Genomic DNA, 54,774 nt, shown 5'->3' with positions numbered 1-54,774 from the left:
GCCGACCTGGCGCACACCGATGTCTTCCGGCTGATCGAGGAGGCCGCCGGGCAGCCGCTCGGCAGCGCCGAGATCACCCTGGAGGCGGTCAGCGCCGACGCGCACTCCGCGAGCGTCCTGGAAGTCCCGCGCGGTGCCGCCCTGCTAATGCTGGAGCGGCTCACCACGCTCGCCGACGGACGACCCGTCGACCTCGAATACATCCGCTTCCGCGGCGACCGGATCACCATGCAGGGCCGGCTGCTGCGCGACATCCCGTAGGGAGCCCGCCGATGGCGCTCGCCGACCACCGCGCCGACGTGCCCGTGACGATCGACGCCTCGCTCTGCATCGACGGGTGCACGCTCTGCGTCGACATGTGCCCGCTGGACTCACTGGCCGTCGACCCGGACACCCACAAGGCCTACATGCACGTCGACGAGTGCTGGTACTGCGGCCCGTGCGCCGCCCGCTGCCCCACCGGGGCCGTCACCGTCAACATGCCCTACCTGCTGCGCTGAGGAGAGAGCCCGCCATGCCCCGCCCAGGACGCGTCACCCGGCCGCTGCTGGCCGCCGCCCTGTTCGCCGCCGCGACCGCCTGTTCCTCCGCCTCCGCCACCGGCGACGGTACCGTGCAGGTCGTCGTCGGCTACCAGTCGAAGACCATCAACACCGTCACCGCGGGCACCCTGCTGCGCGCCCGCGGCTGGTTCGAGCAGCGGCTCGCCGAGCAGGGGAAGAAGGACGGGAGGACCTACCGGGTCGTCTGGCAGGACTACGACTCCGGCGCGCCGATCACCGCCCAGATGCTCGCCGAGAAGATCGACATCGGCTCGATGGGCGACTACCCGCTGCTGATCAACGGCTCCCGTGCGCAGGAGGCCGGCGGCCCCGGCACCCGGCTGGTCTCGGTGACCGGCTACAACCTGCTCGGCGCACTCAACGGCGTCGTCGTGCCGAACGGCTCCCCCGCGCACACGCTGGCCGACCTCAAGGGCAAAAAGGTCTCCACCTCGGTCGGCTCGGCCGCCGACGGCACCCTCGTCCAGGCCCTGCGCAAGGTCGGCGTCCCCGACGGTGCGATCCAGAAGCAGAACCAGCAGCCCGCCGTCGGCGCGTCCGCGCTCAAGGCCGGAAGCGTGGACGCGCTCGCCCAGTTCGTCGCCTGGCCCGGCGCGGTGGTCTTCGCCGGCGACGGCCGGCTGCTGTACGACGGGGCCGCACTCGGCCGGCCCACCCTGCACGGCGTGGTGATCCGGCAGAAGTACGGCACCGCGCACCCGGAAGTCGTCCGGGCCTTCCTGAACGCCCAGGCCGACGCCACCGAGTACCTCAACGCGCACCCGCTGGAGGCCAGCCGCACGGTCGCCGAGGCGACCGGCCTGCCCGCCGAGGTCGTCCACCTCTACAACGGCCCGAACGGGATCGCGACCTTCGCCACCCCGCTGCGGCCCGAGCTGGTCGACGCGCTCCGCCAGGACGTGCCCTTCCTCAAGTCGGTGGGGGTGCTCAAGGCCCTCGACGTCGAGAAGTTCGTCGACCCGTCCTACCTGGCGGCCGCCGCCCTGCCGGAGACCGCCCCGGCCAGGATCACCGGCACCGACGAGACGTGCGGGCGGCCGGTCACCGACCTGAAGCAGGCCGGCGAGCTCTGGTTCCGGGGCGAGGAGACCACCCGGCCCGCCGCCGACCCGGTCTGCCTGCTCCGCGCGGTGAAGGCCGCAACGACCGCCGGGAAGAAGCTCCGCGCCGCCTACGTGCCGGATGCCGCCACCGGCACCCGCTGGTTCGCCGACAAGGACCACTGGGTGCAGGACGGCGCCGCCCTGCTGCCGTTCACCACCGGGGACGGCTCCGCCGCGTACCTCGCCGCCCACCCCGGTGCCCGCGCCGTGGGCTGGGACGAAGCCCTGGCGGCGGCATGAGCACCGCGGTGCGGCCCGCGCCGCCCGCGACCGACCACGGGGGCACCGCGCGGCCGCTCCCCCGGCAGGCCGGCAGGCGCGCCGTACGCGCCGCGGCCCTGCTCGGCTTCGTCGGGCTGTGGCAGCTGCTGACCTCCCACCAGGTGCAGCTGTGGGTGCGCTTCGACCACCTGCCGACGGCCCTGCAGGTCGGGCAGGCCTTCGGCCGGCAGCTCGGCACCGGCCAGTACTGGCAGGACCTGACGGACAGTCTGCGGCGGATCGGCCTCGGCTTCCTGCTCGCCGCCGTGCTCGGTACCGCGATCGGCGTGCTCACCGCCCGCTCGCGGTGGGCCGCCGATCTGCTCGGGCCGGTGCTGGAACTGGTCCGGCCGATCCCGGCGATCGCCCTGGTGCCGGTCGCGATCATGCTCTTCCCGGAGAACGAGCAGGGCATCGTCTTCATCACCTGCACCGCCGCGTTCTTCCCGATCACCGTGTCCACCCGGCACGCCGTGCGGGCGGTTCCGCCGCGCTGGGAGGAGGCCGTCCGCACCATGGGCGGCGGCCGCGCCCGGGTGCTGGCCTCGGTGGTGCTGCCGGGCGCCCTGCCGGGCGTGGTCGGCGGCCTGTCGGTCGGCATCGGGGTGTCCTGGATCTGCGTGATCTCCGCCGAGATGGTCTCCGGGCAGTACGGCGTCGGCTACCGCACCTGGCAGGCCTACACCGTGCTCGACTACCCCGGCGTCTTCGTCGGGATGGCCACCATCGGCCTGCTCGGATGGCTCACCTCCGGCGCCGTCGAACTGACCGGCCGCCGGCTGACCGCCTGGCTGCCGCCGCGCGCCGGCGGCGACGACCCGAGAGGAGGCCGGGGATGACCCTCCGGCTGACCGCCCGGAACCTGGCTCTCGGCCACCCGGGCCACCCGGTGCTGCACGGCGTCGACCTCGACGTCGAACCCGGCGAGGTGCTCACCGTCGTCGGCCCGTCCGGCGGCGGCAAGTCCACCCTGCTGAGGGCGCTCGCCGGGCTGCTGCGGCCCGTGGCCGGCGAGCTGCTCGCCGACGGCGAGCCCGTCCGAGGCCCGGGCGCCGACCGCGCCCTGGTCTTCCAGGACGACGGCCTGCTGCCCTGGCGGACGGTCCGCCGCAACGTCGAACTGCCGCTCACCGTCCGCAGGGTGCCGCGGGCCCTGCGCGGCGCCCCCACCGCCGAATGGATCGGCCGGGTGGGGCTGGACGGCCTCACCGACCGCCTGCCGCGGGAACTCTCCGGCGGGCAACGGCAGCGCGTCCAGCTGGCCCGGGCCCTGGTCGGTGAACCGCGGGCCGTCCTGATGGACGAACCGTTCGGGGCGCTCGACGCGCAGACCCGTGCCGCCATGCAGCGGCTCCTGCTTTCCGTCCAGGAGCGGCAGCGCTGCACCGTCGTCTTCGTCACCCACGACGTCGACGAGGCCCTGTTCCTCGGCGACCGCGTCGCCGTCCTCGGCGGCGGCACCGTGGCCGCCGTCCACGAGGTGCCGCACCCGCGGGACGGTGCCCGCCGCACCGACCCCGCGGTGCTCGCCCTGCGCGAGCGGATCCTCGGCTCGCTCTGAGCCCGTGCCGCCGGCCCCGGACGGGGCCGGCGCCGCCCCCTGATCGACTGCGCCGACCGTTGCGTGCGCCGGCTGCGAAAGGCAGAACCCGATGGAGACACCCGACCTCGCCGACGCGCGGCTGCTGGAGTGCGACGTGCTGGTCGTCGGCGGCGGGACCGCCGGCACGATGGCCGCGATCAGTGCCGCCGAGGCCGGCACGAACGTGCTGCTGCTGGAGAAGGCGCACGTCCGGCACTCCGGCGCCCTCGCCATGGGCATGGACGGCGTCAACAACGCCGTCGTCCCCGGCCGCGCCGACCCCGACGACTACGTCGCCGAGATCACCCTGGCCAACGACGGCATCGTCGACCAGCGCACCGTCCGGCAGACCGCCGTCCGCGGCTTCGCCATGGTCCAGCGCCTGGAGCGGTACGGCGTGAAGTTCGAGAAGGACGAGTACGGCGAGTACCAAGTCCGCCAGGTGCACCGCTCCGGCAGCTACGTGCTGCCGATGCCGGAGGGCAAGGACGTCAAGAAGGTGCTCTACCGGGTGCTGCGGCAGAAGCACATGCGGGAGCGGATCACCATCGAGAACCGGGTGATGCCCGTCCGGGTGCTCACCTCCGGCGGCCGGGCGGTCGGCGCCGCCGCGTTCGACACCCGCAGCGGCGAGTTCGTCGCCGTCCGGGCCGGCGCGGTCGTCCTGGCCACCGGGCCCTGCGGGCGGCTCGGCCTGCCCGCGAGCGGGTACCTGTACGGGACCTACGAGAACCCCACCAACGCCGGCGACGGCTACGCCATGGCGTACCACGCGGGCGCCGAGCTCAGCGGCATCGAGTGCTTCCAGATCAACCCGCTGATCAAGGACTACAACGGCCCGGCCTGCGCGTACGTGGCGAACCCCTTCGGCGGGTACCAGGTCAACCGGCACGGCGAGCGCTTCGTCGACTCCGACTACTGGTCCGGGCAGATGATGGCCGAGTTCGCCGCCGAACTGGCCTCCGACCGCGGCCCGGTCTACCTCCGCACCACGCACCTGCCGGAGGAGACCGTCCGCGCCCTGGAAGGCATCCTGCACACCACCGAGCGGCCCAGCCGCGGCACCTTCCACGCCGGACGCGGCCACGACTACCGCACCCACGACGTCGAGATGCACATCTCCGAGATCGGCCTGTGCGGCGGGCACTCGGCCGCCGGGGTCTGGGTGGACGAGAACGCCGCCACCACCGTGCCCGGCCTGTACGCGGCGGGAGACCTCGCCTGCGTCCCGCACAACTACATGATCGGCGCGTTCGTCTTCGGCGACCTCGCCGGCACCCACGCCGCCGCCCACCTGCCTGCCGAACGCGCCGAACTGCCCGAGGACCAGCTGAAGGCCGCCCACGAACTCGTCTACCGGCCGCTGCGGAACCCGGACGGCCCGCCGCAGCCCCAGGTCGAGTACAAGCTGCGCCGCTTCGTCAACGACTACGTCGCCCCGCCGAAGACCGGCGCCCGGCTCTCCGTCGCCCTGGAGCACTTCGAGCGGATGCGCGGCGAGATCGCCGGCATGGGCGCCCGCACCCCGCACGAGCTGATGCGGGCGGTCGAGGTCGACTTCATCCGGGACTGCGCCGAGATGGCCGCCCGCTCCTCGCTCGCCCGCGAGGAGAGCCGTTGGGGGCTCTACCACGAGCGCACCGACCACCCCGGCCGGGACGACCGGCGCTGGTTCCGCCACCTCAACCTGCGGAAGGCCGCCGACGGCGCGATGGAGTTCCTCACCCGGCCGGTCGCGCCCTATCTCGTCCCGGTGGACGGGCTGGAGCCGCCGGACGGGGAGACCGAACTGATCGGCGAGGTCCACCCCCTCGCGGTCGGGCGCACCGGCACCTCCGCCGGCGCCCCGGCCGCACCGGCCGCACCCGGCCCGGCCGCCGCCCCGCCCCGGCTGCTCGACCTGCTGCGGCTGGCCGAGCACGGACCCGACCCCGACGCCCTCGCGCCGTACCTCCGGGACGACTCCGCCGACGTGCGGCGCACCGCCGTCGCCGTCCTCACCGAGCACGCCGCCGAGGGAACGGGCCCCGCGCTGGCCGCCGCACTCCACGATCCCGACGAACGCGTCCGGAGCGCCGCCGTGGCCGGCCTGCGGGAGCTCGCCGACGTGCTCGACCGCGCGCTCGGCCCGGCCCTCGCCGGCGCCGCCGCCTCGACGGACCCGGTCGTCCGGGCCGGCGTGCTGGAGCTGTCCCGGGTGCTGCGGACGGGGACCCGCGCGCTGTTCGCCGCCGGGGCAGCGGACGAGGCCGTTCCCGTCCGGCTGCAGGCCGTTCGGGGACTCGTCTCGCTGAACGCCGCGTCGGCCCTGGTCGGCGTCGCCGCGGACCCGGCCCGGGAGGTCCGGGTGGCCGTCGGCGAGGGGCTGGGGACGATCGGCGACCCGACGGCCGAGGGGGCACTGCGGCGGCTCGCCCGGGACGGCGATCCGCTGGTGCGGGCCGCCGCCCTCGAAGGAGCCGCAGGGATCGGCTGCCCGCCCGCCCTCGCCGACCTGGCGGCCGCCCCCGACCCGGCCTGGCAGGTCCGCAAGGCCGCCGCGGGCGCACTCGCCGCCGCCGGGCGGACGGCACCCCTGCTGGCCCTGCTGGCCGACGGGAACGCGGACGTCCGCAAGGCGGCCGTCCGTGCCCTGGCCCCGACCGCCGCCGAACCCGCCGTCCGGTCGGCCCTCCGCACCCGGCTGGCCGACCCCGACGCCGACGTCCGCGCCTACACCCGCCTGGCGCTCCGGAAGGTCGCCGGCACGTAGGGGCACCGCCGGGGGCGCCGTCTCAGACGGTCAGGCCCCGGAGGACCAGGTCGAGCAGGGCGAAGCCGAAGAGGGAGATGCCGACGAAGCCGTTCGTGGTGAAGAAGGCCCGGTTGAGGCGGGAGAGGTCGCCGGGCTTGACGATGCCGTGCTCGTAGAGGAAGGCGCCGACGACCACCGCGAGGCCGACCCAGAAGGCGGGGCCTGCGTCGGTGAGGACGGCGTACCAGGCGAGCAGCGCGACGGTGACGGCGTGGCAGGCGCGGGCGCCGTACAGCGCCGCCGCGATCCCGTACCGGGCCGGCACCGAGCGGACGCCCTCGGCGCGGTCCGCGGCGACGTCCTGGCATCCGAAGATCAGGTCGAAGCCGCCGATCCAGACGCCGACGGCGAGGCCGAGCACCACGGCGTCCCAGGACCAGGTGCCGGTGACGGCCAGCCAGGCGCCGATCGGGCCGGCGGCCTGGGCGAGGCCGAGGATGGCGTGCGGGAAGTCGGTGAACCGCTTGCCGTACGGGTAGACGATCATCGGCACGACGGCGACGGGGGCGAGCGCCAGGCAGAGCGGGTTGAGCAGGGCGGCCGCGCCGAGGAAGACGACGAGGGCGACGGCGGAGCCGACGTAGGCGGTGCGCAGCGACACCGCGCCGGTGACGAGTTCGCGGCCGGCGGTGCGCGGGTTCCGGGCATCGATCTCGCGGTCGATGATCCGGTTGGCGGCCATCGCGAAGGTCCGCAGGCCGACCATGCAGACGGTGACGACGAAGAGTTCGCCCCAGTGCACCCGGCCGTCGGCGAGGAACATCGCGGTGAGCGCGGCGATGTACGCGAAGGGCAGCGCGAACACCGAGTGCTCGATCATGACCAGCCGCAGGAAGGACTTGACCTTGCCGGGCGGGACCTCGAAGGCGGCCGTGGTCACAGTCCGTACTCCTTCCAGCGCTTGGTGACGAGGGCGGCGGTCTCCGGGTCGGAGGCGACCATCTCGGGCCAGCCGCCGTCGCGGGTGTAGCCCTCCTCGGGCAGCTTGCGGGTGGCGTCGATGCCGGCCTTGCCGCCCCAGAACTGCTGGTAGGAGGCGTGGTCGAGGTGGTCGACCGGGCCCTCGACGACGGTCAGGTCGCGGCTGTAGTCGACGTTGCCGAGCGCCCGCCAGGCGACCTCCTGGTAGTCGTGCACGTCGCAGTCGGCGTCCACCACGACGATCAGCTTGGTGAGCGACATCATGTGGGCGCCCCAGATGGCGTGCATGACCTTCTGGGCGTGCTTCGGGTACTTCTTGTCGATCGAGACGATCACGCAGTTGTGGAAGCCGCCGGCCTCGGGCAGGTCGTAGTCGACGATGTCCGGGATGATGATCTTCAGCAGCGGCAGGAAGAAGCGCTCGGTGAACTTGCCGAGCGGCCCGTCCTCGGTCGGCGGCCGGCCGACCACGATGGACTGCAGCAGCGGGCGGCGGCGCATCGTGACGCAGTCGATGGTGAGCGCCGGGAAGGGCTCCTGCGGCGTGTAGAAGCCGGTGTGGTCGCCGAACGGGCCCTCGGGGAGCATCTCGCCGGGCTCCAGCCAGCCCTCCAGCACCACCTCGGCGTCGGCGGGCACCTGCAGCGGGACGGTCTTGCAGTCGACCATCTTCACCCGCTCGCCCTGCACGAAGCCGGCGAACAGGTACTCGTCGATGTCGCCGGGCAGCGGCGCGGTCGCGGCGTAGGTGACGGCGGGCGGGCAGCCGAAGGCGATCGCGACCGGCAGCCGCTCGCCGCGCTTCGCGGCGACGGCGGCGTGGTTGCGGCTGTCCTTGTGGATCTGCCAGTGCATGCCGATGGTGCGCCGGTCGTGCCGCTGCAGGCGGTACAGGCCGAGGTTGCGGACGCCGGTGTCCGGGTCCTTGGTGTGGGTGAGGCCCAGGTTGAAGAAGGAGCCGCCGTCCAGCGGCCAGGTGAAGAGGGCGGGCAGCTGCTCCAGGTCGACGTCGTCGCCGGTGAGGACGACCTCGTGGACGGGCGCGTCGGCGGTCTTCACGTTCTTCGGCGGCACGTGGGCCATCGAGGCGAGCTTGCCGAAGGCGTCCCGGAAGCCGGTGAAGCCCTGCGGCAGCTCGGGCCGGAGCAGGCCGGCGATCTTCTCCGAGATGTCGTCGGGGGACTTCAGGCCGAGGGCCTTGGCGAGCCGGCGCTCGGTGCCGAAGACGTTCATCGCCAGCGGCATGGACGCGCCCTTGACGTTCTCGAAGAGCAGCGCCGGGCCCTTGGCCTTCTGCACCCGGTCGACGATCTCCCCGATCTCCAGGTACGGGTCCACTTCGGTCTTGATCCGCTTGAGGTCGCCCTCGCGCTCCAGGGCGCGGAGGAAGGAGCGGAGATCGTCGTATGCCATGCCTGTCAGTATCCGACACCGGTTAACCTGGCCCCGCCAAGAGGGGCCCTGTTCGCCGTTCCGGGGGAGACCGACGCCGTGTTGAGAGTTGTGCCGCCGCTGCTTCTGCTCGCGCTCTGGGTGTGGGCGTTCATCGACTGCCTGACCACGCCGGAGGAGGAGGTCCGCTACCTCCCCAAGGTCGCCTGGGTGATCATCGTGCTGCTCTTCCCGCTGGTCGGGTCGATCGCCTGGCTGGTGGCCGGGCGCAACCGCGCGCGGTCCCGCGGCCGGGCCGTGCCCTGGCCGGCCGGCCCCACGGCGGGCTTCCCCGAGTACGAGCGGCCCGCGGAGCGCTACGTGGCCCCGGACGACAACCCGGAGTTCCTGGCCTCGTTGAAGAAGGACAACGCGCGGCACGAGGACATGCTCAAGCAGTGGGAGTCCGACCTCCGCCGGCGCGAGGAGGAACTGCGCCGAAAGGACGAGCCGGAGGACGATCCGCGCGGCTGAACCGAATTTGGCGCTTCCCTACCATCCGGGAGCCCGACGGCCGCCGCGCGCCGTAGGAACCGCACGCCCCCGGCCCGCCCCGCGGACCGGGGGCGAGCCGTGCGCGAACGCTCCCCGACACCCGTCCTGACCTGGGCGGTCGGGGGTCCGGCCACCCCCTGTGACGGACCCTGCGGACCCCCCGGCCGCACCCCCCGGGACGGTCGGCGCGGTGTGACCCACTGTGTGCCCTGTACAGCTTCTGGGGCCCGACCTTGTACGGAATCGACGCCGAGCGGCGGCGGCCCTCCCTCGTAGTGTCGTAGGTGAAGAAGTGTTCGCCGGAGCAGCAGCCGCGTACCGCAGGCCGCCTGCCGGGACAGTTCCCTCACACTTGGAGTGGTTCGAGATGACGGTTCTGCACGATGCGCCGGTCGGCGGAGAGATCCCCGCGATCCCGGCCGACGCGCGCGGGCGGGTGGCCGAGCTGCACGAGCTCCGGGAGCAGGTCCGGCGGGGTCCCAGCGAGAAGGCCACCGAGGCCCAGCACGCCAAGGGCAAGCTGACCGCCCGCGAGCGGATCGACCTGCTGCTGGACGAGGGCTCCTTCCGCGAGGTGGAGCCGCTGCGCCGGCACCGCGCCCAGGGCTTCGGCCTGGAGGCGAAGAAGCCGCACACCGACGGTGTGGTGGTCGGCTGGGGCACCGTGCACGGCCGGACGGTCTTCGTCTACGCGCACGACTTCCGGATCTTCGGCGGCGCGCTGGGCGAGGCCCACGCGCAGAAGATCCACAAGATCATGGACATGGCCATCGCGGCCGGTGCGCCGCTGGTGTCGCTGAACGACGGCGCCGGCGCCCGCATCCAGGAGGGCGTCACCGCCCTCGCCGGCTACGGCGGCATCTTCCAGCGCAACACCAAGGCCTCGGGCGTGATCCCGCAGATCTCGGTCATGCTCGGCCCCTGCGCCGGCGGCGCCGCCTACTCCCCCGCGCTCACGGACTTCGTGTTCATGGTCCGGGAGACCTCGCAGATGTTCATCACCGGCCCGGACGTCGTCCAGGCCGTGACCGGCGAGAAGATCACCCAGAACGGCCTCGGCGGCGCCGACGTGCACTCCTCGGTCTCCGGCGTCTCGCACTTCGTCTACGACGACGAGCAGTCCTGCATCGAGGAGGTCCGCTACCTCCTCTCGCTGCTGCCGCAGAACAACCGCGAGATGCCGCCGGCCAGCTCCACCGACGACCCGGTGGAGCGCCGCAACGAGAGCCTGCTCGACCTGGTGCCCGCGGACGGCAACCGCCCGTACGACATGCGCAAGGTCATCGAGGAGGTCGTCGACCACGGCGAGTACCTGGAGGTCCACGAGCGCTGGGCGACCAACGTCATCGTGGCCCTGGCCCGGATCGACGGGCACGTGGTCGGCCTGATCGCCAACCAGCCGCAGTCGCTGGCCGGCGTGCTCGACATCAACGCCAGCGAGAAGGCCGCGCGCTTCGTCCAGATGTGCGACGCCTTCAACATCCCGATCGTCACCCTGCTCGACGTCCCCGGCTTCCTGCCCGGTGTCGACCAGGAGCACGGCGGCATCATCCGGCACGGCGCGAAGCTGCTCTACGCCTACTGCAACGCCACCGTGCCGCGGATCTCGCTGATCCTGCGCAAGGCCTACGGCGGCGCCTACATCGTCATGGACTCCCGCTCCATCGGCGCGGACCTGTCGTTCGCCTGGCCGACCAACGAGATCGCCGTGATGGGCGCCGAGGGCGCCGCCAACGTGATCTTCCGCCGCGACATCGCCGCGGCCGAGGACCCGGAGGCGATGCGGGCCCAGAAGATCAAGGAGTACAAGAGCGAGCTGATGCACCCGTACTACGCGGCCGAGCGCGGCCTCGTGGACGACGTCATCGACCCCGCGGAGACCCGTCAGGTGCTCGCCGCCTCGCTCGCCATGCTCCGCACCAAGCACGCCGACCTGCCGAGCCGCAAGCACGGCAACCCTCCGATGTAACCGGTTCTTACGCCGATCGGAACCCGTCAGACTTCACCATGGGGGAGAAACAAGGACCATGAGCGCTTCCGCCGAACCCCTTGTCCGCATCGTCCGCGGCTCGCTGAACGCCGAGGAGCTGGCCGCCCTGACCGCGGTGCTGCTCGCCCGGGCCGCCACCGCCCAGCAGGCCGCCGCCCCGGCGGTCGAGCCGATCGCCAGCTGGCAGCGCCTGGAGCGCCGCCCGGCGTACTACTCGCCGGTCAGCTGGCAGCAGGCCGCCTGACACGCACCCGGGCCCCGCACGGTCACCGTGCGGGGCCCGGGTCGTTCACCGACGCGCTACGCGGCCGCGAGGGCGGCCGGACGGCCCTCGTGCATGGTCGACAGGTGCTCGGCGAGCAGCTGCGGGTCCTGGCCCAGCCAGAGCCGGACGGCGGCCCCGAGCACGATGCACGAGGAGCCGAGGCGCACCCCGGTGGTCTGGGCGATCCGGCCCGCCGCCGGGCCGAGCAGGTCGGCCAGGTCGGTCGGCAGCCAGACGGTCTGCGCGCACGGCGCGGGCGCCCGCAGGGCGGCCACCAGGCGGTAGGCGTCCTGGGCGCAGTGCAGGGTCGGCAGGATGTCCAGCAGACCGTCCGCGACGACCTCGGAGACGTCGCTGCGATGGCCCTGGGCCAGCCGGCGGAGCAGTGCTCTCTCCGCAGCGGTGATCCGGACGGTCAGCATGACCTCGTCGCTCTCCATGGCGGCCCCTCCTCGCGGCTGACTGGACGTCCTGGTCAACGACCGGACGGGCGATCCCTCACGGTTTCTTCGGTGGAACGGCCCCGCCCGGGGCGGCGGCCGGTGGCCGGCCGCCGCCCGCAGGCGTGCGGGCGGCCTCTCAGACGCCGGCGTACGAGTGCTTGCCGGTGACGAAGATGTTGACGCCGTAGTAGTTGAACAGCCAGCAGGCGAACGCCAACAGGGCCAGATAGGCCGCCTTTCGGCCCCTCCACCCGGCGGTGGCCCGGGCGTGCAGGTACGCGGCGTAGGCGACCCAGGTGATGAAGGACCAGGTCTCCTTCGGGTCCCACTCCCAGTACTTGCCCCAGGCCGCCTCGGCCCAGATCGCGCCGGCGATGATGGTGAACGTCCAGAGCGGGAAGACCAGGGCGTTGATCCGGTACGAGAGCTTGTCGAGGGTCGACGCGGCGGGCAGCCGCTCCCAGACCGAGACCGGGATGCGCAGCGGGCCGCCGGGCAGGCCGGCCTCGACCCGGCGCTCGTAGGAGTCCTTGCCGAGGTACAGCACGGTGGCCACGAAGGCCGCGTACAGCGCGCCGCCGCAGATGATCGCGGTGGAGACGTGGATGCCCAGCCAGTACGAGTGCAGCGCCGGGACGAGCTGCTCGGAGTCGGTGTAGAGCACCGAGACGGCGACGCCCAGGGTCAGCAGCACGGCCAGCACCACCGGCAGGCCCAGCCAGCGGACCTTCTTGCCCGCCACCAGCAGGCCCAGGTAGGCGAGCATCATGGTGAGCCCGAAGGCGCAGGAGAACTCGTACATGTTGCCCCACGGCCAGCGCATCACCGACAGGCCGCGGGTGAGCACGCCGCCGGCGTGCAGCAGGACGCCGAGGACGGTCAGCGAGACGGCGATCCGGCCCGCCAGGTCGCCCCGCTCGCTGGTGCCCGCGGCGCCGGGGCCGTCGGCCGCCGAGCCGTCGCCGCGGCCGCTGGTGACCACGGTGGCGCCGGCGTCGGCGAGGGCGGTGCGGGTGAGCGTGGTGGTGCCCCCGTCCGCGGTGGCCACCGTGACGGTGACCTTGCGGGCGGCGGACTTGGACTCCTCGGCGGCCAGGGTCGCGGCCAGCCCGCCGGACTGCTCGGCGGAGCGGATGGCGATCGCGCCCTTGCTGCCGAACGTCCACTCGAAGAGGTGGGCGAACATCGCCAGGGTGTACACGGCCATCGCCGAGTAGATCAGCTTGTTGGAGAGGTCGGCCAGATGAGGGTCGACCGAGGCGAGATTCACCGTCTACTCCTTGGAGTCCGGGTCTGCGGGGGTTGCCGGTGCGGGGTTTGCCGGTGCGGGGACGGCGGCGGGCTCCGGCCCGTCCGTCATGGTGTCCGGGTCGGGCTCGTCGAGGGCCGGGGCGTCGTCCTGGAGGTCGACGGCGAACTCGGCGAGCTCCTCGGCCGTGCGGGCGGACTCGCTGCGGGCGAGGCCGGCCAGCTCGACCAGCGTGCTGCCGTCCGGGGAGGCGGTGGCGCGGACCCAGATCCGGCGGCGCTGCACGAACAGCGAGCCGATCAGGCCGAGGATCGCGCAGACCGCGCCGGCGAGCGCGACCGCGTTGCCCGGGCGGTGGGAGACGTTGAAGCTGGCCCACTGCTGGTAGCCGTCGAAGGTGACGGTGCCGTAGCCGTCCGGCAGCTCCCAGCCCTGGCCGGGCTTGAGCTTGACGCGGGCGATGTCGCCGTCCTGCTTCAGCTGGGTCATGTGGCTGGTGTCGAGCTGGTAGACGTTCTGCGGCAGGCCGGAGTCGGTGCCGAGGTCGCCGGCGAAGGCGGTGAGCACCAGCATCGGCTCGGCGGCGTCCGGGAAGAGCGAGATCGGGCCGGTCTTCTCGAAGTTCACCGGCGCGGTCGGCAGGAAGTACCCGTTGAAGCCCAGGTCGACGTCCTTGCCGTCCTTCTTGCCGTAGTCGCTGACCTTGATCACGCCGGTGGAGGTGAGGTTGCTGTCCTGCGGCAGGAAGGGCGTGGGGCCCTTGTAGACGACCTCGCCCTTGGCGTTCTTCACGGTGACGACCGGCGCGTAGCCGTGGCCGATCAGGAAGACCTTGGAGCTGCCGATCTCCAGCGGGTGGTTGACCTCGATGTCGCCCTTGGTCAGCTTCTTGTCGTCGGCGCCCGTCCAGTACCGGATGTGCGCGGTGAACTGGCGGGCGCTGCCGATCTGCTCGCCGGAGGTCTGGTAGCGGGCGGTGAAGCCGTCCAGCTTGAAGCCGAAGGCGTCCAGGTCGTCGACGGTGTAGAAGGCGGAGCCGGTGAAGTCGTCGTACTGGGTGGTGGTGTTGGCGAATCCCTGGCCCTCGATCATCAGCTTGCCGCCCTGGCCGCTGCCCAGGCTGGCCCAGGCGAAGCCCGCCAGCAGGGCGAACAGCGAGAAGTGGAAGAGCAGGTTGCCGACCTCGCGCAGGTAGCCCTTCTCCGCGGCGACCGCGCCGCCGGCGGAGGTGGCCCGGAAGCGACGCTTGCGCAGCAGCCGGTGCGCGGCCGCGTTGACCGCCTCGGGGTCGGCGTCGGTCCGCCAGGCGGCGTAGACCGGCATCCGGGTCAGGTTGCGCGGGGCGGCCGGCGGCTGGGCGCGCAGCACGCCGACGAACTGCCAGGTGCGCGGGACGATGCAGCCGGCCAGCGAGACGAACAGCAGGATGTAGATCGCCGAGAACCAGACCGAGCTGTAGACGTCGAACAGCTGGAGCTTCTCGTAGAGCGGGGTGATGCCCTGGTGGGCGGCCTTCCAGGTCTGCACCTTGAAGGCGTTCTGGCTGTTCTGCGGGATCAGCGAGCCGGGGATCGCCGCCAGCGAGAGCAGGAAGAGCAGGATCAGCGCGACCCGCATCGAGGTGAGCTGGCGCCACGTCCAGCGGACCCAGCCGAGCACGCCGATGCCGACCGGGGCCTCCGCCTCCTCGGGGGCGGTGCTGAGGCGCTCGACGTCGGCCTCGCCGTCGTCGGTGGTCACGGTCCTGGTGTCGCTCACGGTCAGATTCCGATCGTGGTGTCGCCGCTGAGTTGCCGCATGTGGTCGATCAGGACGTCCCACACGCCGGTGACCAGGAGCAGGCCGACCGCGACGAGCATGCCGCCGCCGATCCGCATCACCCACTGGTAGTGCTGCTTGACCCAGCCGAACGCCCCGAGCGCCTTGCGGAAGGCGAGCGCGGCAAGGATGAACGGTACGCCGAGTCCGGCGCAGTACACCGTCATCAGCAGTGCGCCGCGCCCGGCGCTGGCCTGGGCGGCCGAGAGGTTGAGGATCGACGAGAGCGTCGGGCCGATGCAGGGCGTCCAGCCCACGCCGAAGACCAGACCCAGCAGCGGGGCGCCGGCCAGCCCGATCGCCGGGCGGCGGTGGGTGCGCACCTCGCGGTTGGTGAAGCCGGGCAGCAGCCCCATGAAGGCGAGGCCCATGAGGACGGTCAGCGCGCCCAGCACGATGTTGATGGTGCGCTGGTACTGCTGGAGGGTGTTGCCGAAGAAGCCGAAGAGCGCGCCGGTGGAGACGAACACGGCGGTGAAGCCGAGCACGAACAGCAGTGCGCCGAGCAGCATGCGCCCGCGGCGCGCCCCCTTGGCGTCGGCGAGGTCGACGGCGGAGAAGCCGGTGACGTAGCTGAGGTAGCCGGGGACGAGCGGCAGCACGCAGGGCGAGAAGAAGGAGAGCAGCCCCGCGGTGAGGGCGATCGGCAGGGCGAGGACGAGGGCCCCGCTGAAGACCGTCTCGTTGGTGCCGAAGGCCGCGAGCGCGCTCACTTCTGCTCCGCGAGGACCGGGGTGATCATCTTCTCCAGGTCCTCGGTGGAGAGGGCGCGCATCGCGCGGGCGGCGAGCCCGCCCTCCCGGTCGACCACGATGGTGGTCGGGATGGACTGCGGGTTGAGGCTGCCCTTGGGGAAGCGCAGGATCTGGGTGCCGTCCGGGTCGTACAGGCTCGGGTAGGTGATGCCGGTCTGCTGCTCGAACCGGATCGCGTTGGCCGGGTCGACGTCCCGGGTGTTGATGCCGAGGAACTGGACGCCCTTGTCCTGGTACTTCTGGGCGACCTCCTGGAGGTTCTTGCCCTCGGCGCGGCACGGGCCGCACCAGGAGCCCCAGACGTTGAGGACGACGACCTTGCCCTTGTAGTCGGCGAGCGCGACCGGCTTGCCGTCCAGGGTCTTGCCGTCGATCGCGGGCGCCGGCGTCCGGGAGCCGGGGGCGGCGGTGGCGATGCCGGCCTTGCCGGTGATGAAGCCGGCCTGCCCCCCGCCGTCGGAGGTACCGGAGCTGCAGGCGGTCAGTGCGAGCGCGGCGGCGGCACCGAGCGTGGCGGCCAGGCGGGTGCGGCGGCGGGTCGTCCCAGACATGTGAAAAGTTTCGCATGGGACTTTGGGCAGGTTTGAGGGGGTCCGACGTTACGGGTCGAACCCCCTCTGACCTGCAGTTTCTGCACTTATGATCCGCTTATCCCAGGCATTTCACCGCTGTGTCGGCGGTCACTCGGGAATGCGCGGGCGCCCCGGCGGAAGGCCTCCGCGAGAGGGCCTCCGCGTCAGGCGCCGAAGCTCTTGCCGACCGGCTTGGACTTGCCGCCCTTGCCCACCAGGTGGGCCGGCAGCAGGTCCCGGGCCGGCTCGCGGTAGCCGATCGAGACGATCCGGTCGCCCTCGTAGGTGAAGCTGGTCAGCGAGGCCAGCGAGCACTGCCGGTTGCGCGGGTCGTGCCACAGCCGCCGGCGCTCGGCGAACGAGCGGACGATCCAGATCGGCAGCTGGTGGCTGACGCAGACCGCCTCGTGCCCGCGCGCGGCGTCCCGGGCCGCGGCGAGCGCGCCCATCATCCGCACGACCTGCTCGATGTACGGCTCGCCCCAGGACGGCTTGAACGGGTTGGTCAGGTACTTCCAGTGGCCGGGGTTCTTCAGCGAGCCGTCGCCGACGCCGAAGGTCTTGCCCTGGAAGATGTTGTCCGCCTCGATCAGCCGCTCGTCGACGGCCACCTCCAGGCCGTGCGCCTTGCCGATCGGCTCGGCCGTCTCCTGGGCGCGCTCCAGCGGCGAGGCCACCACGTGGGTGATGTCCCGGTCCGCGAGGTGCTCGGCGACCCGGTCGGCCATCTGCCGGCCGAGCTCGGAGAGGTGGTAGCCGGGGAGGCGCCCGTAGAGGATGCCCTCCGGGTTGTGCACCTCTCCGTGGCGCATCAGGTGGACGACGGTGGTCTCGCTCACACGGCCTCCTCGGTGGCCTCGGCGGCGGCCCGGGCGGCCGCGGGCAGGGCTGCGGCGATCCGCTCGATCGCCCGCTCGTCGTGGGCCGACGAGACGAACCAGGACTCGAAGGCCGAGGGCGGCAGGTAGACGCCCTGGGACAGCATCGAGTGGAAGAAGGAGTTGAAGCGGAACGCCTGCTGGCGGCGGGCCGCGTCGTAGTCGGTGACCTGCTCCTCGGTGAAGAACACCGAGAACATGCTCCCGGCCTTCTGCAGGCGGTGGGCCACGCCCTCCTTGGCGAGCGCCTCGGCGACCAGGCCGGAGACCTGCTCGGCGACCCGGTCGACGGCGGCGTACACCTCGTCGGTGCAGTTGCGCAGCTGGGCGAGGCCCGCCGCGGTGGCGATCGGGTTCCCGGAGAGCGTGCCGGCCTGGTAGACCGGGCCGGCCGGGGCCAGGTGCGCCATGACGTCGGCACGGCCGCCGAAGGCCGCGGCCGGGAAGCCGCCGCCCATGACCTTGCCGAAGGTCAGCAGGTCCGGCGCCCAGCCCTCGTGCGCGGCCTCCAGGCCGTACCAGCCGGCCTTGGAGACGCGGAAGCCGGTCATCACCTCGTCCGAGACGAACAGCGCGCCGTCGGCCCGGCAGAGCTCGGCCAGGCCCCGGTTGAAGCCGGGCAGCGGCGGGACGACGCCCATGTTGCCGGGCGAGGCCTCGGTGATCACGCAGGCGATCTCGCCGGGGTGCGCGGCGAAGGCCTGCCGGACGGCCTCCAGGTCGTTGTACGGCAGCACGATGGTGTCGCCGGCCTGGGCGCCGGTGACACCGGGGGTGTCCGGCAGGGCGAAGGTGGCCACGCCGGAGCCTGCGGCGGCCAGCAGCGCGTCCACGTGGCCGTGGTAGCAGCCGGCGAACTTCACGACCTTCGAACGGCCGGTGAAGCCGCGCGCGAGCCGGATCGCCGACATGGTCGCCTCGGTGCCGCTGGAGACCAGGCGGACCTGCTCGACCGGTGCCACCCGCGCGGTGATCTCCTCGGCCAGCTCGACCTCGCCCTCGCCGGGGGTGCCGAAGGAGGTGCCGCGGACGACCGCCCGCTGCACCGCCTCGATCACCGCCGGGTGCGCGTGGCCGAGGATCATCGGGCCCCAGGAGCAGACCAGGTCGACGTACTCGCGGCCGTCGGCGTCGGTCAGGTAGGGGCCGCTGCCGGACACCATGAAGCGGGGGGTTCCGCCGACCGCCCGGAAGGCCCGGACTGGCGAGTTCACGCCACCCGGGGTGACGACGGAGGCGCGCTCGAACAGCGACCGGGACTGCGGAGCCTCGTACGGATAGCTCGGGGGACTGGTCCGCGGGTCGCCATCGGACCCGCTCTCGGGGTTGCTCACGGGGTTGGTCACCTGAACATGCTCTCAAATCGTGTCCTTGCTCTCCGCATGCCGGACCCGATCATCTGGAACGATGATCCGTGTGCTGCTGCCTCGGCAGGGGGTTCGGACTGTACGGTTGTCCGTGCGACCGTCGCGAAGGAGTCCGGCCCGTGGGCCGGGAGTCCGGGCACAGCGGGGCGCACGTCCCGGATCGGGCCGACGGACGCCGGGGGGCGACCGTTCGAACCGGCCGGCGGACCGCGGCGACGCGGTCACTGGGCGGTGCGGCTCGCGGTGTGTACGGCGGCACGAGACGGGTAAGTGGCACGTTCGGAGGGACACCGGGCGTGTGGGGGTCTGTCGATTCCGGCGAATTCCGGTGAGGATGGTCCGAGTGTCCGAGGCGCAGGACGGCTTCGAGGAGGCCACGGGTGGCCCCCGTCCCTCCGCGGAGGCCGCGCACGGCGGGGGTACGGGTACAGGCGGCAGGGGAAGGCGGGGCGAGGGACGCGTGGGAGTCACCTACAAGTACTTCGGCGCACCCGACCGTGCCACCGCGGCGAGAGTCCCCACCGCGCTGGGCCCCGGCGGTCTCGGCCTGGACGCCGGGGAGCTCGGCTCGCTGGGCCGGCTCGGCGACCTGATGGAGACGAGCGGCTCGCTCAACGGCCACCTCTCCACCAAGATCAAGCCCGAGACGATGAGCGCGATGGTGCTCACCGGCATCCAGGGCGTTCCGCTGCACCAGGTCCCGCCGCTGGAGCTGGTCGTGCTGCACCCCGACTACGCGGTCGTGCAGCTGCCGCACAACGTGGTCGAGCCGCTGCGCAAGGCGGACGAGACCCAGCTCGGCGCCGCCGCCTTCATCTGGTCGACCGTGCCGGACCGGCGCGGCCCGCGCGACGCCTTCGTGATCTACCAGATGCTGCACGAGTGGCAGGACTTCGCCAACCGCCTGCACGACGCCGGCCACCAGCTGTACTGCCTGGTCTGGCCGTAGGCCCCTCCTCCGGACCCGGGACCGGACGCCGGCCCGGGTGGGTCCGGGCGTCCCTCGGCATGCCGCCCCGCGAGCACCCGCAGTGCGTCGGCACGCGACAGGGGGCGCGCGGAGGCTCCCGGCAGCCGGGTGATGCCTCCGCGCGCCCCCCTGCGGGCGGCCGGTACTGCGCGGCCGGTCCTACTCCTCGGCCGGCGGCCGGACGGCGGTGAAGGCGGCGAGCGCCTCGGCGATCAGCGACTCGGCGGCCGCGCGGTCGACGCCGAGCCCGGAGAGCGGGCCCTCGCCGTCCTCCAGCTCCAGCAGGGCGAAGAGGATGTGCTCGGTGCCGACGTAGTTGTGACCCAGCCGCAGGGCCTGACGGAAGGTCAACTCCAGCGCCTTGCGCGCCCGGGCGTCGTACGGGACGAGCTCGGGCCGCTCGTCCGCCGCCGGCGGGAGGGCCGCCGCGGCCGCCTCGCGGACGGCCTCCGGAGTGACCCCCTGGGCGGCGAGCGCCCGGACGGCGAGACCGTCCGGCTCGGCGAGCAGGCCGAGCACCAGGTGCTCGGGGGTGACCTCGGCGTTGCCGGCGGCGCGGGCCTCGTCGTGGGCGGCCGCCACGGTGTTGCGGGCCCGCGGGGTGAAGCGGCCGAAGCCCTGGCTCGGGTCGAGGTCGGAGGGCGCGCCCGGGTCCTTGGGGACGAAGCGCTTCTGCGCGGCCTGCCGGGTGACCCCCATGCTCCTGCCGATGTCGGTCCAGGAGGCGCCGGAGCGCCGGGCCTGGTCCACGAAGTGGCCGATGAGGTGGTCCGCGATCTCGCCGAGGTGCTCGGCGGCGAGGACGGCGTCGGCGAGCTGGTCGAGCGCGCCGGTGTGGACCTGCTTGATGGCCTCGATGAGGTCGTCGAGGCGGACGGGATGCGTCAACTGGACCGGATTCACCATGCGTCAACCTTAGGTTGACAGTCCAGGGGTGTCAACCGTCGGTTGACACTCCTGGTTCGGGTGCGCCGGGCTCCTCGGCCGTCAGCCGCCCTCCCACCAGCGGGGTGCGGCGTCGTCCGGCGTCCGCGGGCTGGCGAAGTGGAAGGGCACGCCGAGGCGGTCGGCCAGCTCCCGGCCGACCCGGTCCGCCTCGACAGCCTCCGGCCAGGGCGGCACCGCACCGTTGAAGAGCCGCAGGTCACCGCCGCCGCGGAGGACGGCCAGCCGGTGCTCGGCACACGGCTCGGCGGCCACCGCGAGGAGGACGACGAACCAGCCGAAGGTGTCGCCGTCCCACACCGCCTCGATCGCCCCGACCCGGAAGGGCAGACCGGCGACGGCCGCGACCAGGCCCTCGGCGTCCGGAGGCGCCGTGGGCTCCCACGGGGCGGGGGCGCCGAGCAGCTGCCGACGGGCCTCGACCACGTCGAGCGCGGCGTGGATCCCGGGCCGCTCCCGGCCGGGGCTGCCGTCGAAATCGTCGCGGACGGCCTTGACCGCCCGGATCACGTGCCCGCGGGCCAGCCAACCGTCCACCTCGGCCCGCGCCCCGGCGCCGAGGTCCTCCCAGGTCACCGCTCCTCCTCGTCCCACTCCTCCTCGTCCCACTCCAGCGGCTCGGGCTCGTACGGGTCCGGCTGCTCCACCCAGCCCGCCGCCAGCACCAGCCGGGAGGTGCGGTGCACGGCGAGGAAGCCGAAGGGACGGTCCGTGGTGAACTCCACCCGGCGGACCCGGTACGGCGGTGGCGCCGGCGCACTGCCCACGGCCACCCCCAGTGCGGTGACCGCCGCGGCGCGGAAGCCCAGTGCGCCGAAGGTCGCCGTCGCCGACTGCGCGGCCGCCCGGACTTCGAGCGGCGGATCCGCACAGATCCCCGGGAGATGGCCGCTGCCGTCCGGCTCCTGCCGGGAGACCGTACCGAGCCCGAAGCGGCCGGCGTCCGCCAGCAGATCGTGCTCGGCCGTCACCGTGAACCGGGCGACCTCCGCCATCAGCTGATGCCGTGGAACCTCGCTGCGGACGGCGCGGACCCGGACCCCGGGACCGGCCTCGCCGTACGGCAACAGATCCCCCGTCACCCGGCGGTGCCGGCCCGCGAGGATGCCGAGCCCACCGCCGAGCACCTCGCCCGGGCGGGCGTTCTCCTCGCCGACGAGCAGGTGGACGTCGATCCCGCCGGCCCCCAGGACCCGCAGCTCGGAGACCGGCCCGGCGGGCGTCCCGGCCACGGCGACCCGGTCCAGCAACGAGGTGAACCGGTAGAGGCCGGCGAACTCCCGGTCGGCCCACGGGCCCGTCCCGGGGCACAGGACGCCCGCCTTGAACGGGCGGATCCAGTCGGTGCGGACGGCGAGCGCCGAGGCCAGCAGGAGGATCGTGTCCGGCTGGACCCGGAGCGGGAACTCCTCGATCTGCCCGTCCGTGTGGCGGGCCGCCCAGGCGTCCAACTGCGGCTGGATCTCCGGGCCGGTGAGCGACTGGTGGAGATGGGCCGGGAGGCCGGCCGTCCACTCCGGGGAGACCCGCAGCGCGGGCGCCGTCCACAGCCCGACCGCCGCAGCCACCCCGGGCAACCGGCCCAGAGCGCCCAGCAGTTCACGGGCCCGCTCGGCAGCCGACGCGGCCGGCACCCCGAGCGCGTCGGCCAGCTCCTTGCCCGCGGCCCCGTCCGCCCCGGAGGCGAGCGCGGCCAGCAACGGCCACAGCCCGGCCGCGGTGAACACCGTGCCCCCGGCCGTCGGAACGCCCCGCGCCCAGCGCTCGGTCAGCGAATTGACGGCCCGTACCGTCGTGGTCGAAAGCATGCTCCCCGCCCTGCCGCACCGATGGTGCGCCGCAGCATAGGCACCCCCCACGAACCTGACCACCGGATTTCCGGGTGCACCGACGCCCAGCCGCGCCTACCCTGCCGGGCATGACCAGGCCCTACCGGTACGTCGGACCACCGGACATCGCGCTGAAGGCCCGGACTGCACCGCCCGGGGTGCCCGTCCGGACGGCGGCGGACCTCGCCGACTGGCTGGGTGGCCGCGAACCGGACGAGTTGCGCGAGCCCGTCACCTTCGTGGTGGACGAGCGGGGCGTGCTGCTGCTCGCACCGCGGCGCAGCGAGCACGTGGCCTGCGCGGGCGGCCGACCCGTCCTGGCGGCGGGCGAGATCGCCTTCGTCCGTGGCCCGGGCGACGGTTGGGAGGTCTCCTCGGTCACCAACCAGTCCACCGGCTACGCCCCTGGGGGCAGGTGCTTCCCCTCGGTGGCGGCGGCCGTGGCGGCGCTGGGGCTGACGCCGCCGGACCGCTTCGACCCGGTGTTCGTGTTCCGCCGCTGCCCGGCCTGCCGGGAGCTCAACGTGGTGCGCGAGGAGGACTTCCACTGCGCGCCGTGCGGCGCCGCTCTGCCGCACGCATGGAACGTGGACGAGCGCTGAGCCGGGCTGTGGCGGACGGGACACGGGCAGTGCCCCGTCCGCCGACCGGTGGTCAGTTCGGGAGGTAGGAGATGCCGAGCTTGTCGAGCTGCCAGAGCTGGTCGGGGGTGCCGGTGTCCTGGGCGAGGGCGAGGGTGCGGTTGCCCTGGGGGTCGAGGGTGGTGGTGGCGGTGACGAGCTTGGTGCGGTCCTGGGAGTCGGCGATCCGGTAGCGGCCGTCCGCGGTGGGCAGCAGCAGCCAGTGCTGGTTGCCGCCGCCGTGGCAGTGCCACTGGACGAGCCGGGTGCCGGGGGCGGTGGAGCCGCCGGTGGCGTCCAGGCACATGGACGTGTTGGCGGTGGAGGCGAGTTCGAAGCTGCCGCCGGCCGCCGCGCGCAGCAGGAAGGACTGGTTGAGGCCGCCGGTCGGCCGGTAGGTGATGGCGGCCCGCCCGTCGGTGGCGTCGCCGTAGGTGCCGCCGCCGGCGATGTCGAGGGCCCGGCCGGTGGCCGCGTCGGTGAGCCGGTACCAGGAACCGTCCTCGGGGGTGTCCGGGAAGGGCTGTCCAGCGGTCAGCGGGGCGATCGAGGTGGTGTTCGTCCGGTCGAGCGAGCAGTAGGCCTGGTCGAGCGCGGGCCGGCGGTAGAACTGGGCGAGGCAGGCGGCCTCGCCGCGGTAGCCGGCCACCCGCAGGTGGTACGACTGCCGGACCATGTTCATGCACACCCCGGGGATCCCGATCTCCTGGTCGCAGCCGTTGCGGGTGCGCTCGGAGACGTCGATGACGTCGCCGTTGGTGTACTCGTACGGCGAGCTCGTCCAGCGGGCGCAGACCTCGTGGCCGTAGCTGACCCGCCGCTGGTCGAGGTAGCGCACGCCGGGCACCCGGCCGGCCGCCTCGCGCAGCGCGTCGCTGAAGGCCGGGACGACCAGGTTGTGGCCCCAGGCGAGGTCCTCGGGGAAGGCCGGGCAGCCGTCCGCGATCTTGCCGAGGTAGTCGTTGCGCCGGATGTCGGGCGTGATCGGCGTGAAGTACGACTGGTAGACCAGCTGGTAGGAGGAGTCGGCGTAGCCGGCCCGGCGCATGGTGGCCCGGACGTTGGTCAGCGCGGCGGCGACCTTGGGCTTGACCCGCTCGGCGCGGGCGGCGATCTCGGCGGTGCCGATGGTGTCCCGGCAGCCCTGCGACTTGGGCACCGGGAAGTACTGGCCGAGGCAGGCGAGCATGATGCCGCTGAAGTCGAAGTCGTCGTTGGCGCCGATCGTGACGACCACCATCTTCACGTCGTACTCGGCCGCGGCGTCGGCGAGTTGGACGTCCTGCTTGGGCTCGCCGAAGTCGCCGCTGCCCGGTCCGGTGATCTTCGCCAGCTCGGGGTCGCTGACCAGGTCGCCGGTCTGTGCGCCGGAGCAGGCGAGGTCGAGCGGGACGAGGTCGAGGAGTCCGGTGAGGAAGATCTCCGACCTGGTGGAGCGGTGGCAGTAGTTGCCGGGGGTGTCGGTGCCGGGCACGTAGTCGTCGCCGGTGTCGGTGCCGGCGCCCTCGCCGGAGATGGCGCTGTCGCCGAGGGCGACGATCGCGGCGGGGCGGGCCCCGACACCGTCGGCGGCCCGGGCGGGGGCGGCGGCCGGCAGGCCGGCGAGGCCGAGGACGGCGGCGAGCAGGGCGGCGGCCGGAAGTCCGGCGGCGCGGCGTCTGCGGAGGCCGGGCAGGGGTGAGCTTCTCACGCGTGACTCCCGTGGGGGTGGGGGCCGCACGGCGGGGACCGGGCGGTGGAGCGGTGCGTGGTGCCGGTGGTGCGTGGTGCTGGTGCCGGTGGCGCGGTCCCGCGGCGCGGCTGTGGGGCCGGGGCGCGGAACTCCGGTGCGGGACAGAAAATATGAGCCTGGCTCACATGCTAGGAACTGACACCTCGTCCAACAAGCCTCGGCGCACGACGGAACGGGCCGCCGCCCGGCCCCAGGAGGAAGGGGCGCGGGCGGCGGCCCGGTGCGTGCGGACCCGGCCGGCGGACCGGCCGTCGGGCGTGGGACCCGGTCAGCCGACGTTCGCGCAGGAGTTGCCGAACGCCGGGTTCAGCAGGCCGATGACGTCGATCGAGTTGCCGCACAGGTTGACCGGCACGTGCACCGGAACCTGGATGTTGTTGCCCGAGGCGACACCCGGGGAACCGGCCGCGACGCCCTCGGCCCCGGCGCTCGCCATGGCGGTGCCGGCACCGGCAGCGACGATGCCCACAACGGCGGCGCCGACAGCGGCGGCCTTCTTGACGCTCATATGAGTCTCCTCGTAGTTCAGGTCTTCCATGGGCCGCTCGGGTGGACCGCTCGGGCTCCGCACGGAAGGGCACGGGGCGTGCACCGGGCCCAACGAGGCCTGCTCGGTGCGGTACCGAACAGACCGGCACATTCACCCGGACGTAGTAGTGAAGGCATTCGGGTGATCGTGGGATCAGCCCGTTTCCCCCGGCGGCCGCGGTCGTTCTTCCCTGCGTACCGGCTCGACCGGTCCGGCCCGGGGATCCCGGTCCGGCCGGCCCCTCCCGCCCGGGCGGGCCTGCGGCGCCCCACGGCCCGCGGCACGCCAGGCGCGGGACTCGCGAACAGAAAGAGACTGCACCATGCGCAAGATCGCCTACGGCGCGCTCGGCACCGCGGCCGCGGCCGCCATGCTGTTCGGCGGCGCGGCCACCGCGTCCGCCTCGGGCGCGACGGCCGAGGGCGTCGCCGCCGGCTCCCCCGGTGTGCTGTCCGGCAACCTGCTCCAGGTCCCGGTGCACGTCCCGGTCAACGTCTGCGGCAACACCGTCAACGTGATCGGCCTGCTGAACCCCGCGTTCGGCAACGCCTGCGCCAACATCTGACCCCGGTCCGCCCTCCGGCGGCCCCCGCCGGCCCGCGGGCCGGCCCCAGGACTCCCAGGAGCAGCCGCGAGGCGCCTCCTGGCGGCGCCGCGGTGCCACCGGATTCCCGGCCGTGCGGGAACCGGTGGCGGCGCACACGACCGCATGCGGCCGACGGCTCGCCCAAGCCACGGGCGACACGCGCCAGTTGAGCCGCGGGGGTGACAATCACGGAGCATCCAGGAAATGTCGGGCGATGATTTCGATTCGCCCGGCGCCCGGCGTCCACCAGGAAATCCGGGCACGAACCTAAGGACAATTCCATGCGCACGTTCAAGAAGGCCACCGTCCTCACCGTCGCCGCCGTCGGCCTGGTCGCCTCCGGCGCCGGCGTCGCCGCCGCCAGCTCCGGCGCCGAGGGCGTCGCCGCCGGCTCCCCCGGCGTGCTGTCCGGCAACCTCGTCCAGGTCCCGGTGCACGTCCCGGTCAACCTGTGCGGCAACACCGTCAACGTGATCGGCGCCCTGAACCCGGCGTTCGGCAACTCCTGCGCCAACGCCGGCTGACCAGCCGTCGGCTGACGCCGTGTCCGCGCCGCACCCGGCCCCGCCGGGTGCGGCGCACCCTCCCCGTGTGTGATTAGGAGATCGACTCCCATGCAGAACGTGAAGAAGGCCGCCGTTCTCACCGCCGCGGCCGGCATCGTGCTCGGCGGCGCGGGCGCCGCCAGCGCCAGCTCCGGCGCGCAGGGCGTCGCGGCGGGCTCGCCCGGCGTGCTGTCCGGCAACCTGCTCCAGGTGCCGGTGCACGTGCCGGTGAACGTCTGCGGCAACTCGGTCAACGTGGTCGGCCTGCTGAACCCGGCGTTCGGCAACACCTGCGCCAACGTGGACGCGCCGCCGGAGGTCAAGGAGGAGGACTGCTGATCACCGCGATCGGCACGACTCGTGCGTCTGCCCCCCGGCCGCCGGCCGGGGGGCAGTTCGCGTAGCCGCGGCGGACCGGCCGGCGGCCACCCATCCCACCGACAGAAGGATCCCCATGGTGCTGAAGACGGCCCGAACCGGACTGCTGGCCGCGCTCGGCGCGGCTGCCGCGGTGGGCGCGGCTGCCGGCCCGGCCGCTGCCGCCGAGCAGACCGCCCCGGCCGGACTGCCCCGGCCCACCGCCCAGTTGCAGTCCCCCGACACCGGGCAGGTGGTCGGCGGCACGACCGGTGCGCTCGGCTACGCGGTGGCCCCGGTGAAGAACCTGCGGCTCGACCCGTGGGCGCAGTCCTCCGCGGACGTGCTGAACAACGGCGTGGCCGTCCAGCCCGACAACGGGGTGCCGGCGGTGGGCACCGCACCGCTGACCTCGCCGCTGAGCGCGGGCGGCGGCCCGCAGAGCCTGCCGGTGGTCGGCCCGGCGCTCGGCCTGCTGCCCGGCTGAGCGGCGGCCGTCCGCGGACACGGCGGCACGGCGGGAGTCCGGCACCCTCGGGGGTGCCGGGCTCCCGGCGTTCCGCCGCACGGATCAGAACGCGGGCTGCGCCAGCACGTCGGAGGAGAGCGCCCCGGTGGCGGCCGCGGTCAGGTTGCCGACGGTGTCGGTGACCGAGACCCGCTGGTCGTCGCCGCCGAGCGAGGCCTTGGCGCCGGGTACCGCCTGCACCGGCGCGGTGACCAGCTGCGGGTCCAGCTCGCCGAAGGAGAGCGCGCCGTCCGCGAACTCGCCGCTGTGGTCGGTCGCGTAGCGCAGCGGCTGGCCGAGCTCCAGGGCCGGGCCGGCCGTCCGGATCGGGGCGGCGGGCACGTTGAGGACGGCCTGGCCGAGCTCGGTGCTCTGGTCGGCGGCGGGCAGCGGCACCACCGCGTCGACGGCCGGGCCGACCCGGCCGGCGTTGACCGCGGGGACGATCCGGTCCGGGACGAGCTGGGCGCCCGGGTGCTCCTCGGGCACCGGCGGCTGCAGCGGCGAGGCGGGCAGCCCGCCGGAGAGCGTTCCGGTCTGGGTGAGCAGCGGCAGCGGCACGTTGAACGGCACCTCCTGGCCCGCCAGGCCGTTCTCGACGGCCGCCACCTCGCCGGGGGTCATCGGCCGGGCCTCGGCCGCGCCCTGCGCGGAGACGACGCCGGCACCGACCGCGAGCAGCAGGGCGCCGGTCGCCCGCTTGGAGAGCTTCATGCAATTCACCGTTCTGTCCGAGTGCGTTCTACCGGGGCGGTTCCGCAGGAAGAGCCCCGCGGAAAAGCAATCTGCGCAACGACCGACCACCGGCGTGATTGCGTCGGTTAACCGCTACGGGCTAATAGTCGGACTGGAATACCGCCGACCTGATGATCAATCAGACGCCTGCGAAGAATCTGCGTAACTTTCCCGGCGGTCACTCTTTGAATGGGATGTCGCAGCTCGACGGCGACGCGACCGGATCAGACCAACACCGCGCACGGCCGCCGAGCCGCCGCACCCGAGCGTTTCAGAGAGGTATCCCATGCTGAAGAAGACCTTCGCGGGCCTCGGCCTGGCAGCCGCCGCCCTCGCCACCGCCGCGGCCCCGGCCGGCGCGATCGGCAACGCGGACGGCTCCGCCGGCTCGATCCAGGGCAACGGCGGCACCAACGCCACCGGCACCTGGGGCAACCACAGCCCCAACTTCCACTTCGCCGACAACCCGAACGTCTGCCTCCCCGAGATCCACAACATCGGCGTGGCCGTGCTCGGCGTGGCGGTCCCGGTCGAGGTCGACGCCCTCAACAACCAGCCCAAGCAGACCTGCGTGGTCGGCCAGGGCACCCTCGGCAGCGGCGACGGCGGCGTCTCCCACCTGATCGGCTGACGCCCGCCCGCTGCGCCCGCGGGGCCCGTGCGCCCCGCCCCCGCACCTCCCGGTGCGGCCGCTCCCCCGGTCGCACCGGCGCAGAACGGCCGGCGTGAGCCACCCGCCGGACCGAGGCTCCACTCCCTACCGAAGATCCCACGAAGGAACGCAGAAATGATCAAGAAGGCTCTCGCCGCCGCCGGCGTCGCCGCCGCCGGTGTCGCCATGGCCGCCGCCCCCGCGATGGCGATCGGCGACGCCGACGGTGCTGCCACCTCCATCCAGGGCAACGGCGGCACCAACGCCACCGGCACCACCGGTGACCACAGCCCGAACTACCACACGCTGGACAACCCGAACCTCTGCCTGCCCGAGGTCCACAACATCGCGGTCGGCGCGGTCGTCGGCCTCGCCGTGCCGATCGAGGTCCCGGTCCTCAACAACCAGCCGCAGCAGACCTGCGTGGTGGGCCAGAACACCGTGGGCAGCGGCGACGGCGGCGTGTCCCACCTGATCGGCTGATCCTGCCGGTCCGATCTGCCGCCGGGCCCGGGGGAGCCGCTCCTCCGGGTCCGGCGGTTGCCGTTCCCCGGCCGGGCGTCCACCGGCCGGGCCGCGGTCACCCCTCCCCGGCCGTCCGCCGGGACCGCTCCGCACGGCGGTCCCGGCGGGGCGTCCGGGTGACGGTGTGTCGTACCGGGCGCGTGGTTGCCGGGCCGGGGCGGCTTGTTGTGATCAGTTGAGTCCGCATCACCGTCGTAGAGAGGACCCCTCCATCATGAAGAGCATGCTCGGCAAGGCCCTGCTGACCGCCGTCGGCGCCCTGGCCGTGGCCGGTGTCGCGGCGCCCGCCCAGGCGCACGTGGACGCGGGCGGCGGCGCCCACCTGGTCGCCACCGCCGACGACCCGTTCGTCGCGGGCGAGGGCCACGGCTGGGCCGAGACCAGCAACATCTCCGTGATCGGCCAGGAGTGGGGCTGGGCCACCAGCACGGCCATCGGCGGCGGCGCCGACGGCGAGGCCCACATCGGCTGACCCGGCCGTACAGGCACCGGAGGCCGGGCCGCGGAGATCCCGCGGCCCGGCCTCTTCGGGTGCGCCGCAAGGGGCGCGTGCCGGCGAGTCCTAGCGCAGCATGCCCGCGGCCTCGACCGCCCAGTAGGTGAGGATCTGCTCGGCGCCGGCCCGGCGGATCGAGGTGAGGGTCTCCATGATCATCCGCTCGCGGTCGACCCAGCCGTTGGCGGCGGCGGCCTCGACCATCGCGTACTCGCCGGAGACCTGGTACGCGGAGACCGGCACCGGGGAGGCGTCGGCGATCTGCCGCAGCACGTCCAGGTAGGCCATGGCCGGCTTCACCATGACCAGGTCGGCGCCCTCGGCGACGTCCAGCTCCAGCTCGCGCAGCGACTCGCGGGCGTTCGCCGGGTCCTGCTGGTACGCCTTGCGGTCGCCCTTGAGCGAGGAGCCGACCGCCTCGCGGAACGGCCCGAAGAAGGCCGAGGCGTACTTGGCGGTGTAGGCGAGGATGCCGGTGTCCTGGTGGCCGGCCTCGTCCAGGGCCCGCCGGACCACGCCGATCTGACCGTCCATCATCCCGGACGGCCCGACCAGGTGGACGCCGGCGTCGGCCTGCACCACGGCCATCTCGGCGTAGCGCTCCAGGGTGGCGTCGTTGTCGACCGAGCCGTCCGCGGCGAGCACGCCGCAGTGGCCGTGGTCGGTGTACTCGTCCAGGCAGAGGTCGGACATCACGATCAGCTGGTCGCCGACCTCGGCGACCACGTCGCGGATGGCCTGCTGCAGGATGCCGTCCGGGTTGGTGCCCTCACTGCCGACGGCGTCCTGCACCTCGGGGACGCCGAACAGCATGATGCCGCCGAGGCCGGCCTCGGCGGCCTCCACGGCGGCCCGGCGCAGGGTGTCCCGGGTGTGCTGGACGACGCCCGGCATCGAGGTGATCGGCTTCGGCTCGGTGATGCCCTCGCGGACGAAGGCGGGAAGGATCAGTTCGGCCGGGTGCAGGCGGGTCTCGGCGACCAGCCGGCGCATCGCCGGGGTCGAGCGGAGGCGGCGCGGGCGTACGGTCGGGAATTCGGCGGACAACTGCTGCTTCTCTCTCACGACACGAAACCGCCGGGGAGGCTCGGGGCCTCCCCGGCGGCGGGGTTCAGCGGGCGGCCTTGCGGCGCGACCCGGGGCGGCGCTCGCTCGGCCGGTAGACCGGTTCGCCGGCGGCGACCGCGGTGTCCCGGCGCCGGGCGCCGAATTCGGCGAGGGCCTGGGCCAGCGCGGCGGCGGACGGCGCGGGCGCCATCACGTCGACCCGCAGGCCGTGCTCCTCGGCGGTCTTGGCGGTGGCCGGGCCGATGCAGGCGATCACCGTCACGTTGTGCGGCTTGCCGGCGATGCCGACCAGGTTCCGCACGGTGGACGACGAGGTGAAGAGGACCGCGTCGAAGCCGCCGCCCTTGATCGCCTCACGGGTCTCGGCCGGCGGCGGCGAGGCGCGCACGGTGCGGTACGCCGTGACGTCGTCGACCTCCCAGCCGAGCTCGACCAGGCCGGCCACGAGCGTCTCGGTGGCGATGTCGGCGCGCGGCAGCAGCACCCGGTCGATCGGGTCGAAGACCGGGTCGTACGGCGGCCAGTCCTCCAGCAGGCCGGCGGCGGACTGCTCGCCGGAGGGCACCAGGTCGGGCTTCACGCCGAAGTCGACCAGCGCCTGGGCGGTGGTCTCGCCGACCGCGGCGACCTTGATGCCGGCGAAGGCGCGGGCGTCCAGGCCGTACTCCTCGAACTTCTCCCGGACGGCCTTGACGGCGTTGACCGAGGTGAAGGCGATCCACTCGTAGCGGCCGGTCACCAGGCCCTTGATCGCCCGCTCCATCTGCTGCGGGGTGCGCGGGGGCTCCACCGCGATGGTCGGCACCTCCTGCGGGACGGCGCCGTAGCCGCGCAGCTGGTCGGAGAGGCCGTGCGCCTGCTCCTTCGTCCGCGGGACGAGGACGTTCCAGCCGAACAGCGGCTTGGTCTCGAACCAGGAGTGCGAGGCGCGGTGGGCGACCTGCTCGCCCACCACGGCTATCACCGGCGTCGCCGGGTCGACCGGGGCCGACACCGGGGAGGGCAGCACCCGGGCCGCCTTCAGGTCGGCGGCGATGCCGGCCAGCGTGGAGGTGAAGGTGCGCTGGCGGGTGGTGGTGCCCGACAGGGTGGCGGAGAGCGCGGCCTCCGGCTTGCGGCCGTTGGCGACCAGCGCGTTGGCGGTCGCCGGCAGCTGGCCGAGGGTGGTGCGGACGACCAGGGTGGTCTCCAGCGCGCCCAGGTCGACGCCGGCGCCGCCGAGCAGCGCCGCCGCGTCGACGAAGCGCACGTCCGCGCCCTGGCTGCTGCGCAGCGGCACACCGGCGTAGGCCGGGACGCCGACCGACTGGGCGACGCCCGGGATCACCTCGAAGGCGATCTCCGCGCCGGCGCAGCCGAGCATCTCCTCGGCCGCGCAGCCGTCCAGGCCGGGGTCGCCGTCGACGGTGCGCACCACGTGCTTGCCGGCGCGGACGGCGTCCGCGACGAGCTTGGCGACGTCGAGGCCCGCCTCCTCGGCGGGGTTGTGCACCTGGACGCCGGCCGGGCAGTGCGCGCGGACGGCGGCGGCGGTGAGCGGGTCGGCGATCAGCACGTCGGCGGAGGCCAGCACGTCGACCGCGCGGAGGGTGAGCAGACCGGGGTCGCCCGGGCCGGCTCCCAGGAAGGTGCAGCGGCCGGACGGCTGGGCCGGGCCGTTGGAGGGGCTGGTGGCGGCGGTGGGGCTCATCGGTTTCGCTCCCCCATCAGGCCGGCCGCCCCCTGGTCGAGCAGCCGGGCAGCCAGCGCGCGGCCGAGGGCCGCCGCCTGCTCCTCGGCCGTCCCGTCCAGGACGAGCGGGCCGGTGGCGGTCATTCTCAGCAGGGTGGCGCCGTCGGTGGTGCCGACCACGCCCTCCAGCCGCAGTTCGGTGCCGGCCCAGGTGGCCAGCGCGGCGACGGGCGCCGAGCAGCCGGCCTCCAGGGCGGCGAGCAGGGCGCGTTCGGCGACGACCGCGGCCCGGGTGGGCCGGTGGTCGAGCGCGGCGAGCTGCGCGGCGAGCGCGGCGTCCGTGCACTCGACGGCGAGGGCGCCCTGGCCGGGGGCCGGGACCATCAGCTCGGCGTCGAGGTGCTCGGTGATCTCGGCGCCGCGGCCGAGCCGGTTGAGGCCGGCGGTGGCGAGGACCACCGCGTCCAGCTCACCGGAGGCGACGTAGCCGATCCGGGTGTCGACGTTGCCGCGTATCGCGACCGTCTCCAGGGCGGTGCCGCGGGCGGCGGCCCAGGCGTTGAGCTGGGCCGTCCGGCGCGGGGAGCCGGTGCCGACGCGGGCGGCGCGGCCGCTGCCGGCGAGCTTCTCGACGAGTTCGCCGAGCGTCAGGCCGTCCCGGGCGACGAGGGCGTCGCGGGAGTCCTCGCGCTCCGGCACGGCCGCGAGCAGCAGGCCGGCCGGGGCGGCGGTGGGGAGGTCCTTCAGGGAGTGCACGGCGAGGTCGATGCGGCCCTCCAGGAGGGCGTCGCGCAGCGCCGAGACGAAGACGCCGGTGCCGCCGATCTGCGCCAGCGCCTCGCGGGAGGTGTCGCCGTAGGTGGTGATCTCCACCAGTTCCACCGGGCGGCCGGTGACCCGGCTCACCTCGCGCGCGACCATGCCGGACTGCGCCATGGCGAGGGCGCTGCGCCGGGTGCCGAGGCGCAGCGGCTGCTCGGGGGCGCCCGGGGGGCTGCTCAGTTGACCATTCATGGGGTGCTCGTCCAGGTCGTGCCGGTGGGGGTTGACGGGGTTCATCCGGCCGCTCCGCCGCGGGGGGCGTGGCCGGTGCCCGGCGAGGCTGCCGGGGTGCCGGAGACGGCGTGCACGGCCGCCGGGTCCAGGTCGAAGAGCTCGCGCAGCGCGTCCGCGTAGGAGGCGCCGCCGGGCTCCGCGGCGAGCTGCTTGACCCGCACGGTGGGGGCGTGCAGCAGCTTGTCGACGACGCGGCGGACGGCCTGGCCGATCTCGGCGCGGGAGCGCTCGTCGAGGTCGGGCAGCCGGGACTCCAGCCGGGCGAGTTCGCCGCTGACGACGTCGGAGGCCATCGAGCGGAGCGCGACCACGGTGGGGGCGATCCGGGCGGCGCGCTGGGCGGCGCCGAAGGCGGCCACCTCGTCGGCGACGATGCCGGTGACGGCGTCGACGTCGGCGGCGCCGGGGCCGTCGGCCGAGTGCGCGTGCGAGAGGCTCTCGATGTCGACCAGCAGGGCGCCGGGCAGCTCGTGGACGTCGTGGTGGACGTCGCGCGGCATCGCCAGGTCGAGGAAGGCGAGCGGGCCGTCGCCGGTGCGGGCGGCGACCGCGGCGGCGACCTGCTCGGCGGTGACGACCACGCCGGCCGCGCCGGTGCAGGAGACCACCAGGTCGACGTCGGCGAGCGCCTCGGGGACCTTGGCGAAGTCGACGGTGCGGCCGGTGCCGAGGATGGTGACCAGCCGCTCGGCGCGTTCGGCGGTGCGGTTGGCGATCAGCAGGTCGGTGACGCCGGAGCGCACCAGGGTGGCGGCGGCGAGCGAGCTCATCGAGCCGGCGCCGACGACCAGGACGCGCTTGCCGGCGATGGCGCCGGCGCCGGCGGCGACCTGCTCCAGGCCGAAGGTCACCAGGGACTGCCCGGCCTTGTCGATGCCGGTCTCGCTGTGGGCCCGCTTGCCGACCCGCAGGGCCTGCTGGAAGAGCTCGTTGAGGCCGCGGCCGGCGGTGTGCTCGTCCTGGGCGCGGGCCAGGGCGTCGCGCAGCTGGCCGAGGATCTGGCCCTCGCCGACGACCATCGAGTCCAGGCCGCAGGCCACCGAGAAGAGGTGGTGGACGGCGCGGTCCTCGTAGTGGACGTAGAGGTGGGCGGTGAGCTCCTCCAGGTCGACGCCGCTGTGGTGGGCGAGCAGCAGGGAGAGCTCGGCGACGCCGGCGTGGAACTTGTCCACGTCCGCGTAGAGCTCGATCCGGTTGCAGGTGTTGACCAGGGCGGCCTCGGCGACGGTGGCCGAGGCGGCGGCGTCGTGCAGCAGGCGGGTGGGGACCTCGCCGGTGAGGGCGGCGCGCTCCAGCACGCCGACCGGGGCGGTGCGGTGGCTCAGTCCGACGACGAGCAGGCTCATGCCGGCATCACCGCCGAGAGGTCGCCCTCGCCGCCGGCGGGGGTGGCGCCGCCGGCCTGGGCGGCGGTCTTGGCGGCCCGGCCCTGGGCGGACCGGTCGGTGCCCTTGGCGGGCTCCGCCTTGGTGGCGCCGCCCGCGGCGCGGCGCAGCTTGGCGGCCGCGGCGCGGACCGGGCCGGGGGCCCGGTCGAGGACGGAGTCGCCGCCGCCGGGCTCCTCGCCGGCCTTGCGCTGCTCGTGGAAGGCGAGGATCTGGAGCTCTATGGAGAGGTCGACCTTGCGCACGTCCACGCCGTCCGGGACGGTCAGCACGGTGGGGGCGAAGTTGAGGATGCTGGTGACGCCGGCCTCGACGAGCCGGTCACAGACCTGCTGGGCGGCGCCGGGCGGCGTGGTGATCACGCCGATGGAGACCTGCTGGCTCTCGACGATGGACTCCAGCTCGTCCATGTGCCGCACGGGCAGGCCCGCGGCGGTGGTGCCGACGACGCCGGGGTCGGCGTCGAGCAGGGCGGCGACCCGGAAGCCGCGGGAGGCGAAGCCGCCGTAGTTGGCGAGGGCGTGGCCGAGGTTTCCGATGCCGACGATGACGACCGGCCAGTCCTGGGTGAGACCCAGCTCACGGGAGATCTGGTAGACCAGGTACTCGACGTCGTAGCCGACGCCGCGGGTGCCGTAGCTGCCGAGGTAGGAGAAGTCCTTGCGGAGCTTGGCGGAGTTCACGCCGGCGGCGGCGGCCAGCTCCTCGGAGGAGACGGTGGGGACGGACCGCTCGGAGAGCGCGGTCAGGGCCCGCAGGTAGAGGGGGAGGCGGGCGACGGTCGCCTCCGGGATGCCCCGGGCACGCGAGGGTCGGCGCGCGGCGCCGGTGTCGGGCGCCTGCGAACTGCTCTGGGTGGGTCGGCCGATTGCCACGGTGCTCCCGAGGGTGAAGCTGGGCTTAGGCAGCCAGGCTATGCGTTTGTGAACGTGTGCACAAAGATGGTGTCCGATTTGTCCCTCCACAGTGATGCGCATCACTCACCTCCCTGCGGGGCCGTCGCCGATCCGGGGGCCACCGGAGCGCCTGCCCCGTGACCGGCCGCACCCTGCGGCCACGGGCCGGGCGCGGTCTCCCGGCGCAGCAGCGGGACGAGCTCGCCGCCCGCCAGCGAACGGGCCCGGCCGAGCCGCGGCCAGGGCACCGGCGCGGTGCCCCGGGGCGGCTCCGGGCGGTCGGCGGGCGGCAGCGCCCCGGCCCGGGCGTAGTGGCGGAGCAGGTCGGCGGAGGCCCGGGCGTCCCCCATCGCGGTGTGCGCCGGGTACCAGCCGAGGCCGGCCTCCCGGACGCAGGCGGTGAGGCCCCAGCCGACGGCGGCGGGCAGCCGGGTACGGGCCATGCGCATGGTGCACAGCAGCGGGACGGGCGGCAGCGGCACCCCGATCCGGGCGTACTCGCGCTCCAGGAAGGCGTGGTCGCAGGTGACGTGGTGGCCGACCATCACCCGGTCCGCGAGCAGGTCGAGCAGGTACGGGGCGACCTCGCGGAAGCGCGGGGCGCCGACCACGTCGTCCTGGGTGATCCGGTGCACGTGGGTGGGCCCGACCGGCCCGCCGGGGTCGATCAGGGTGGAGAAGGTCTCCTCGGTGCGGAGACCGTCGTCCAGCAGGACGACGGCGACCTCGACGACCCGGTGCCGCCAGGGGCTGCGGCCGGTGGCCTCGACGTCGACGACGGCATAGCCGCCCATCGCGTTCTCTCCTTCGCCTGCGGCCCCCGGCGGACACGAAACAGGCTCGATCGTAAGCCGACGAATTCACCGATTAGGCGGGTGATCTCTATCGGGTCGGCAACGATTCGGCTCCGCACCCCCGCCGATCGGCGGGGGTGCGGGCGGGCGCGGCGGCGGGCGGTGGTGGCGGACGGAGGTTCGGACGGTGCGCGGGCGCCGGCCGGATCAGGCGCCGAGGGCGGCGCGCAGACGGCGTTCGTCCACCCGCCAGAAGTCGTGCTGGCGGCCGTCGATCAGGGTCACCGGGATCTGCTCGGCGTACTGGTGGTACAGCGCCTCGTCCTGGGTGATGTCCTTCTCCTCGAAGGCGGCGCCGAGTTCGCCGGTGACCCGGACGAGGATCGTGCGGGCGTCGTCGCACAGGTGGCAGCCGGGCTTGCCGATCAGGGTCACCACCCGGTCGGCGGGCTTCTTGTTCTTGTCGCGTCGCAGCAGGCTCACCCGGCCATTGTGCGCCCGCGGCGCGGGTCACTGCGCCGATGCGCACCGTTAACGGCACCTGCACGCGGGCGTCACGGGAACCCCTTCCCGGCTGGCTATGCTCGGTCCATGGCCGCGCTACGAAGGCTCCACCTCGCAAGGCGTTCCCCCGACGAGCGGACCGCGCTGGCGGGCGAGGCCGCCGCCGACGCGGCCGAGGCCGGCCTGCTCGCGGTCACCGCGGGGCGCACGGACGGGGCCGGAACGGCCGCGGGCACGGAGAAGAGCGCGGAGAAGGCCGAGAAGACGGACAAGGCCGAGAAGGCCGAGAAGGCCGAGAAGGCCGAGAAGTCAGAGAAGGCCGAGAAGTCAGAGAAGGCCGAGAAGTCAGAGAAGGCCGAGAAGGCCGGACGCGGCAGGAAGGCCCCCGCCGAGGACCACACCCCGACGCCCGGCGACCCCCGGGCGGCCGCCTTCTTCGACTGCGACAACACGATCCTGCGCGGCGCCGCGATGTTCTACCTCGGCGTCGGACTGTACCGGCGGCGGTTCTTCACCCGCCGCGACGTGGCCCGCTTCGTCTGGCAGCAGACCTGGTTCCGGCTGCACGGCTCGGAGGACCCGGCGCACATCGCGGACGCCCAGGACACCGCGCTCGGCCTGGTCGCCGGCAAGCGGACGGCCGAGCTGGAGCAGATCTGCGAGGAGATCTTCGAGGAGGTCATCGCGGACAAGGTCTGGCCCGGCACCCGGGCGCTCGTCCAGATGCACCTCGACGCCGGGCAGCGGGTCTGGCTGGTCACCGCGGCCCCGCAGGAGATCGCCCGGATCATCGCCCGCCGGCTGGGCATGACCGGCGCCCTGGCCACCGTCGCCGAGACCTCGAACGGCGAGTACACCGGCCGGCTGGTGGGCGGCCTGCTGCACGGGCCGGCGAAGGCGGCCGCGGTGCAGGCGCTGGCCCGCCGCGAGCAGCTGGACCTCTCCCGTTGCGCGGCGTTCAGCGACTCCGCCAACGACATCCCGATGCTCAGCCTGGTCGGCCACCCCTACGTGGTGAACCCGGACGCCTCGCTGCGCCGGCACGCGCGGACGCACGGCTGGCGGGTCCGCGACTTCCGGACGGGCCGCAAGGCCGCCCGGGTCGGGCTGCCGGCCGCCGCCGGGCTCGGCGTCGCGGCGGGTGCCACGGCCGCGGCCCTGGCCGCCCACCGGCGCCGCCGCACCGCCTGAGCCCGCGGCCGCACCGCCCCGACGCGCCGCCGCCGCATCCGGCCGGAACCGACCCGTCGTCACATGTGCCCTGGTCCGGGGCGGTTGCCGGGGCGTCCACCCGCGGCCCGTCAACTCCTCACACGTGCGGGCGACATCGGGCGGACGGCTGCGGTTCGCGCCTGCTTCACTCTTGACCGGATCCGATCGTTCGGCGCCTCGGGAAAGTTGTGGGTTACCGGGCCGCGAGGCAGGGAAAGCGCCCGTCCCTCACCCGAATCGGTCACACCGGGTTGCCATTCGATCACCCGGAGCGCGCTCCGGCCGGCCACCGACGATCAGTACCGGCTGAATATACGCGCCATCCGGATCCCAAACGACCAGTTCCGCCACAGGGTGTAGCCGTCATTGCACAAAGCGTTATCCTCTCCTGGATGCACGGCACCTGCGTGTCCCCCGGCGGGGGCATGGGGGCGTGCTCTCCGCGCAGGCGGAGGTGACCCGTCCACAGTTCTGCCTCTGGGAGTCCCGTGTACCCACCCGTCCGGAACGACGCGCCCACCACCTCCAGCCCGTCGACCGCCACCCTGCGCACCGGCGCCCGACTGGACCGGCTGTGGGCCGCCATCCGCGAGTTCCAGGTGCTCGGCCCCCAGCCCGTCCTCGCCGGCGCCGGCGCCCCCGTCGCGCCCGGCCCGCGCACCCTCCCCGCCGCCCGCCCGGCCGCCACCGGCACCCTGCTGCGCTCCACCGCCACCAGCGGCACCGCCGCGGGCGGCACCACGACCGGCACCCGCCGCGGCGTCGGCGCCCCGGCCCGCAGCCGCCCGCGCACCGACCGCGGCACCGAGACCGATCACAACCCGGTGATGGAGCTGGTCGAGCGCGCCCAGGCCGGCGAGAGCGAGGCCTTCGGCCGGCTCTACGACCAGTACTCGGACACCGTCTACCGGTACATCTACTACCGGGTCGGCAGCCGGGCCACCGCCGAGGACCTCACCAGCGAGACCTTCCTGCGGGCGCTGCGCCGGATCGGCACCTTCACCTGGCAGGGCCGGGACTTCGGCGCCTGGCTGGTGACCATCGCCCGCAACCTGGTGGCCGACCACTTCAAGTCCAGCCGGTTCCGGCTGGAGGTCACCACCGGCGAGATGCTGGACTCCAACGAGTGCGAGCGCAGCCCGGAGGAGTCCGTCCTGGAGTCGCTGGCCAACGCGGCCCTGCGGGACGCCGTGCGGCGGCTCAACCCCCAGCAGCAGGAGTGCGTCAACCTCCGGTTCCTGCAGGGGCTCTCGGTCGCCGAGACGGCGCGGATCATGGGTAAGAACGAGGGCGCCATCAAGACCCTGCAGTACCGCGCGGTGCGGACGCTGGCCCGCCTGCTGCCCCCGGACGCGCGGTGAGCCTGCTGCCGTGACGCCCCCAACCGACGGACCGTCACCCGGGCCCGTGCTCCGACACGGGCGGGTGAATGCGCGGTCACATGATCAGTCGTGCGTAACCGACTCCCGGCACCGCTCGTTGGCCAGCCTGGAAACCATCAACGGGCGTGCGGTCAAGCAGGTTCGGACCGCATCACCCGATGGTGTGGTTTCGGCCCGCCGAGACAACCCTCCGGCAGGCCACGGTGTCGACAACGACGAAGGGAGGTGTGGCCCGTGACGGCAAACGTGCTGGAGCACCGGCGGGCGAAGGCCTTCGCCGAGGCATTGGAGGCCCACCGGACGGACAACTCACCCGGCGGGGACGGACCCGACGGGAGCACACCGGGTGGTGCCCACCGCGCCGGATCGACCGCGATGGCCGAGCTGCTGGCCGTGGCGGACACCCTCGGGGAACTGCCCGTACCGGAGTTCTCCGCGGAGACCAAGGCGGTCCAACGGGCCCAGCTGATGGCCGCGTTCGAGCAGGCCTTCGCCGGGGGCGGCACCCCGGCGGTGCCGCGGCAGCGCGGGCACCGGGCCGCCCGGGCGGCCCGCGGGCGCTGGGGCCGCCGGCTCGCGATCGGCGGGCTGGTCGCGGGCGTCGCGGTCGGCGGTTTCGCCGGCGCCGCGGCCGCCAGCGGCGGTGCCCTGCCGGGCGACGCCCTGTACGGCATGAAGCGCGGCTTGGAGGGCCTCCGGCTGGACTGGGCCGGGTCCGACTCCGAGCGCGGCGCGCTGCTGCTGGAGCAGGCGACCACCCGGCTGGACGAGGCGCAGAGCCTGCTCCAGCGGTCCGGCTCGCCGGACACGCTGAGCCCCGGCACGGTCGAGCAGGTCCGGCAGGCGCTGGACGACATGCACGCCGAGGCCCTCCGCGGCCGCGACCTGCTGCGTTCGGTGTACCGGAGCAACGGCTCGCTGGCGCCGATGCGCCAGCTCGCCACCTTCGCCTCGGGCCAGGACGACCGCTGGACGCGCCTGCACGACCGGCTGCCCGGCCAGCTCGGCCCGCAGGCCGACAAGGTCGACGAGCTGTTCGACGACATAAGCGAGGACGTCGCACCCCTGCACCTGGAGAAGCCCGGTCCGGGCGGCCAGCAGGGCACGGGGGCGGGCGACGGTCAGACCTCGGGGCAGGCGTCCGGCGGCGCCGTCCAGGGCGCCACGCAGGGCGGTTCGGGTGCGCCGACGGCGCACGGCACCGGCACCGCCCCGAACGGTGCCGCGCCGAGCACGGCTCCGCAGGGCGTCGGCGGTCTGGTCGACGGCCTCACCAACGGCCTGGGCGGCGGGCAGAGCGGCGCACCGGCCACCGGCGGCACGACCGGATCGGGCGCCTCCCCCGCCCCGAGCGGTTCGGCCACCGGGTCGTCGGAGGGTCAGGGGATCACCATCCCGCCGCTGATCCCCGGTCTGCTGCCCGGTCTCACGCTGGGCTGAGGCCGGCTCCGTCCCGAGCGGCCGTGGGATTCCCGAGCTCCCACGGCCGCTCCGGCGTCGGTGCACCGGTCAGAAGAAGTCAGAAGAAGACCGATCGCCGCTGCACCAGCAGCTTGTACAGGGTGTGCTGGATGGTCTCGCGGACCTGGTCGGCGAGGTTGAAGACCAGCATCGGGTCGTCCGCGGCCTCCCGCGGGTACCCGTCGGTCGGGATCGGCTCGCCGAACTGGATCGTCCACTTGGTCGGCAGCGGGATCGCGCCGAGCGGCCCCAGCCAGGGGAAGGTCGGCGTGATCGGCACGTACGGCAGGCCGAGCAGCCGGGCCAGCGAGCGGAAGTTGCCGATCATCGGGTAGGTCTCCTCGGCGCCGACGATCGAGCAGGGCACGATCGGCACGCCCGCGCGCAGTGCGGAGGAGACGAAGCCGCCGCGGCCGAAGCGCTGGAGCTTGTACCGCTCGGAGAACGGCTTGCCGATCCCCTTGAAGCCCTCCGGCCAGACCCCGACCACCTCGCCGCGCTCCAGCAGCGCCTGGGCGTCCTCGTTGCAGGCGAGGGTGTGGCCGGCCTTGCGGGCCAGCTCGCCGGCGACCGGCAGCAGGAAGACCAGGTCGGCGGCGAGCATCCGCAGGTGGCGCCGGTGCGGGTGGTGGTCGTGGATCGCGACCTGGGTCATCAGCGCGTCGAGCGGGATGGTGCCGGAGTGGTTGGCGACGATCAGCGCGCCGCCCTCGGCGGGGATGTTCTCGACGCCGAGGACCTCGACCCGGAAGTACTTCTCGGCGACCGGGCGGAGCAGCGAGAGCAGCACCTCCTCGGTGAGCTCCCGGTCGAAGCCGAACTCGTCGACCTCGTAGTCGCCGGTGATCCGACGGCGCAGGAAGGCCAGGCCGCTCGCGGCGCGTTCCTCCCAGCCCTTGCCGAGGACCTTGGTGGCGGTGGCGCCGAGCTGTCCGGCGAGCGCGCCGCCGACGGCCTCGGCCAGCCGGTCCGCGAAGCCGCCGCCCTCCGGGCTGCCGGCGTGCCAGCTGGGCGCGGACTCGATCGGGATGACCTTGGCGTCGGCCGGCTCGGTCTTGCGGGCTGCGGTCATCGTGGCATCGGCTCCTGGGTGGGGCGGTCGTCCTGGCCGAGCAGGGCGGCCAGCCGGTCGGTGACGGCGGCGAGCCGCTCCGGGGGCAGCAGGCCGGCCCGCTGGGCGGCGACGAAGTCGGCGAACGCCTCGGCGGTGGTGAAGCGGGGGGTGTGGCCGAAGGTCTCGCGGAGCTGGGTGGTGTCCACGACCCGGCCGTGGGTGAGCAGCTGGATCAGCTCGGGCGAGATGTCGGCCAGCCGGGTCTGCCGGACGAGCCCGGCGACCGCGCCGAGCGCGGGCCTGAGCAGCGGCACGGTGGGCCGGCCGAGTCGGCGGGCGCACTGCGAGAGCAGCAGCACGCCGTCGCCGGCCACGTTGAAGGTGCCGGTGTTGGTGGTGCCCGGACGGGGGTCGAGGGCGGCGAGCCGGAGCACCTCGACGGCGTCGTCCTCGTGGACGAACTGCAGGCGCGGGTCGCGGCCGAGCACGGTGGGCAGCACGGGCAGGGTGAACCAGGCGCAGAGCGGGGTGTCCCCGACCGGGCCGACGATGTTGGCGAACCGCAGCACGGTGACGGCGACGTCGGGCCGGCGGCGGGCGAAGCCGCGGACGTAGCCCTCGACCTCGGCGGCGTCCCGGGCGAAGCCCCCGGCGGGCAGCTCCTTGGGTTGCATCCGCTCGTGGAAGACGGCCGGGTCGCGCGGGGCGGAGCCGTACACGCCGGTGGTGGACTTCACCACCAGGCGGCGCACCCCGGGGGCCTTCTGGCAGGCACCGAGCAGCTGCATGGTGCCGATGACGTTGGTCTCCTTGACCGTGGAGCGGCCGCCCGGGCCCATGGCGGAGACGTTGAGGTGGACGACGGTGTCGACGCCGTGCTCGGCGATCACCCGGGCGACGGCCGGGCGGCGCAGGTCGACCCGGGCGAAGTCGACCCCGGGCGGCAGGTCCTCGGCGGGGGGCTGGACGTCGACCCCGACGACCTTGTCGACCCCGTGGGAACGGGCGATCCCGGCGGCGAACCGGGCACCGAGGTGCCGGGCCACACCGGTGACGAGTACGGTCCTGCCCACGCTGCTGCGGCCTCCTCGTGTCGCCCTGAGTGCACCGTACCGTGCGGATGTTTCCGGGCCGTACCGGCGCCACACCCGCGGGCCGCGGGGCGCCGCCGAGGGCGCGGAGACACCACTGCCCGCCCGGGCAGCGCCCGGGCGGGCAGTTCGGACACCTGGTGCGCGCGAGGCGGCCGTCGGTGCAGCGGCTGGCCCCCCGCGTGAGCGGGAAGTAGTCCGGCCGCGGGTTACTTCTTGTTGCGACGCTGCACGCGAGTGCGCTTCAGAAGCTTGCGGTGCTTCTTCTTGGCCATACGCTTGCGACGCTTCTTGATGACAGAGCCCACGGAACAACCCTCGCTCACTCGGACCCCGTCCATGGGAGACGGGTGTCCATACGACTGACGGAGGGCCTAGCCTACCGTCCGCCCGGGGTAACCAGTAATCGTGCCCTGCCGTGTCAGGCCTACGCGCTCTCGAGCCGCACGTAGGACTCCTTCAGGTACGCGTGGACCGCCTGCTCCGGGACGCGGAAGGAGCGCCCGACCCGGATCGCCGGCAGTTCACCGCTGTGCACCAGGCGGTACACCGTCATCTTGGACACCCTCATGACCGAGGCCACCTCGGCCACGGTCAGGAAGACGACTTCCTGCAGGGGGCGTTCGCCTGAACTCATGACCATCACCGACCCTTACCCGTGTGCAAGGCACCGGCTTCCCCTCCGGTGACTCCACCGGCACACGTGTATGCCCAGAGTAGTTATGGGTGGTACCAGTGGGAAGAGGGGGATGCCCAGTCCTTGTACGGTGAGGCATCCCCCGATTGCAGTACGTAGCCGATCGGCGTATGGCGCAGGCGGACCGGCCGGTCGGCGCCGGTGGGGCGCTCGGGAGCACCGGCCCGGCGCGCGCGGCGCGGGTGCGGGCGCCGCGGCCGGGGACGGGCCGCAGGTCAGGGCAGCAGGCCGTGGTGCGGGTAGACGGCGCGACGGGCGGCGAGGATCGCCTGGTCGAGGCGGGAGGCCGGGTCGTAGCCGTCGTGGAAGTCCCGCCAGTCGGGGGCGGCGCCGTCGGTCATCCGCAGCGGTGCCTGCTGCCGGGTGCGTCGGTAGACCTCGGCACGCCACTCCTCGGGGGTCTCGGCGGCCGGGTCGAGCGGGCGGCCGGCCGCGGTGGCGACCAGGTGGGTCCAGGTTCTGGGCACCACGTCGACCACCGCGTAGCCGCCCCCGCCGAGGGCGATCCAGCGGCCGTCGGCGTGCTCGTGGGCCAGGCCGTGCAGCGCCTCGGCGACGAGGCGCTGGGCGTCGAGGCTGACCGCGAGGTGCGCGAGCGGGTCCTCGACGTGGGTGTCGGCGCCGTGCTGGGTGACGAGCACCTGCGGGCGGAAGGCGGCGAGCAGTTCGGGCACGAGGGCGTGGAAGGCGCGCAGCCAGCCGGCGTCGCCGGTGCCGGCCGGCAGCGGCAGGTTGGCGGCGCTGCCGGGGGCGTCCGGCCCGCCGGACTCGGTGGACCAGCCGGTCTCCGGGAAGAGCGTCGCGGGGTGCTCGTGCAGCGAGACGGTGAGCACCCGGGGGTCGTTCCAGAACGCCTGCTGGACGCCGTCCCCGTGGTGCACGTCGACGTCGACGTAGGCGACCCGCTCGGCACCGAGCTCCAGCAGCCGGGCGACGGCGAGCGCGGGGTCGTTGTAGACGCAGAAGCCGGACGCCCGGTCGGGCATCGCGTGGTGCAGCCCGCCGGCGAAGTTGACGGCGTGCCGGGCCTCGCCGCGCCAGACCGACTCTGCGGCGGCGACGGACTGCCCGGCGATCAGCGCGGACGCGGTGTGCAGGCCGGGGAAGGCCCAGTTGTCGTCGGTGCCGAGGCCGTGCCGCAGATCGACGAGGTCCGGGTCGGCGGCGACCTTGCGGACGGCCGCGATGTACTCGCCGGTGTGCACCAGGCGCAGGGTGGAGTCCCCGGCGGCCGGGGCCGAGCGGACGGTGACGCCGGGGCCGCGGTCGAGCCCGAAGGCGTCGACCAGGTGTTTGGTGAGGGCGAGCCTGGTCGGGTCCATCGGATGGCCGGGGCCGAAGTCGTACGCGGTCACCGCGTCGTCCCAGAAGAGGTGCAGGCCGCAGGGGTTGTCGTCGCGCTCGGCGTCGGGCATGCCTCCACCGTAGTGGGTGGCCGGGGGCGGGACGCAGGGGGCTCAGTGCGCCTGGGCGGGCTCCTTGGCCTCCTGGGCCGGTGCGGGGGCGAAGTGGCCGGCGAGCGGCAGGATCACCAGCACCAGCAGCATCGGGGCGAGCAGCGCGGCCCGGTAGGAGCCGGCGTCGCCGATCGCCCCGACCAGCGGGGAGCCGACCAGGAAGCCGACGTAGTTGAAGAGGTTGAGCCGGGCGACGGCGGCGTCCGAGTCGGCGGGCATCAGGCGGCCGCCGGCCGCGAAGACCTGCGGGATGATCGCGCAGATGCCGAGGCCGAGCAGGGTGAAGGCGGCGATCCCGGCCCAGGGCGCGGGCGCGACCGCGGCGGCGGCGAAGCCGAGGGCGGCGGTCGCCGCACCGACCCGGACGACCGTGACCGCGCCGAAGCGCTGCACCCCGCGGTCGCCGAGCGCGCGGCCGGCCAGCATCGCCAGCATGTAACCCAGGTAGGACAGCTTGGCGAGGTCGTCGGGGCTGTGCAGGGTGTCGGTGAGGTACTTGACGCTGTAGTTGGAGACCGAGGCGTCCGCGATGTAGGCGACCGCCATGGCGAGGCAGAGCGGCAGCAACGGCCGCCACGGGACGGCGCGGCCGGCCGCGCGGGCGGCCTGCTCGACGGCGTCGCCGAGTTCCGCCGGGCCGGCGAAGCGGGTGCCGACCAGCAGCGCCGCCGGGATCAGCACCGCGGCGGAGCCGGCGAACAGCACGCTCAGCGGTGTCCCGCGGTGCGCGCCGAGCCCGGCGACGGCGGCGCCGGCGATCCCGCCGAGGCTGAACGCGGCGTGGAAGCCGAGCATGATGCTGCGGCCGTACCGGTGCTGGAGGCCGACGCCGAGCATGTTCATCGACGCGTCCAGCGCGCCGACCAGCAGACCGAAGGCGGCCAGGGCGAGGGCGAGCTGCCACAGGGCGGTGCCGACGCCGACGGCGGCGAGCGCCAGGCAGACGGCGGGCTGCACGGCCCGCAGCACGGCGCGCGGGCTGCTGCGGCGCACCAGGGCCTCGGAGGCGATCGAGCCCACGCCGGCGAGGATCGGCACCGCGGCGAGGAAGACCGGCAGCAGGGAGTCGTCGAGCCCGTACCGCCGCTGGATCTCCGGGATGCAGCTGACCAGCAGCGCGAAGGTGGCGCCCTGCAGCAGGAAGCTCGCTGCCAGTGCGGCGCGCGCCTGCCGCAGCCGTCCGGTGGTCTCGGCCATGGGGCCCCCGCTACTGGTGGGTACCGACGTGTGGTGGCGAGAGCGTAGGCCCTGGCGGGCCGTTCCGGGAGGGGGTCGGCGTCACACGGTGCGCGGGCGGCTTGTTCAGGGGCGCACGGGGGCACCTGACGGCCGGCCCTGTTCGGGTGCCCCTGCGTCAGGCGCGCGTGCCCAGGAGGGCGGGGACCTGGGTGAGGCCGGTGATGAGGCCGGTGGCGCCGGCGGCGGTGAGCTTGGCCGGGTCGGTGAGCGCGGCGTAGCCGTACACGTCCATGCCGGCGGCGCGGGCGGCGAGCACGCCGTTGGGGCTGTCCTCCAGGACGAGGCAGCGCTCGGGCGGCACACCCATGGTGCGGGCGGCGTGCAGGAAGAGGTCGGGGGCGGGCTTGCCGACGCCGACGTCCTGGGCGCTGAAGATGAGCTCCTCGGCGAGGTGCCCGCGCAGGCCGGTGAGGTCGAGCGCGGTGCGGATCCAGGAGTGGTGCGCGGAGGAGGCCAGGCAGTACCGGACGCCGGACTGCTGCAGGGTCTTGAGCAGGGTCTCCGCCCCGGCGACCGGGCCGAGTTCGGCCTCGAAGGCGGCGAACACCCGGCCGTGGAACAGGTCGTCGAAGCCCTCGGGCAGCCGGTCGCCGTGCCGTTCCAGGATCACGTCGTGGACCCGGTGCGCGGCGGTGCCCATGTAGTCCCGGTAGGAGTCCTCGACGGTGGTCGGGTAGCCGAGTTCGGTGAGGTACTCGGCCAGCACCCGGTTGGAGATGGGCTCGCTGTCGACGAGCACCCCGTCGTTGTCGAAGATCACCAGGTCGTAGCTCACCCGGTCGAGCCTACCGGCCCGGCACCGCGGCTCCGGTGCCGGGCCGCTGCGGGCTACTTGCCGCCGCCGGCCAGCTCGCGGGAGCGGTCGCGGGCGGCCTCCAGGGCGCCGAGCAGCGCGGCGCGGACGCCGTGGTTCTCCAGTTCGCGGATGGCCGCGATGGTGGTGCCGGCCGGGGAGGTGACCGCCTCGCGGAGCTTGACGGGGTGTTCGCCGGAGTCGCGCAGCATGATCGAGGCGCCGATCGCGGACTGCACGATGAGGTCGTGGGCGACCTGCCGGGGCAGGCCGAGCAGGATGCCGGCGTCGGTCATCGCCTCGACCAGGAAGTAGAAGTAGGCGGGGCCGGAGCCGGAGAGGGCGGTGGCCGCGTCCTGCTGGGCCTCGGGCAGGCGGATCGCCTTGCCGACCGAGCGGAAGATCGCCTCGGTGCGCTCCAGGTGGGCCTCGGAGGCGTGCGAGCCGCCGGAGATGACGCTCATGCCCTCGTCCACCAGGACGGGGGTGTTGGGCATGACGCGGACGACCGGGGTGCCGGCGGCGAGCCGCTCCTCGAACCAGGCGGTCGGGATGCCGGCGGCGGCCGAGACGACCAGCCGGTCGGGGGCGACGTGCGGTGCCAGCTCCTCCAGCAGGGTGCCCATGTCCTGCGGCTTCACCGCGAGGATCAGGGTGTCGGCGAGCTTCGCAGCCTCGGCGTTGGTGACGGCGGTGACGCCGTGGCGCTCGGCGAGTTCGGCGGCGCGCTCCGGGCGGCGGGCGGTGACCAGGACGTCGGCCGGGTCCGTGCCCGCCCGCAGCAGGCCGGAGAGCAGGGCCTCGCCGATCTTGCCGGTGCCGAGGAAGGCGATCTTCTGTCCGGATGCGCTGCTGGGCATGGGGGCCGCTCCTTCGTACGGTGCTGCGGCCATCCTCGCACCGGTGTGGTGCCGCGGGCCGGGATGTCCGAACCGTGGGCAGTGCGCTCGCGCACGGACGGGGCCGGCAATGGGGTGCGCCGCCATCCGGCGGCGCCGGGGGTGTCCGTCCGCACCGTGCCGGGCGGCACGGCCCCGCCCGTACGGTCGGCTCTCCCCCACCCCAGAGGAGCTCCCCCATGACGTACGACACGCCCCTGAGACGGTGGTGGGCGGCGCTCGCGCTGCTCGCCGTGGCCGCGGCGGCGGTGCTCGGGCTCGGCCACGGCGAGGCCCGGGCCGCCGGCACCGTCCAGGTCACCGGGTTCGGTTCGAACCCGGGCAATCTGCTGATGTACCGCTACGCGCCCACCGGGCTGGCCGCCGGGCGGCCGGTGGTGGTGGCGCTGCACGGCTGCACCCAGACGGCGTCGTACGGCGAGGCGGCCGGCTGGACGCACTGGGCGGACGCCTGGGGCTTCGCCGTGGTGATGCCCCAGCAGCAGTCCGCCAACAACTCCTCGCAGTGCTTCAACTGGTTCCAGCCGGGCGACTTCGGGCGGGACGCGGGCGAGGCGCTGTCGATCCGTCAGATGGTCGCGAAGACCGTCGCCGACCTGGGCAGCGACCCGGCCCGGGTGTACGTGACGGGCCTGTCGGCGGGCGGCGCGATGACGGCCGCCCTGCTGGCGGACTACCCGGACGTGTTCGCGGGCGGCGGCGTGGTCGCCGGGCTCCCGTACCACTGCGCCACCACGGCCGTGGAGGCCTCGGTGAACTGCATGACCATGGGCACCTCGAAGACCCCGCAGCAGTGGGGCGACCTCGTCCGGCAGGCGTACCCGTCGTGGACCGGGGCACGGCCGAAGGTCTCGCTCTGGCAGGGGTCCTCGGACTCGGTGGTGAAGCCGGTGAACCTCACCGAGCTGATGAAGCAGTGGACGGACGTGGCCGGCACCGGCCAGACGCCCGCGGTGAGCGACACCGTCGCGGGCCACCCGCACCAGGTGTACCGGGACGCCTCCGGCGCCGACCGGGTCGAGGTGTACTCGATCACCGGCATGGACCACGGCCAGCCGGTCGACCCGGGCAGCGGCGCCGAGCAGTGCGGCACCGCCGGGGCGTACGTGCTGGACGTGAACCTCTGCGCCTCCTACCGGATCGGCCGGTTCTGGGGCCTGGACGGCTCGGCGCCGTCGCCCTCCCCCAGCCCCTCGTCCTCGCCGTCGCCGTCCCCGTCACCCTCGGGCGGTTCGGGCAGCACGCAGCTGACCGACGACACCGCCCTGGACGGCTACGTGAAGGCCGCGGCGGACGGCGGTTCGCCCGCGGTGGGCACCCTCGCCGGCAGCCTGGGCCTGGCGGTGGGCCGCGGCACCGAAGGCAAGCAGAACCGGGCGCTGCTCTCCTTCGACACCTCGGCCCTCCCGGCCGGCGCCACGGTCACCGGCGCCCGGCTCACCCTGGGGTACGGCAGCGGCAGCGGGGACCCGTGGGCCGCGGCGCAGCTGACCGTCGACGTGCGGGACGGCTGCTTCGGCGCGGCCTGCACCACCGGCACGGACGACTGGGCGGCCCCGGCGAGTGCGGGTGCGGCGGCGACGGTGGCCCGGTTCACCTCGGGCAGCGGGACCTCGGGCGCGTTCTCCGCGGCCGGGCTGGCCGCGATCCGGCCCGGGTCGACGGTGCAGCTGCGGCTGCAGTTCGACCAGGCGCTCGCCTCCACCGCGTACGTCTTCGTGCAGCGCGGTGCGGGCGCGGTGCTGACCGTCGACTGGACGCGCTGAGCCGGACCCGCTCTTCCGGGTGCCCGGGGGCGGTGGCCCCCGGGCACCCGGGCGTCAGCGCTTGGTGCCGTCGACGATGACCGGCGAGCCGCCGGTGCCGCAGGGGCTGGCGTAGACCGGGTTCTTCTCGGCGGCGGCCTTGAAGGCCTCGATGCACTGGCTCATCAGGATCTTGTCGGTGAGCGAGTTGGCGATGGCGGTGTTGGCCGCGGCGGTGCTCTCGGACTCGATCTTCCGCTTCTCGGCCTCGGCCTTGGCGGTGCGGACGGCGGCCTCGGCCTGGGCGGTGGCCTGGTCCTGCTGGATCTTCTGGTCGATCGCGTGCTGCAGGCTGTCGCTGGGCTTCACGTTGCGCAGGTTGACGCCGTTGACCAGGATGCCGCGCGGCGCGAGCCGGGCGGTGATCAGCCGTTCGATCTCGGTGCTGATCGCCTCGCGCTCGGAGCTGTAGCCCTCGACGCCGGTGTGCTTGGCGAAGACGTTGCGGACGATCTCCCGGCTGTCGGGGTAGACCAGGCGCTTCTGGACGGCGTCGGTGTCGCCGGCCAGCTTGAACAGGCTCTGGGTGTGCTTGGGGTCGACCGACCACTTCACGGTGATGTCCGCGTAGAGCACGCCGCCCTCGGAGGAGCGGACCTCGACGGTGTCCTTGCCGGTGAGGTCGAGGTCGACCGGCCGGGTCGAGAAGGTGGAGACGTCGGTCAGCGGCGACTTCAGGTGCAGTCCCGGCTGCCAGGTGCCGCCGACCTTGCCCAGGGTGGTGGGCACGCCCACCTCGTAGGGCGCGACCACGTGGACGACGGTGGCGAGGCCCGCGAGCAGGCCGAGGCCGACGGACACCAGGCCGGACGCCGTGGCCGCCCCGGAGTCGGTGACCCCGCGCCACCTCAGGACGAGCAGGACGGTGCCGACGAGGAGGAGCAGGACGGCGATGATCAGCATCTGGGGTCTCTCGGTGGACGGACGGGACGGCCGCAGCATAGGGAGCCGGACGCCTCCGGGAGGCCGGATTCAAATGATGTTCATATGAAGTCCGCGGCCCGCCGACGGTGCGTCAGCGCCCGCTCACGGACGGCGCCCCTCCCGCACGTCCGGCGCGGACCGGACGGCCCGCCCTCGGGGGAAACTCGGGGATCACCCCTATGGATTTCCAGGGACCGCCGGGAGCACGGTTGAGGTATGGGAAACGGAGATTTGTCGCGAAGTGAGAGCCGTCAGGTCGCCGTCGCCGCGGCGACCCTCGGCCCGTGGCGGACGGCTGCGGCCGTCGGGACGGTGGTCGGCGGTGCCGCCCTCGGGGTGGACATCGTCACCGGCAACTGGTCCATGGACATCCTCGCCGGGCCGGTCGGCCTCGGCCTGTTCTTCTTCTTCCTCGTCGGCACGGTCGGCGGACGGCTCCGCCGGGACACCGGCGACCGGCGGCTCCAGCGCTGGGCCGAGGAACACCCCTGGCAGTCGGCACTGCCCGCGGCCGGCGCGCTGTGGGTGCTGAACACCCTGGCGATGACCCTGCTCGGCAGCTCGGGGCTGTTCGCCGCGCTGTTCACCTCGCTGCTGCCCGCCGGGCTGCTGCTGGCGGTCGCGGGCGTGGTCGGCTCGGTCAAGCAGGCCCGCCGACGCGGCTGACGGGCCGTGGGCCGGCACGTGGCGGCTCCGCCCCGGCCGAACTGACGGAGCGCCTCGGCGCAGGCACCCGCGTCGAGTTCGGCGGCGGAGCCGTGCACGGCCGGGACGCCCCCCGCTGTCGGGCGTGTCGGCCGCCGTCTGCATACTGTCCGGCGTGCCGACAGTCGACGACCCCGCCCCGCGTCCCGACGACCCGTTCGAGGACGTCGTCCTCGACGAGGACTTCGTACGCGCCGCCACGGTGAAGGAGCAGTCCGGGCGGGCCCGGATGCTCGCCGCGAAGTGGCAGCAGCAGCCGCCGCAGCCCGAGCCGTGGCGGGCCTCCGCCGACCCGGCTCCGGCACCCGCCCGCCGGCGCTTCGGGCGGCGGCCGAAGCCGGTCGACCCGTGGGGCCGGCGCCGCAGGCGCAACTGGCAGACCCCGGTGTTCGTGGTGCTCGCCGCCGCCGTCACCCTGGCCGCGCTCAACGTGGACCGCCTGAACGGCTGGTACCACCGGGGCGAGGACTCCTCGGCGGCCGCGGCCGACCCCACCGCCCCGGCGGCCGCACCGCCGACCACCGATCCGCAGACCCCGACCGTCGAGCGTCCCTGGGCCGGCTCGCCCGCCGACGCCTGGAAGGCCGGGGCGGACGCCCTGGTCCTGCCGCAGGCGAAGGCCGAAGGCGTCTTCGGCAAGGAGGAGGTGGCCGGCCTGCTGGAGAAGGTCCGGCAGTACCTCGTCCTCACCAACCTCGACCCGAAGACCGTCCACGGCGAGACCCCGGCCGCCGCCCTCGCCCTGCTGGACCGCTCGTCGCGCGAGGACCTGGAGAAGGCGCTCGCCCACCCCACCGTCGACTCGGACGCCGCCAACTGGCTGAGCCGCTTCGACCCGCGCCGGGCCGTGCCCGTCACCGACGTGGTGAAGGCCCGGGGCACCATGACCTTCGAGGGCGACGGCGACCGCGGCCTGCTGGTGCACACCGACTACATATTCGTGTACGCCCTGCGGCCCGGCCCGGACGCCGGCGTGCCGCGGCCCGGGCAGAGCACCGGCAGCGGCGGCGCGGCCAAGCCGGTGGCCCTGAAGGCCGACGTCGCCCCGCGGGTGGAGCGGGAGATCGTCCGGCGTCAGCAGGACTTCCGCTTCTACAACCCCGCCCGGTACAAGGTGCAGCGCGGCAGGCTGCTGCTGGACAAGTGGACGGCCGACTTCGGCAACAACGTGTGCGGGATGGGCAGCGGCTACCTGGAGACGGACTTCACCGTCGACTTCGGCCCCGGCACCGAGGAGCCGCACACCGGGCCGACCGTCGACCCGTACGACCCGAACCGCAAGCTGGACGACCACGAAGGCTGCGGCACGCTGACGCGGAGCTGACGCACCGTCCGGGGTCAGTCGTCGCCCTCCGTGGGGGCGGCGCCCCGGACGTGGCCGAAGATCAGGCTGGTCTCGGTGTGCTGCACCGCGGGGTGCGCGGTGAGGTGGTCCAGCACGAAGTCGCGCAGCGCGTCGGTGTCCGCGACCGCGACGTGCAGCAGGTAGTCGTCCGCCCCGGACAGGTGGTACGCGGCCACCACCCCCGGCAGCCGGGGGATGCCGCCCGCGAAGCTGCCGATCTGCTCCTTGGTGTGCGCGTGCAGCCGCACCGCGATCATCGCCTGAATACCGAGACCGACCGCGGCCGGCTCCACCTCGGCGTGGAAACCGCGGATCACCCCGCGCTCCCGCAGGGCTCGGATCCGGCCCAGACAGGTGGACGGGGCGATGCCCACCGCCTCCGCGATCGCGTTGTTGGGCATCCTGGCGTCGGCGACCAGCAGCCGCAGGATGGCCCGGTCGACGGGAGCGAGTTCGCGCTGCGGATTCTTCGGCACGGGGCCCACGATCGTCCGGCAGTCCGAACATCCGCAAGACCTACCGGCCGGTATTCGAATCTTCTGCCGAACTGTGGCCGCCACTCCGCGGACTCTTCACCATGGGGCCACCCCCCACCCCGCCGAGGAGGCCACCCATGCCCCACGCCGACACCCGGGCCGTCCACGCCGGCAGAACCGACCTGCGCGGCCTCGGGACCCACGTCCCGCCGATCGACCTCTCCACCACCAACCCCCTGCCCGGCGTGGAGACCGGCGGCGACAGCTACGAGGCACTGGCCACCGGCGGACTCGTCCCGGACGGCGGCAGCGCCGTCTACCAGCGGCTGTGGAACCCCACCACCGCCCGCTTCGAGCAGGCCCTCGCCGAACTCGAGGACTGCGAGCAGGCGGTGGCCTTCGCCTCCGGCATGGCCGCACTCGCCGCCTGCCTGCTGGCCGCCCGCGCCGAGGGCAAGGGACACGTCGTCGCGGTCCGCCCGCTGTACGGCGGCACCGACCACGTACTGGCCACCGGCCTGCTCGGCACCGAGGTGACCTGGGCGACCGCCGGCGAGGTCGCCGCGGCGATCCGCCCGGACACCGGCCTGGTGATCGTCGAGACCCCGGCCAACCCCACCCTGGACCTGGTCGACCTGTCCGCCGTCGCCGCCCAGTGCGGGGACGTGCCGCTGCTGGTCGACAACACCTTCGCCACGCCCGTGCTGCAGCAGCCGGTGCACCACGGCGCCACCCTCGTCCTGCACAGCGCCACCAAGTACCTCGGCGGCCACGGCGACGTCCTGGCCGGCGCCGTCGCCACCGACGCCGAGTGGGCGGCCCGACTGCGCCGCGTCCGCGCCGTCACCGGCGGCATCCTGCACCCGCTCGCCGCCTACCTGCTCCACCGCGGCCTGCAGACGCTCCCGCTGCGGGTGCGGCACCAGGCCGCGAACGCCGCCAAGGTGGCGGCCTGGCTGGCCGCCCGCCCCGAGGTCGAGCAGGTCTACTACCCGGGCCTGCCCGAGTGCGACCCGCAGGGCCTGGTCGGGCGGCAGATGACCGGCGCCGGCTCGGTGCTCGCCTTCTCGCTGCGCGGCGGCTACGAGGCGGCGGCCCGCACCGCGGCCGGCTGTGACCTGATCACCCACGCGGTGTCGCTCGGCGGCGTGGACACCCTGATCCAGCACCCCGCCTCGCTCACCCACCGCCCGGTCGCCCCCGAGGCCCGCCCGCACCCCTCCCTGCTCCGCCTCTCGGTCGGCCTGGAAGAGCCCGAGGACCTCTTCGACGACCTCGCCCGGGCCTTCTCCGAATAGAGGCCCAGGGGGCGCGTGGGGGCACCTCCCGGCCGAAGGCTGGGAG

General features: G+C 73.9%; 56 protein-coding genes and 1 pseudogene (1 of these 57 only partly in view). 25 read left to right on the top strand and 32 right to left on the bottom strand.

The features are described from left to right. The 6 genes from ABZ641_RS00860 to ABZ641_RS00835 form a co-directional block, all read left to right on the top strand. On the top strand, positions 1–261 hold the 3' end of the coding sequence (locus ABZ641_RS00860; RefSeq protein ID WP_359978135.1) for a GntR family transcriptional regulator. The gene continues 492 nt to the left of window position 1, outside the view; only the last 261 of its 753 coding nucleotides appear in the window; its start codon lies off the left edge, out of view; its stop codon occupies positions 259–261. An 11-nt stretch (positions 262–272) separates the two neighbouring features. Then, the gene (locus tag ABZ641_RS00855; protein WP_263104849.1) at positions 273–500 is read left to right on the top strand and encodes a ferredoxin family protein; all 228 of its coding nucleotides are present in this window, start codon (positions 273–275) and stop codon (positions 498–500) included. 14 nt (positions 501–514) lie between these two features. Continuing rightward, positions 515–1,906 carry an ABC transporter substrate-binding protein gene (locus ABZ641_RS00850; protein ID WP_359978133.1) on the top strand — a complete coding sequence of 464 codons (1,392 nt, stop codon included), beginning with the start codon at positions 515–517 and terminating at the stop codon, positions 1,904–1,906. Then, positions 1,903–2,766, top strand: a complete 864-nt coding sequence (locus ABZ641_RS00845; RefSeq protein WP_359978131.1) for an ABC transporter permease — start codon at positions 1,903–1,905, stop codon at positions 2,764–2,766. The genes ABZ641_RS00850 and ABZ641_RS00845 overlap by 4 nt, the downstream gene beginning before the upstream one ends. Continuing rightward, entirely contained in the window at positions 2,763–3,488 is a 726-nt protein-coding gene (locus ABZ641_RS00840; RefSeq protein ID WP_359978129.1) for an ABC transporter ATP-binding protein, read from the top strand. The genes ABZ641_RS00845 and ABZ641_RS00840 overlap by 4 nt, the downstream gene beginning before the upstream one ends. Positions 3,489–3,579: 91 nt before the next feature. Then, entirely contained in the window at positions 3,580–6,261 is a 2,682-nt protein-coding gene (locus ABZ641_RS00835; protein ID WP_359978127.1) for a fumarate reductase/succinate dehydrogenase flavoprotein subunit, read from the top strand. A 22-nt stretch (positions 6,262–6,283) separates the two neighbouring features. Here the strand turns inward: ABZ641_RS00835 and mqnP are convergent, their stop codons facing one another. Beyond that, a complete protein-coding gene (gene mqnP / locus ABZ641_RS00830) occupies positions 6,284–7,183 on the bottom strand; it encodes a menaquinone biosynthesis prenyltransferase MqnP (RefSeq protein ID WP_359978125.1) in 900 nt (299 codons plus the stop codon). Further along, entirely contained in the window at positions 7,180–8,637 is a 1,458-nt protein-coding gene (locus ABZ641_RS00825; protein ID WP_344621380.1) for a menaquinone biosynthesis decarboxylase, read from the bottom strand. Before ABZ641_RS00825 ends, mqnP begins: the two co-directional genes overlap by 4 nt. A 78-nt stretch (positions 8,638–8,715) precedes the next feature. Between ABZ641_RS00825 and ABZ641_RS00820 the strand changes: the two genes are divergently transcribed. From ABZ641_RS00820 to ABZ641_RS00810, 3 genes are all read left to right on the top strand, one after another. After that, a complete protein-coding gene (locus tag ABZ641_RS00820) occupies positions 8,716–9,129 on the top strand; it encodes a PLD nuclease N-terminal domain-containing protein (protein WP_344621379.1) in 414 nt (137 codons plus the stop codon). 388 nt (positions 9,130–9,517) lie between these two features. Then, a complete protein-coding gene (locus ABZ641_RS00815) occupies positions 9,518–11,119 on the top strand; it encodes an acyl-CoA carboxylase subunit beta (RefSeq protein ID WP_344621378.1) in 1,602 nt (533 codons plus the stop codon). A 58-nt stretch (positions 11,120–11,177) separates the two neighbouring features. Further along, entirely contained in the window at positions 11,178–11,384 is a 207-nt protein-coding gene (locus tag ABZ641_RS00810; protein ID WP_344621377.1) for an acyl-CoA carboxylase epsilon subunit, read from the top strand. A gap of 56 nt (positions 11,385–11,440) precedes the next feature. Here ABZ641_RS00810 and ABZ641_RS00805 read toward each other — a convergent pair whose 3' ends face one another. The 7 genes from ABZ641_RS00805 to hemL all read right to left on the bottom strand — a co-directional run bounded on the left by ABZ641_RS00805 (position 11,441) and on the right by hemL (position 18,454). After that, positions 11,441–11,845, bottom strand: a complete 405-nt coding sequence (locus tag ABZ641_RS00805) for a hypothetical protein (RefSeq protein WP_344621376.1) — start codon at positions 11,843–11,845, stop codon at positions 11,441–11,443. Positions 11,846–11,984: 139 nt separating this feature from the next. Continuing rightward, on the bottom strand, positions 11,985–13,118 hold the full coding sequence (gene ccsB / locus ABZ641_RS00800) for a c-type cytochrome biogenesis protein CcsB (RefSeq protein ID WP_359978122.1): 1,134 nt from the start codon (positions 13,116–13,118) through the stop codon (positions 11,985–11,987). A gap of 3 nt (positions 13,119–13,121) precedes the next feature. Continuing rightward, positions 13,122–14,855 carry a cytochrome c biogenesis protein ResB gene (locus tag ABZ641_RS00795; protein ID WP_359978121.1) on the bottom strand — a complete coding sequence of 578 codons (1,734 nt, stop codon included), beginning with the start codon at positions 14,853–14,855 and terminating at the stop codon, positions 13,122–13,124. Between the two features lie 2 nt (positions 14,856–14,857). Next, entirely contained in the window at positions 14,858–15,628 is a 771-nt protein-coding gene (locus tag ABZ641_RS00790; protein ID WP_344621373.1) for a cytochrome c biogenesis protein CcdA, read from the bottom strand. Further along, entirely contained in the window at positions 15,625–16,221 is a 597-nt protein-coding gene (locus tag ABZ641_RS00785) for a TlpA disulfide reductase family protein (RefSeq protein WP_344621372.1), read from the bottom strand. The genes ABZ641_RS00790 and ABZ641_RS00785 overlap by 4 nt, the downstream gene beginning before the upstream one ends. A 185-nt stretch (positions 16,222–16,406) precedes the next feature. Then, entirely contained in the window at positions 16,407–17,054 is a 648-nt protein-coding gene (locus ABZ641_RS00780) for a histidine phosphatase family protein (RefSeq protein ID WP_344621516.1), read from the bottom strand. A gap of 23 nt (positions 17,055–17,077) precedes the next feature. After that, positions 17,078–18,454: a glutamate-1-semialdehyde 2,1-aminomutase gene (gene hemL, locus ABZ641_RS00775; RefSeq protein ID WP_344621515.1), complete on the bottom strand. Its 1,377-nt coding sequence runs from the start codon at positions 18,452–18,454 to the stop codon at positions 17,078–17,080. 487 nt (positions 18,455–18,941) lie between these two features. On the opposite strand from hemL, the pseudogene ABZ641_RS00770 reads away from it, so the two are divergent. After that, a pseudogene (locus ABZ641_RS00770) lies at positions 18,942–19,436 on the top strand (hypothetical protein); the annotation flags it as partial. A 180-nt stretch (positions 19,437–19,616) separates the two neighbouring features. Here ABZ641_RS00770 and ABZ641_RS00765 read toward each other — a convergent pair. The 3 genes from ABZ641_RS00765 to ABZ641_RS00755 form a co-directional block, all read right to left on the bottom strand. Beyond that, a complete protein-coding gene (locus ABZ641_RS00765; protein WP_359978119.1) occupies positions 19,617–20,363 on the bottom strand; it encodes a Clp protease N-terminal domain-containing protein in 747 nt (248 codons plus the stop codon). An 81-nt stretch (positions 20,364–20,444) separates the two neighbouring features. Further along, the gene (locus ABZ641_RS00760; protein WP_344621370.1) at positions 20,445–20,978 is read right to left on the bottom strand and encodes a hypothetical protein; all 534 of its coding nucleotides are present in this window, start codon (positions 20,976–20,978) and stop codon (positions 20,445–20,447) included. Continuing rightward, on the bottom strand, positions 20,975–22,210 hold the full coding sequence (locus tag ABZ641_RS00755; RefSeq protein WP_359978117.1) for a serpin family protein: 1,236 nt from the start codon (positions 22,208–22,210) through the stop codon (positions 20,975–20,977). The genes ABZ641_RS00760 and ABZ641_RS00755 overlap by 4 nt, the downstream gene beginning before the upstream one ends. A 110-nt stretch (positions 22,211–22,320) precedes the next feature. On the opposite strand from ABZ641_RS00755, the gene ABZ641_RS00750 reads away from it, so the two are divergent. Further along, positions 22,321–22,833, top strand: coding sequence for a hypothetical protein (locus ABZ641_RS00750; protein ID WP_344621368.1), 513 nt, complete (start codon positions 22,321–22,323; stop codon positions 22,831–22,833). Between the two features lie 52 nt (positions 22,834–22,885). On the opposite strand, the gene ABZ641_RS00745 is transcribed toward ABZ641_RS00750, so the two are convergent. Both ABZ641_RS00745 and ABZ641_RS00740 read right to left on the bottom strand, forming a co-directional pair. After that, positions 22,886–24,541 carry an RICIN domain-containing protein gene (locus tag ABZ641_RS00745; protein WP_359978115.1) on the bottom strand — a complete coding sequence of 552 codons (1,656 nt, stop codon included), beginning with the start codon at positions 24,539–24,541 and terminating at the stop codon, positions 22,886–22,888. Between the two features lie 310 nt (positions 24,542–24,851). After that, complete coding sequence (locus tag ABZ641_RS00740) at positions 24,852–25,091, bottom strand: chaplin (protein ID WP_263108057.1); 240 nt, start codon at positions 25,089–25,091, stop codon at positions 24,852–24,854. Positions 25,092–25,434: 343 nt separating this feature from the next. Between ABZ641_RS00740 and ABZ641_RS00735 the strand changes: the two genes are divergently transcribed. The 4 genes from ABZ641_RS00735 to ABZ641_RS00720 all read left to right on the top strand — a co-directional run bounded on the left by ABZ641_RS00735 (position 25,435) and on the right by ABZ641_RS00720 (position 27,087). After that, entirely contained in the window at positions 25,435–25,677 is a 243-nt protein-coding gene (locus ABZ641_RS00735) for a chaplin (protein ID WP_344621366.1), read from the top strand. Positions 25,678–25,979: 302 nt separating this feature from the next. Then, positions 25,980–26,222 carry a chaplin gene (locus tag ABZ641_RS00730; RefSeq protein ID WP_344621365.1) on the top strand — a complete coding sequence of 81 codons (243 nt, stop codon included), beginning with the start codon at positions 25,980–25,982 and terminating at the stop codon, positions 26,220–26,222. A 90-nt stretch (positions 26,223–26,312) separates the two neighbouring features. After that, on the top strand, positions 26,313–26,582 hold the full coding sequence (locus ABZ641_RS00725; RefSeq protein ID WP_344621364.1) for a chaplin: 270 nt from the start codon (positions 26,313–26,315) through the stop codon (positions 26,580–26,582). Between the two features lie 115 nt (positions 26,583–26,697). Continuing rightward, the gene (locus ABZ641_RS00720; RefSeq protein WP_344621363.1) at positions 26,698–27,087 is read left to right on the top strand and encodes a hypothetical protein; all 390 of its coding nucleotides are present in this window, start codon (positions 26,698–26,700) and stop codon (positions 27,085–27,087) included. Between the two features lie 84 nt (positions 27,088–27,171). Here ABZ641_RS00720 and ABZ641_RS00715 read toward each other — a convergent pair whose 3' ends face one another. After that, positions 27,172–27,822, bottom strand: coding sequence for a hypothetical protein (locus ABZ641_RS00715; protein ID WP_359978112.1), 651 nt, complete (start codon positions 27,820–27,822; stop codon positions 27,172–27,174). A gap of 307 nt (positions 27,823–28,129) precedes the next feature. On the opposite strand from ABZ641_RS00715, the gene ABZ641_RS00710 reads away from it, so the two are divergent. The 3 genes from ABZ641_RS00710 (at position 28,130) to ABZ641_RS00700 (ending at position 29,492) form a co-directional block, all read left to right on the top strand. After that, positions 28,130–28,474 (top strand): rodlet layer protein, encoded by a 345-nt coding sequence (locus ABZ641_RS00710; RefSeq protein ID WP_263104826.1) that lies wholly within the window; start codon positions 28,130–28,132, stop codon positions 28,472–28,474. Between the two features lie 156 nt (positions 28,475–28,630). Continuing rightward, positions 28,631–28,978, top strand: a complete 348-nt coding sequence (locus ABZ641_RS00705; RefSeq protein ID WP_030267856.1) for a hypothetical protein — start codon at positions 28,631–28,633, stop codon at positions 28,976–28,978. 256 nt (positions 28,979–29,234) lie between these two features. Continuing rightward, positions 29,235–29,492 (top strand): hypothetical protein, encoded by a 258-nt coding sequence (locus tag ABZ641_RS00700; protein ID WP_344621361.1) that lies wholly within the window; start codon positions 29,235–29,237, stop codon positions 29,490–29,492. Between the two features lie 90 nt (positions 29,493–29,582). Here the strand turns inward: ABZ641_RS00700 and hemB are convergent, their stop codons facing one another. The 7 genes from hemB to ABZ641_RS00665 form a co-directional block, all read right to left on the bottom strand. Further along, positions 29,583–30,581 carry a porphobilinogen synthase gene (gene hemB, locus ABZ641_RS00695; RefSeq protein ID WP_359978109.1) on the bottom strand — a complete coding sequence of 333 codons (999 nt, stop codon included), beginning with the start codon at positions 30,579–30,581 and terminating at the stop codon, positions 29,583–29,585. A 46-nt stretch (positions 30,582–30,627) separates the two neighbouring features. Continuing rightward, positions 30,628–32,274 carry a bifunctional uroporphyrinogen-III C-methyltransferase/uroporphyrinogen-III synthase gene (locus tag ABZ641_RS00690; RefSeq protein WP_344621359.1) on the bottom strand — a complete coding sequence of 549 codons (1,647 nt, stop codon included), beginning with the start codon at positions 32,272–32,274 and terminating at the stop codon, positions 30,628–30,630. Then, the gene (gene hemC, locus ABZ641_RS00685; protein WP_344621514.1) at positions 32,271–33,269 is read right to left on the bottom strand and encodes a hydroxymethylbilane synthase; all 999 of its coding nucleotides are present in this window, start codon (positions 33,267–33,269) and stop codon (positions 32,271–32,273) included. Before hemC ends, ABZ641_RS00690 begins: the two co-directional genes overlap by 4 nt. A 41-nt stretch (positions 33,270–33,310) precedes the next feature. Continuing rightward, the gene (locus tag ABZ641_RS00680; protein WP_359978107.1) at positions 33,311–34,657 is read right to left on the bottom strand and encodes a glutamyl-tRNA reductase; all 1,347 of its coding nucleotides are present in this window, start codon (positions 34,655–34,657) and stop codon (positions 33,311–33,313) included. Beyond that, positions 34,654–35,571 (bottom strand): redox-sensing transcriptional repressor Rex, encoded by a 918-nt coding sequence (locus tag ABZ641_RS00675; protein ID WP_344621357.1) that lies wholly within the window; start codon positions 35,569–35,571, stop codon positions 34,654–34,656. Before ABZ641_RS00675 ends, ABZ641_RS00680 begins: the two co-directional genes overlap by 4 nt. Before the next feature lie 101 nt (positions 35,572–35,672). Next, positions 35,673–36,386 carry a 3'-5' exonuclease gene (locus ABZ641_RS00670; protein WP_344621356.1) on the bottom strand — a complete coding sequence of 238 codons (714 nt, stop codon included), beginning with the start codon at positions 36,384–36,386 and terminating at the stop codon, positions 35,673–35,675. A 207-nt stretch (positions 36,387–36,593) separates the two neighbouring features. Further along, on the bottom strand, positions 36,594–36,869 hold the full coding sequence (locus ABZ641_RS00665) for a glutaredoxin family protein (protein ID WP_344621355.1): 276 nt from the start codon (positions 36,867–36,869) through the stop codon (positions 36,594–36,596). A 108-nt stretch (positions 36,870–36,977) separates the two neighbouring features. Here ABZ641_RS00665 and ABZ641_RS00660 point away from each other — a divergent pair, with 108 nt between their 5' ends. The 3 genes from ABZ641_RS00660 to ABZ641_RS00650 all read left to right on the top strand — a co-directional run bounded on the left by ABZ641_RS00660 (position 36,978) and on the right by ABZ641_RS00650 (position 40,924). Next, positions 36,978–38,081 (top strand): HAD-IB family hydrolase, encoded by a 1,104-nt coding sequence (locus ABZ641_RS00660; RefSeq protein WP_359978104.1) that lies wholly within the window; start codon positions 36,978–36,980, stop codon positions 38,079–38,081. 509 nt (positions 38,082–38,590) lie between these two features. Beyond that, a complete protein-coding gene (locus ABZ641_RS00655) occupies positions 38,591–39,463 on the top strand; it encodes an ECF subfamily RNA polymerase sigma factor, BldN family (RefSeq protein WP_344621353.1) in 873 nt (290 codons plus the stop codon). A 255-nt stretch (positions 39,464–39,718) separates the two neighbouring features. Beyond that, on the top strand, positions 39,719–40,924 hold the full coding sequence (locus tag ABZ641_RS00650; protein ID WP_359978102.1) for a DUF5667 domain-containing protein: 1,206 nt from the start codon (positions 39,719–39,721) through the stop codon (positions 40,922–40,924). A 79-nt stretch (positions 40,925–41,003) separates the two neighbouring features. Here ABZ641_RS00650 and ABZ641_RS00645 read toward each other — a convergent pair whose 3' ends face one another. The 8 genes from ABZ641_RS00645 to proC all read right to left on the bottom strand — a co-directional run bounded on the left by ABZ641_RS00645 (position 41,004) and on the right by proC (position 48,136). Continuing rightward, positions 41,004–42,017, bottom strand: coding sequence for a lysophospholipid acyltransferase family protein (locus tag ABZ641_RS00645; protein WP_344621351.1), 1,014 nt, complete (start codon positions 42,015–42,017; stop codon positions 41,004–41,006). Further along, positions 42,014–43,072, bottom strand: coding sequence for an NAD-dependent epimerase/dehydratase family protein (locus ABZ641_RS00640; RefSeq protein ID WP_344621350.1), 1,059 nt, complete (start codon positions 43,070–43,072; stop codon positions 42,014–42,016). Before ABZ641_RS00640 ends, ABZ641_RS00645 begins: the two co-directional genes overlap by 4 nt. A 227-nt stretch (positions 43,073–43,299) precedes the next feature. After that, positions 43,300–43,398 (bottom strand): AURKAIP1/COX24 domain-containing protein, encoded by a 99-nt coding sequence (locus ABZ641_RS00635; RefSeq protein ID WP_003948845.1) that lies wholly within the window; start codon positions 43,396–43,398, stop codon positions 43,300–43,302. A 119-nt stretch (positions 43,399–43,517) separates the two neighbouring features. After that, positions 43,518–43,727 (bottom strand): helix-turn-helix domain-containing protein, encoded by a 210-nt coding sequence (locus ABZ641_RS00630; protein ID WP_052390398.1) that lies wholly within the window; start codon positions 43,725–43,727, stop codon positions 43,518–43,520. 275 nt (positions 43,728–44,002) lie between these two features. Then, positions 44,003–45,202, bottom strand: coding sequence for an acetoin utilization protein AcuC (locus tag ABZ641_RS00625; RefSeq protein ID WP_359978099.1), 1,200 nt, complete (start codon positions 45,200–45,202; stop codon positions 44,003–44,005). A gap of 42 nt (positions 45,203–45,244) precedes the next feature. Continuing rightward, complete coding sequence (locus ABZ641_RS00620) at positions 45,245–46,441, bottom strand: MFS transporter (protein WP_344621348.1); 1,197 nt, start codon at positions 46,439–46,441, stop codon at positions 45,245–45,247. Positions 46,442–46,598: 157 nt separating this feature from the next. Next, positions 46,599–47,258 (bottom strand): HAD family hydrolase, encoded by a 660-nt coding sequence (locus tag ABZ641_RS00615; protein WP_359978097.1) that lies wholly within the window; start codon positions 47,256–47,258, stop codon positions 46,599–46,601. Positions 47,259–47,311: 53 nt separating this feature from the next. Then, a complete protein-coding gene (proC, locus tag ABZ641_RS00610) occupies positions 47,312–48,136 on the bottom strand; it encodes a pyrroline-5-carboxylate reductase (RefSeq protein WP_344621346.1) in 825 nt (274 codons plus the stop codon). A gap of 218 nt (positions 48,137–48,354) precedes the next feature. Between proC and ABZ641_RS00605 the strand changes: the two genes are divergently transcribed. Continuing rightward, entirely contained in the window at positions 48,355–49,941 is a 1,587-nt protein-coding gene (locus ABZ641_RS00605; protein ID WP_359978095.1) for a PHB depolymerase family esterase, read from the top strand. A 54-nt stretch (positions 49,942–49,995) separates the two neighbouring features. Here ABZ641_RS00605 and ABZ641_RS00600 read toward each other — a convergent pair whose 3' ends face one another. Further along, on the bottom strand, positions 49,996–50,883 hold the full coding sequence (locus tag ABZ641_RS00600; protein WP_344621344.1) for a prohibitin family protein: 888 nt from the start codon (positions 50,881–50,883) through the stop codon (positions 49,996–49,998). Positions 50,884–51,135: 252 nt separating this feature from the next. Here ABZ641_RS00600 and ABZ641_RS00595 point away from each other — a divergent pair, with 252 nt between their 5' ends. Continuing rightward, positions 51,136–51,570 (top strand): hypothetical protein, encoded by a 435-nt coding sequence (locus tag ABZ641_RS00595; RefSeq protein WP_344621343.1) that lies wholly within the window; start codon positions 51,136–51,138, stop codon positions 51,568–51,570. Positions 51,571–51,724: 154 nt separating this feature from the next. After that, positions 51,725–52,933: a hypothetical protein gene (locus ABZ641_RS00590; protein WP_359978093.1), complete on the top strand. Its 1,209-nt coding sequence runs from the start codon at positions 51,725–51,727 to the stop codon at positions 52,931–52,933. Between the two features lie 14 nt (positions 52,934–52,947). On the opposite strand, the gene ABZ641_RS00585 is transcribed toward ABZ641_RS00590, so the two are convergent. Beyond that, positions 52,948–53,430, bottom strand: coding sequence for an Lrp/AsnC family transcriptional regulator (locus tag ABZ641_RS00585; RefSeq protein WP_344621341.1), 483 nt, complete (start codon positions 53,428–53,430; stop codon positions 52,948–52,950). A gap of 137 nt (positions 53,431–53,567) precedes the next feature. Here ABZ641_RS00585 and ABZ641_RS00580 point away from each other — a divergent pair, with 137 nt between their 5' ends. Further along, a complete protein-coding gene (locus ABZ641_RS00580) occupies positions 53,568–54,728 on the top strand; it encodes a PLP-dependent transferase (protein ID WP_359978091.1) in 1,161 nt (386 codons plus the stop codon). The last annotated feature ends 46 nt before the right edge of the window (positions 54,729–54,774 follow it).

The sequence above is a fragment of the Kitasatospora sp. NPDC007106 genome (genome assembly GCF_040634455.1).
Taxonomy (GTDB): domain Bacteria; phylum Actinomycetota; class Actinomycetes; order Streptomycetales; family Streptomycetaceae; genus Kitasatospora; species Kitasatospora arboriphila.
Note: the sequence above shows the minus strand (reverse complement) of the source record. Positions and strands in the feature narration are given on the sequence as shown.

Excerpts from the sequence above, each read along its gene's own strand:
- ABZ641_RS00855 (WP_263104849.1), top strand. The coding sequence starts at position 273 with ATGGCGCTCGCCGACCACCGCGCCGACGTGCCCGTGACGATCGACGCC.
- ABZ641_RS00850 (WP_359978133.1), top strand. The coding sequence starts at position 515 with ATGCCCCGCCCAGGACGCGTCACCCGGCCGCTGCTGGCCGCCGCCCTG.
- ABZ641_RS00845 (WP_359978131.1), top strand. The coding sequence starts at position 1,903 with ATGAGCACCGCGGTGCGGCCCGCGCCGCCCGCGACCGACCACGGGGGC.
- ABZ641_RS00840 (WP_359978129.1), top strand. The coding sequence starts at position 2,763 with ATGACCCTCCGGCTGACCGCCCGGAACCTGGCTCTCGGCCACCCGGGC.
- ABZ641_RS00835 (WP_359978127.1), top strand. The coding sequence starts at position 3,580 with ATGGAGACACCCGACCTCGCCGACGCGCGGCTGCTGGAGTGCGACGTG.
- ABZ641_RS00825 (WP_344621380.1), bottom strand. The coding sequence starts at position 8,637 with ATGGCATACGACGATCTCCGCTCCTTCCTCCGCGCCCTGGAGCGCGAG.
- ABZ641_RS00815 (WP_344621378.1), top strand. The coding sequence starts at position 9,518 with ATGACGGTTCTGCACGATGCGCCGGTCGGCGGAGAGATCCCCGCGATC.
- ABZ641_RS00810 (WP_344621377.1), top strand. The coding sequence starts at position 11,178 with ATGAGCGCTTCCGCCGAACCCCTTGTCCGCATCGTCCGCGGCTCGCTG.
- ABZ641_RS00805 (WP_344621376.1), bottom strand. The coding sequence starts at position 11,845 with ATGGAGAGCGACGAGGTCATGCTGACCGTCCGGATCACCGCTGCGGAG.
- ABZ641_RS00785 (WP_344621372.1), bottom strand. The coding sequence starts at position 16,221 with ATGTCTGGGACGACCCGCCGCCGCACCCGCCTGGCCGCCACGCTCGGT.
- ABZ641_RS00780 (WP_344621516.1), bottom strand. The coding sequence starts at position 17,054 with ATGCGCCACGGAGAGGTGCACAACCCGGAGGGCATCCTCTACGGGCGC.
- ABZ641_RS00765 (WP_359978119.1), bottom strand. The coding sequence starts at position 20,363 with ATGGTGAATCCGGTCCAGTTGACGCATCCCGTCCGCCTCGACGACCTC.
- ABZ641_RS00755 (WP_359978117.1), bottom strand. The coding sequence starts at position 22,210 with ATGCTTTCGACCACGACGGTACGGGCCGTCAATTCGCTGACCGAGCGC.
- ABZ641_RS00750 (WP_344621368.1), top strand. The coding sequence starts at position 22,321 with ATGACCAGGCCCTACCGGTACGTCGGACCACCGGACATCGCGCTGAAG.
- ABZ641_RS00740 (WP_263108057.1), bottom strand. The coding sequence starts at position 25,091 with ATGAGCGTCAAGAAGGCCGCCGCTGTCGGCGCCGCCGTTGTGGGCATC.
- ABZ641_RS00735 (WP_344621366.1), top strand. The coding sequence starts at position 25,435 with ATGCGCAAGATCGCCTACGGCGCGCTCGGCACCGCGGCCGCGGCCGCC.
- ABZ641_RS00730 (WP_344621365.1), top strand. The coding sequence starts at position 25,980 with ATGCGCACGTTCAAGAAGGCCACCGTCCTCACCGTCGCCGCCGTCGGC.
- ABZ641_RS00725 (WP_344621364.1), top strand. The coding sequence starts at position 26,313 with ATGCAGAACGTGAAGAAGGCCGCCGTTCTCACCGCCGCGGCCGGCATC.
- ABZ641_RS00720 (WP_344621363.1), top strand. The coding sequence starts at position 26,698 with ATGGTGCTGAAGACGGCCCGAACCGGACTGCTGGCCGCGCTCGGCGCG.
- ABZ641_RS00715 (WP_359978112.1), bottom strand. The coding sequence starts at position 27,822 with ATGAAGCTCTCCAAGCGGGCGACCGGCGCCCTGCTGCTCGCGGTCGGT.
- ABZ641_RS00710 (WP_263104826.1), top strand. The coding sequence starts at position 28,130 with ATGCTGAAGAAGACCTTCGCGGGCCTCGGCCTGGCAGCCGCCGCCCTC.
- ABZ641_RS00705 (WP_030267856.1), top strand. The coding sequence starts at position 28,631 with ATGATCAAGAAGGCTCTCGCCGCCGCCGGCGTCGCCGCCGCCGGTGTC.
- ABZ641_RS00700 (WP_344621361.1), top strand. The coding sequence starts at position 29,235 with ATGAAGAGCATGCTCGGCAAGGCCCTGCTGACCGCCGTCGGCGCCCTG.
- ABZ641_RS00690 (WP_344621359.1), bottom strand. The coding sequence starts at position 32,274 with ATGAGCCCCACCGCCGCCACCAGCCCCTCCAACGGCCCGGCCCAGCCG.
- hemC (WP_344621514.1), bottom strand. The coding sequence starts at position 33,269 with ATGAATGGTCAACTGAGCAGCCCCCCGGGCGCCCCCGAGCAGCCGCTG.
- ABZ641_RS00680 (WP_359978107.1), bottom strand. The coding sequence starts at position 34,657 with ATGAGCCTGCTCGTCGTCGGACTGAGCCACCGCACCGCCCCGGTCGGC.
- ABZ641_RS00670 (WP_344621356.1), bottom strand. The coding sequence starts at position 36,386 with ATGGGCGGCTATGCCGTCGTCGACGTCGAGGCCACCGGCCGCAGCCCC.
- ABZ641_RS00660 (WP_359978104.1), top strand. The coding sequence starts at position 36,978 with ATGGCCGCGCTACGAAGGCTCCACCTCGCAAGGCGTTCCCCCGACGAG.
- ABZ641_RS00645 (WP_344621351.1), bottom strand. The coding sequence starts at position 42,017 with ATGACCGCAGCCCGCAAGACCGAGCCGGCCGACGCCAAGGTCATCCCG.
- ABZ641_RS00630 (WP_052390398.1), bottom strand. The coding sequence starts at position 43,727 with ATGAGTTCAGGCGAACGCCCCCTGCAGGAAGTCGTCTTCCTGACCGTG.
- ABZ641_RS00625 (WP_359978099.1), bottom strand. The coding sequence starts at position 45,202 with ATGCCCGACGCCGAGCGCGACGACAACCCCTGCGGCCTGCACCTCTTC.
- ABZ641_RS00620 (WP_344621348.1), bottom strand. The coding sequence starts at position 46,441 with ATGGCCGAGACCACCGGACGGCTGCGGCAGGCGCGCGCCGCACTGGCA.
- proC (WP_344621346.1), bottom strand. The coding sequence starts at position 48,136 with ATGCCCAGCAGCGCATCCGGACAGAAGATCGCCTTCCTCGGCACCGGC.
- ABZ641_RS00605 (WP_359978095.1), top strand. The coding sequence starts at position 48,355 with ATGACGTACGACACGCCCCTGAGACGGTGGTGGGCGGCGCTCGCGCTG.
- ABZ641_RS00600 (WP_344621344.1), bottom strand. The coding sequence starts at position 50,883 with ATGCTGATCATCGCCGTCCTGCTCCTCCTCGTCGGCACCGTCCTGCTC.
- ABZ641_RS00580 (WP_359978091.1), top strand. The coding sequence starts at position 53,568 with ATGCCCCACGCCGACACCCGGGCCGTCCACGCCGGCAGAACCGACCTG.